Origin of the sequence: Marinimicrobium sp., assembly GCF_002695945.1 — a bacterium.
GTDB classification, from domain to species: Bacteria; Pseudomonadota; Gammaproteobacteria; order Pseudomonadales; family Cellvibrionaceae; genus Marinimicrobium; species Marinimicrobium koreense.
The window spans coordinates 118,570-176,240 of the sequence record NZ_NZQP01000012.1 but is presented as its reverse complement, the minus strand read 5'-3'; the positions used below and the strand labels follow the sequence as shown (position 1 = coordinate 176,240).

The window sequence follows — 57,671 nt, the reverse complement described above, 5'->3', positions numbered from 1 at the left end:
CTTCGCCGATACCGTCTTTGAAACCGGCTTCGACTTTNGCCTTGAGNTCGGCATTCTGCTNGACCGGAGTCCAGTCCCAACGGGGCTTGCCACCGTCACGGGCCAGCTCTTCACAGGCCTGAATNACCACCTGCATTTCCTGGTGNGCGTACAGAACCGCNCCCANCATGATGTCTTCCGGCAGCTCTTTGGCTTCGGATTCGACCATCAGAACCGCNTCTTTGGTNCCGGCAACCACCATGTCCAGCTCNGAGCCTTTCAGNGCAGCGTAGTTGGGGTTGAGCAGGTAGCCATTGTCCTGGGTGTAGCCCACACGAGCGGCGCCNATCGGGCCGTCGAACGGAATGCCNGACACGGCCAGACAGGCGGAGGTGCCGATCATNGCCGGGATATCCGGATCCACTTCCTTACAGGTAGACATGACGGTGCACACGACCTGCACTTCGTTCATGAAACCTTTNGGGAACAGCGGACGGATCGGGCGATCGATCAGGCGGGAGGTCAGGGTTTCTTTCTCGGAGGGACGACCCTCGCGCTTGAAGAAACCGCCGGGNATTTTACCGGCCGCGTAGGCGCGTTCCTGATAGTGNACGGACAGGGGGAAAAACGGTTGGTCNGGCTTGGCCTCTTTGGCNCCTACCACGGTACACAGAACCGAGGTGTCACCCATGGTGACCATGACGGCGCCGGTTGCCTGGCGGGCAACACGCCCGGTCTCCAGGGTGACGGTTTCGCCGCCGTACTGAAATTTCTTGATGATCGGATTCACTCTTCTATCCTTCTCTTCTTCACTTTCGTTCAATTGTGTGCGGTCACGACTCGGAATAATTCAAAGCAAATACTTCAACATAGCCTGGAAACAATTCGAGTTGTCGTGCAAGCGACTGGTGGCTCGCGGGGGATACAGTATTCGCCGGAGCCGGTTTTACAGCCCTCCGGCCCACCGGGGCCGAAGAGCGGAAAAAAATGTGCCCGCAAAGCGGGCACAGAACTCTTACCGACGCAGACCCAGTTTCTGAATCAGGTCAGCATAACGCTTGGTGCTCTTACCCTTCAGGTAGTCCAGCAGCTTACGACGCTGGTTAACCATGCGGATAAGACCGCGGCGCGAGTGGTGATCCTGTTTGTGATCNGCGAAGTGCTCCTGCAGCTTGTTGATNTTGATGGTCAACAACGCTACCTGAACTTCCGGAGAACCGGTATCACCTTCAGCCTGCTGGTACTCTTTAACCACTTCAGCTTTTTCTGCAGCACTCAGTGCCATAATCATTTCCTCTTGTAATATGCCGTAAAAAGAAACAGCCGCACCCGCGCATATTTACAGGTGGGTTGTGTACCCGAAGCCGAGGCTCCGGGGTTGCCGGCTTGCGCCAGCGAACGCTGTCATTCGCCGAGAGTCACTGGGGCACGCTGGCGGCCACCAGCCGCTTGGGCGCCACCCGACCCTCGTCGTCCAGCTCGCCAAGGCCCAGAAATCGGGGNTCTTCCGAGCTTGCGGTGCTTTCACCGAAGACCCGCACCATATCACCTTCATCGCCCAGACGGTAGACCTGGGGGTCCATCACCGGGTTGCCCTGGCGGAAGTAGTAGGCACTGTCGGCGGGCAGTACCAGCGCCGGCAGGGCCGCGACCGGGGTGTCCGCGGGCAGCAGGTGGTGGTCCAGCAACTCCGCCATCCCCTCGCCCCGCTCCGCCTCCAGCGCTTCCAGGCTGACGGCGTTGGCCACATCGAAGGGCCCGCTAAGGGTGCGGTGCAGCCGCTCAACCCGGGCGCCGCAATCCAGAGCCTGGCCCACATCTTCCGCGAGGGTACGAATATAAGTGCCCTTGGTGCAGAGGACTTCGACGTCAATCTCCGCCTGGGGGCCCGGCCGAAAGTCCAGCAGATCGATCCGGTGGATGGTCACCGGCCGGGGCTTGCGCTCGACCTCTTTACCTTCCCGGGCCAGTTTGTACAGCGGCTGGCCGTTGAGTTTGAGCGCCGAGAACATGGGCGGAACCTGCTCAATATCCCCCACAAACTGCTCCAGCGCCCGCTCTACCTGTTCGCGGGTCACGCCCGAGGCGTCGGCCTCGTGCAGCACCTCACCCTCGGCATCACCGGTGCTGGTGACCACACCCAGGCGAAACGTGCTCTGGTAACCCTTCTCCGCATCCAGCAGAAACTGGGAAAATTTGGTGGCCTCACCAAAGCACAGCGGTAACAGCCCGGTGGCCAGGGGATCAAGACTGCCGGTATGCCCCGCCTTGGCGGCGAAAAACAGCCGTTTGGCCCGCTGCAATGCATGGTTGGAGGACATCCCGGCAGTTTTGTTCAGCAGCAGTACGCCGTCAATCGGACGACCTTTGCGACGACGCGCCATCAGGCCTCCCCGTCGGACTCATCGTGGTGACGGGCCTTGTCATCCGCCACGGCCCGATCGATCAGGTTGGACAGCTCCTGACCACGAATGGCCGTCTTGTCGTACAGAAACTGCAGGCGCGGAACCGTGCGCATGTTCATTTCTTTGGCCAGCAGGGTGCGCAGGAAGCCCGCGGCACCGTTCAGACGCTTGGCGCCTTCCACGCCCTGCTCGTCGCTGTCATTGCCCACGAAGGTGACGTACACCTTGGCGAAGGCCATATCACGGGTCACGGTGACATCGTTGATGTTTACCATCCCGATGCGTGGGTCGCGGATTTCCTGGGGAATCAACTGTGCCAGGAGCCGCTGGATCGCATCGGACACCCGGTCCGAGCGGGTAAATTCTCTGGGCATTGCCAGCTCACCTCATATCTGATCGTGTTGCGCTATAAGACAGGAATGCCCCGGCGACTCTCATCACCGGGGCATGCGCTATCGAGCGGTGGGTGAATTACAGTTGACGGGCAACTTCCTTCACTTCGAACACTTCGATCTGATCACCGACCTTCACGTCGTAGTTCTTCACGCCAATACCGCACTCCATGCCGTTACGCACTTCGTTGACATCGTCTTTGTAACGACGCAGGGATTCAAGCTCCCCTTCGAAGATCACCACGTTATCGCGCAGAACGCGAATCGGCTTGTTCCGGTACACGGTGCCTTCGGTCACCATACAGCCGGCGACTTGGCCGAACTTGGGCGAGCTGAACACTTCGCGCACATCGGCAATACCGACGATGGTTTCGACACGCTCCGGCTCGAGCATACCGCTCAGGGCGCTCTTCACGTCATCCAGCAGCTGATAGATGATGCTGTAGTAGCGAATCTCGACGCCTTCGTTCTCAGCCAGACGACGGGTACCGGCCGGCGCCCGGACGTTGAAACCAAAGACAATGGCACCGGAGGTCAACGCCAGGTTGACATCGTTTTCGGTAATGCCGCCGACACCGGAGGATACGATGTTGACCTGCACTTCCTCGTTGCCGATTTCCATGAGCGAGGACTGGATGGCTTCCAGCGAGCCGCGCACGTCCGCCTTGACCACGACCGGCAGAATTTTCTTCTGGTCGCTTTCCATATTGGCAAACATGTTTTCCAGCTTGGCCGCCTGCTGACGCTGCAGCTTTTCCTTACGTTCTTTGTCAGCGCGGAACTCGGCAACTTCACGAGCCTTACGCTCGTCTTCCAGCACGGCGAAGTCATCACCGGCACTAGGGGCATTATCGAGGCCCAGAATCTCAACCGGCGAGGACGGCCCGACGGACTTGACCTGCTGGCCCAGCTCGTTGGTCATGGCGCGCACGCGGCCATAGCTCTGTCCAGCCAGCACCAGATCGCCGTGGTTCAGGGTGCCCTGCTGTACCAGCAGAGTCGCCACGACACCGCGGCCCTTCTCAACGCGCGATTCAACCACCACGCCCTGAGCCGGCGCATCTTCTACCGCTTTGAGCTCCAGAATTTCGGCTTGCAGAGACACGGCTTCCAGCAGCTCATCGATACCGGCGCCGGTGTGGGCCGAGACTTCNATGAACTGGGTATCACCGCCCCACTCTTCCGGAATCACTTCCTTNGCGGCCAGCTCGTTCTTCACCCGCTCNGGGTCGGCGTTTTCCTTNTCGCACTTGTTGATGGCAACCACGATGGGTACACCGGCGGCCTTGGAGTGCTGAATCGCCTCTTCGGTCTGGGGCATCACGCCATCGTCGGCGGCCACCACCAGAATCACCACGTCAGTACACTGNGCACCGCGGGCACGCATGGCGGTAAACGCGGCGTGGCCGGGGGTATCCAGGAAGGCGACTTCGCCCTGGCTGGTTTTCACCCGGTAGGCACCAATGTGCTGGGTGATACCACCGGCTTCGCCGGAGGCCACCTTGGTTTTACGAATGTAGTCCAGGAGCGAGGTCTTGCCGTGGTCGACGTGACCCATCACGGTCACCACCGGGGCGCGCGGCTTACCTTCGCCCTGCACCTTCACTTCCAGCTCTTCCTCGAGCTTGTGCTCGATTTCGTCTTCGCTCTTGAGCACNGCGTTGTGGCCGTACTCTTCGACCAGCAACTGGGCGGTNTCCTGCTCCAGCGGCTGGTTGATGGTGGCCATAACGCCCATTTTCATCAATTGCTTGATCACTTCGCCCGACTTGACGCTCATCCGCTGGGCCAGNTCGCCCACNGTGATGGTCTCGGGAATTTCTACGTCGCGAATAATCTTACCTGTCGGTTTTTTGAATGCGTGTTTGTTAGAGGCTTTGTGGGCCGCGCGCACACTGCGGCGACGAGCCAGAACCTCTTCGGATTCCGTTTCATCTTCCACCATCGCATAAATATCGGCCTTGGAGTTCTTCTTCGGGCCCATGGAACGCTTGCCCTTGCCGCCGGCGCGCTTGCGATGCTTGTTACCTTCTTCCTCATCAAACGGCTTACTGTGACGCTTTTCTTTCTTGCCGTGTTTGGTGTCTTCCTTTTCGGCCGGCGGCGCCACCGGTGCTGCCGCAGCCCGCTCNGCACGAGCTTCTTCCTGGGCACGACGCACTTCTTCAAGCGCTTTCAGCTCGGCTTCGCGCTTGGCTTCTTCCGCTTTGCGACGCTCCTGAGCGCGAATACGGATTTCTTCCGCGTCGTCNACAAAGGACGGACGCGTCGGCTCCGCCGGGGTCTCTTCNGACTTAGCCTCTTCGGTCTTGGCCTCTTCGGTCTTGGCCTCGTCTGCAGGCGCTTNCGCGCTGCTCTCGGCCTGTTCGGCACGNGCTTTGGCTTCCGCCTCTTCCGCGGCTTTCGCTTCGGCCGCNGCTTTCTCTTCNGCCAACTTGCGTGCGCGAGCTTCTTCGGCCGCCGCATTTTCCGCCGCTATCTTCTCGGCCTCCAACGCCTCTTCCTCGGCCTGCACTTCTTGAGGATCGCGCTTGACGTAGGTGCGTTTCTTGCGCACTTCCACGTTTACCGTCTTGCGCGCCGCGCCACTACCGGTTTTCAGGGTAGTGGTGGTTTTGCGCTTGAGCGTAATCTTCTTGGGCCCGTCCGAAGACTCCCCATGGCTGGTCTTGAGGTAGGTCAGCAACGTTTGCTTTTCCTCGTCAGACACCAGTGCGTCTTCGGTTTTCTGGCTCAAGCCGGCCTCTTGCATCTGCTTCAGCAGACGCTCGACCGGTGCGCCCACAGATTTGGCGAGTTCGCTAACTGTTACTTCTGCCATTGTGTATCCTCAGTGTTGTTCGTTGCCCGCGGTGCTCGACCTGAATCAATTTAACCGTTCAGGAATCAGGCAAACCAGGGCTCGCGCGCCTTCATGATCAGCGCCGCTGCGCGCTCTTCATCCATGCCGTCGATGTCCAGCAGGTCATCAATAGCCTGTTCAGCCAGGTCTTCCATTGTGACGATACCGCGGCCCGCCAGCGTTTTCGCCAGGGCCTCATCCATACCTTCCATATTGAGCAGGTCATCCGCCGGCTCTGAGCTTTCTTCCGAGGCCAGGGCCTGAGTCAGCAGCGCGTCTTTGGCGCGCGCACGCAGCTCTTCGGCAATGTCTTCATCAAAACCTTCAATGGCGAGCATTTCATCCAGCGGTACATAGGCCACTTCTTCCAGGGAGGTGAAGCCCTCTTCCACCAGAACGCCAGCCACATCTTCGTCGACATCCAACGCATTCATGAACAGCTCAATATAACTGCCGGATTCCTCTTCCTGCTTGGACTGCCACTCTTCCACGCTCATCACGTTGATGTCCCAGCCAGTCAGCTCACTGGCCAGGCGGACGTTCTGACCACCGCGACCAATGGCCATGGCAAGATTGTCTTCCCCGACCGCCAGGTCCATGGAGCCAGTGTCTTCATCCACCACGATGGATTCAATTTCGGCCGGCGACATGGCGTTGATCACGAACTGCGCGGGGTTGTCGTCCCACAGCACGATGTCCACCCGCTCGTTGCCCAGCTCGTTGGACACGGCCTGAACGCGGGAACCGCGCATGCCCACACAGGCACCGACCGGGTCGATGCGACCATCGTTGGTGTTGACGGCGATCTTGGCGCGCAGGCCGGGGTCCCGTGCGGCGCCCTTGATCTCGATGACTTCTTCGGCAATTTCCGGCACTTCGATCTTGAACAGTTCGATCAGCATTTCCGGGCAGGAACGGCTCAAGAACAGCTGCGGCCCCCGCGTTTCATTGCGGACGTCCTGCAACAGAGCGCGCACGCGATCACCGACCCGGAAGATCTCCCGACCGACCAGTTGGTCCCGTGGCAACAGGCCTTCGGCATTATTGCCGAGGTCCACAATGATACTATCGCGCGTCACTTTTTTCACGGTGCCGCTGACCAGCTCACCGACCTGGTCGCGATACTCTTCCACCATCTGGGCGCGCTCGGCTTCACGAACTTTCTGTACGATCACCTGCTTGGCAGTCTGGGCGGCAATCCGGCCAAACTCGACGTTTTCGATTTTCTCGCGGCAGATATCACCCACCTTGAGGTCGGGATCTTTTTCAGCCGCCTCTTCAGTGGTCAACTGGGTGCCCAGCTCGGCCACCACATCATCACTGACCACCTCCCAGGTACGGAAGGTTTCATAGTCGCCGGTGGCACGATCGATCAGAACTTCAATATTCGAGTCCTCATCAAAACGCTTTTTGGTTGCCGTGGCCAGCGCAGTTTCGATGGCCTGGAAAATAATTTCTTTTTCCACACCTTTTTCATTTGACACCGCATCGGCGACCAACAAAATTTCTTTGTTCATGAGCTTGCCTCGTTAAACTCCTTCACCGCACTTAATTAAAAGCGTGGGACCAAATTCGCTTTTTCAATCGACCCGATCGACAGCGTGTGCTCCGCACCATCCACTATCAAGACTACCGAGTCCCCTTCAACCGCCTGTAATTGACCTTTGAACTTGCGCCGACCCGCGACCGGGGCCCGGGTCTTCAATGAAATCACTTCACCGATATAGTGCGCATATTGTTCGGGCGTAAACAGTGGCCGATCCATTCCCGGCGATGACACCTCGAGGGTGTAGCGGTTGGTAATGGGATCTTCCACATCCATAAGGCTGCTCACCTGACGACTGACCCGTTCGCAGTCTTCCAGATTAACGCCTTCCTCACCCGGGCGATCAATATAGATGCGCAGCGTGGAGTAACGCCCCTGGGTCAGATACTCCAACCCCCAGAGTTCACACTCCAGCGCTTCAACAACGGGCGCGATCAGCGCGTGCAGCTGTTCCTGTTTGGACGCCATGAAATCGGTTCACCTGTGTGGCGGGGTGCCGCCCTGAAAAATAAACGCCGGGAGCGATGTAAACGCGTCCGACGCGGGCCCGCAGAGCAACTGCCACGAAGGGCAGTTACAAAAAATGGGCCAGAGGCCCATTTTCGAAACTGCGGCCACAGGCCTCTGTGGCGGGGGTGCACCCCTTTTTACAAATACAAAAAAGCCCCATGACAGGGGCTTATTCGAGCGCCGGCTTCTTTTCGGACCGACTGGGAAAGCTGAACACCGTATAAAGGTCACTCATCAACTTTCCAAAATAAGTGGTAGCGGGGGCTGGATTTGAACCAACGACCTTCGGGTTATGAGCCCGACGAGCTACCAGACTGCTCCACCCCGCACCTTCAACTCGGCGGCACTGCCTAACCGAGGTGGCGAATTATAGGCATACACCCAGGGTGGGTCAACCCCAATTTCAACTTATTTCAAATACTTGCGCCATTAAGCTTCTTTACACTTGAGCATCCGGCCACGGTATCGAGCCGTATCCTTAACACCTATAATGACGCCATCAGGTTTCATTCCCATGACCCAATGCACGGAGGTTTTCGATGACACATCTACTACGCACTTTACTGGGCACCGCCACCCTTGCCCTGGCGGCGCTTTCCGCCCAGGCCGACAGTCCCAGCGCCTATATCATTTCCCCGAGCGATGGCGATACGGTCACCAGCCCGGTCACCGTGAAATTCGGCCTCAAGGGCATGGGCGTGGCCCCGGCGGGCGTTGAGCGGGACAATACCGGGCACCATCACCTGTTGATTGACCTGGAGACACTGCCCGACCTGGACATGCCGATTCCGGCGGACGATCAACACGTCCACTTCGGCGGCGGCCAGACCGAGACGACGGTGGAGCTGGAGCCCGGCGAGCACACGCTGCAGCTCCTGCTGGGGGACCACCTGCACCGTCCTCACGACGAGCCGGTGGTATCCGAGAAGATCACCATTACGGTCAGCGAGTAACGTGCACGCAACCGGCGCCCCACCAGGGCGCGCCGGTTGCGTCACTCAGACCACGCCCTGAATACGGGCAATCATAAAACTCACCCCGCTGAGCATCGTCAGCACCAGCAAAATCACTCCCAGTAACGTCCAGAGCCGGAACGGCTTGCGCTCGACACTATTCACACCCCGACGGGTAACCGCATCAACGCGCGCCTGATCTTCCGGGGTCAATTGAGGTTTATGCACTGCCTGCCTCCACGAGGACATCATTCAACCGGAGCACCGACTCGGCGGCGCCAAAGGCAGACAGTATAGAACGGGAAACGGGCCGGCAAAAGCGGCGGCGTGGCGGGACTTAAATACGCTGATCCAGGCGGTTACCGGAGCGCCCCTCACTGGTCAGGCCGCTGAGACCGACCAACTGGATGTAGGTGTCGATATTGCGCTGACGGGCATCCTCAACCAGCTCGCTGCGGCGGTTTTCCCGCTCCGCCTCCTCGCGCTCACGTTCCGAACTGAGCTCGTCTCGCCGCGCACTGGATTCGCCCTCCTCATCCGGCGATGTACGCCTTTCTTCGGCCTCCTGCGCCTCCATCTGGCGCAATTCGGCGCGTGCCTGAGCTTCCATTTGCGCCGCTTCAGCGGCCACCCGCCGATCGGTATCGGAGGGTTCGGCCGGCGCGTAGGCCGCGCGCCGAATCTGTTGCGCTTTTTCAATGGTCGCCTGAGGGTCGTTCGGTATCCGGCTGGTATCTATGGGGACCTCTCCCGACACCGCATAGGAAACGCCATCGGGGCCGTGCACGAAGTCGTACTGGGGGGCACCGGCATAACGACCGCCGAGGGCCGCATGGGCCTGCTCGTGCTGACGGACCTCACGATCCCGGGCCGCCAGCTCGCGGATTTCGGCCTGGGTTTCCAGCGCCTGCTGCTTCTCCCGACTGTCGCGGAAAGCGCTGCGAGGATCATCGGATGCGGGGCTGGCCGGCGACGCGCCGGATTCAGCCGTCAAACCAGCGCCCTGAGCCCCGGAAGACTGACCGATACTCGCCTCTGACGCCAGGGCCGCCTGGCCGGAAGCGGACAGCGTGACCCGGTCGTTGCGATTGGTTTCAAAGGGAGGCGGCTGATCGGTCTCTGGAGCGCTGGAGCGAATACGCGGGTCGCGGCTTTCCTGCTGCTGCCACTGCTGATCGGTTTCTCCGGGGCGCTGATCGGGGGAGCGGAAGTTCTCGCTTCGGGCCGTCTCGGCCGATTCCTCCAGGGGCTGGAGGCTGGAACCTCTGAGGTCCTCGGTTTCCTGCCCCACAGGGGCACGCCCGGCGGGCACAAAGGGCGCCACGGCGTTGGCAAAATTGGAGGGAATGACCGAGGCCATGATCGAAGGCGGCTATCAGGCCATGGTGTCAATCAGCCGACCGACATTTTCATCGGCGGCTTCAAGCACCCGGGCGTTACTGTCAAACACCTGCTGCTGGGCCTCGATATTGATCAGAGGCTCCACAATCTGCAGGCTGGAGGCCGATTCGGTCGCGGGCACGGTGCCCGACTGGACGATCTGCTGCGCCGAGCTGGTCATTTCAGACTGGCTGCGCTGCATGCCGATCAAGGCCTGATTGACGGCAGAACCAATTTCCATCGTATACCCCCTTTCATTGCGGCCTGAGCGGCCGATCTGAGAACGCTGTCCTCGTTAGTTTAGCGCGCCAACTGACCAAAAAACAATCAAGACCGGCAATTTATCAGAGTTTTTTGCAGTAAAACGGCCATTTATAGAACCGAACGAACTAACCGATCAGGGGGTCCAGGTTCAGGTGCTCGGCAACGGCAGAGGGGGTCGGCGAAGACAGTGTCGGTACCCAGCCAAGAAACGGCGCTCGCAGGCGTTGCCCAAGCGCGTCCACATTCTCCCGCAGACGCGGCATATCCGGGTCCAGCACGTTGGCTACCCAGCCGGCCAACGGCAAGCCATCGCGGGCAATCGCCTCGGCGGTCAACAGCGCGTGATTCAGGCAACCCAGGCGCACCCCCACCACCAGAATGACCGGCAAGTTGAGCTGTCGGGCCAGATCCGCCAGGGTTTCAGCCGGATTGAGCGGCACTCGCCAGCCCCCGGCGCCCTCGACGACGGTAAAGTCCGCCTGCCCCAGAACACCGCGGCAATAGCCTGCCAGACGATCGGTCGACAGGGGCCGCCGGGCTTCCAGCGCGGCAATGTGGGGCGCGATGGCCGGCTCGAGGGCCACGGGGTTGACCTGCTCGTAATCGAGGGGCGGATTGACCACCGACTGCAACAACAGGGCATCCTCGTTGCGCAATCCGTCCGGGGTCCGCTCACAGCCCGCGGCCACCGGCTTGAGCGCCGCCGTGGTCAGACCCCGACTGTTGGCGGCCTGAAGCAGGCCGGCTGCGATACAGGTTTTACCCACACCGGTGTCCGTGCCGGTGACAAAAAACGCGTGTTTTGCCATGGTGTGCAGTTCTCTTTCAACATCGGATTAAGAAGGTTTGCGCGCAGCGGCGTAATACACCTCGTAGCTGGCGGGGAGGAGTCCGTCCTCCCGGAACGGCTCGTAGGCAGCCTTGAGCGCCTGAATTTTCTGTCGCCCAGTGAGCCCTTCCGGCTGCCCCCGGTTGACATTGTGGGCCCCGAGCGCCTTGAGCTCCCGGGTCAAGTCGGCCAGCGCCTCGTAGCGCAGCACCCGCTCCTCGCGCAGCCACTCGGTGCCCTGGAACCCCGCCTGGCACAGTGCGTCGTCAACCGCCCGCTGGGGAGGAAAGCGGTTGACGTGAACGTAGCCGTCCACCCGCTGCCAGGCGCTTTTCAACTCCCAGAGCGTGCGCGGCCCCAGGGTGGAAAACAGCAGCCGCCCGCCCGGCTTCAACACCCGCTGCAGCTCGCCGAACAGGCTCGGCAGGTGTTCACACCACTGGACCGACAGGCTGGAAAAGACCAGATCCACACTGGCATCGGCCAGGGGTAATTCCTCGGCATCACCACACAGCCACAGAGCCGGAATATCGCGCTCCTGACGGGCAAAGCGGAGCATGCCCTCGGCAATATCCAGTCCGATCAGCTGCGCCTCGGGAAGCCGGTGGGCCAGCCGCTCGCCAAAATAGCCGGTACCGCAGCCCAGATCCACCAGGGTGTCCACCACCCCAAGGTCCTGCCCGCCCAACTGATTCAGTAGCGTCTCTCCCACCGCGCGCTGCAGCCGCGCGACACTGTCGTAACTGGTGGCTGCCCGGCTGAACGAGTGAGCGACCCGGCGCTTATCCAGTTGCCCGGTGGTCAGATTCAGAAAGTGCAGCACGGCCTCGCCCACCCGCTCTGGCTCACTCCAATGCATGGCGTGCCCCGCCCCGGCCACCACGGACACCCGCTGGCGCTGGTTGAGCGCCGGCAGCTGACCGGCAGCGGCCAGGGGAACCAGAGCGTCGTGCTCGGCATACAGGTGCAGACCGGGCTGCCGCAGTTGCTCGAAGGCACGGGCATTATCCAGGTCGGACAACAGCGTCAGCGCCTGGCCCCATTGAGGCCGAACCTGTTCAGGCTCCGGCTGAAGGTTTGCCAGCGCTGCGCGTACGTCCCGCTCGCGCTGATCGCCATGGGCGACCAGGCCCAGAAACCGTTTCAGCCCTTTGGCAGGGGCGCGCTCGAAATCGCGCTTGAATCGCTCGTTGGTGGCCGGCGCCATGGCCTCTGGCCAGCGCGCATCCGCCACAAAGCGCAGATTGCTGGCGAGGGTGACCACGCGGGTTATACGCTCCGGCCGCCGGGCGGCCAGTGCCACTGCAAGCATGCCGCCCAGAGACCACCCCACCAGAGTGGCCTGCGCCGGCAGGCTCTGATCAATGGCATTGAGTACGCTATCGAGCGAGAAATCCGCACCGGCCGGACTGTCGCCAAAGCCCGGCAAGTCCAGGGCAATGACATCGCTGTATTGGCGCAACCAGGGCAGTAGGGGTTCCCAGCTGCGGCTGTCAAAACCCCAGCCGTGAAGTAGCACCAGGGGCTCGGCCGAGGTCGATACCAGCGCGGGAAAGTGATGGGCGGCCAGTGGAGCGTCGAGCTCCCGGGGCGCACTCAGGGGAATCATCGGGTCTGTCACGGCGCCTCCACAGACGCAAGTTCATGGAGACTGTCCGCCAGCGCGGACAGCAGCCCGGCCACCTGTGCCCGGGAGTGGCCGGCACTCAGGGTCACTCTCAGTCGGGCACTGCCTTTAGGTACGGTGGGTGGGCGAATAGCGACCACCCAGTAGCCTTTCTGCTCCAGGGCGGAGGCCAGGGCGAGTGCCCGGCGGTCATCCCCAATCAGCACCGGCTGGACCGCCGTGTGGGAGTCCATCAGGGTAAGCCCGAGGGCGCGTGCGCCGTCCCGGAACTGTACAATGCGCTCATTGAGCTCCGTCCGACGCCAGGCCTCCTCCTGCACCAGCCGCAGGCTCGCCCGGGTCGCCGCCGCGACCGCCGGTGGCAACGCGGTGGTGTAGATGTAGCTACGGGCAAACTGAATCAGCGTTTCGATCAGGGCCTCGCTGCCCGCCACAAANGCTCCGGCGGTNCCCAGGGCCTTGCCNAGNGTCGCCATATAAATCGGNACCTGCGCCTCGGCCACNCCCTGAGCNTCNAGGGTNCCCGCNCCGCGCTCGCCCAGGCAGCCGAANCCGTGGGCATCNTCCACCATCAGCCAGCCGNCGTGCGNATTGGCGACCCGGGCGAGATCGACAAGTGGGGCGCAGTCACCGTCCATGCTGAACACGCCGTCCACGGCCACCAGGCGACGCCTGGCATCAGAGCCCGCGAGGCGGCGCTCCAGGTGTTCCGGGTCATTGTGGGAAAAGCGCTGGAAACGGGCCCCGCTCAGCAGCCCGGCATCGAGCAGTGAGGCGTGGTTCAGNCGGTCTTCAAAAATGCCGTCGCCCTTGCCCACCAGGGCNGTCACCGTGCCCAGGTTGGCCATGTANCCGGTGGAAAACAGCAATGCCCGCTCGCGGCCACAGAACGCCGCCAGNTCCTCTTCCAGGGCATGGTGCTCGCGGGAGTGGCCGCANACCAGNTGAGAGGCTCCACTGCCCACCCCCAGATCATCGGCGCCGGCTCTGAATGCCTTGATGACATCCGGGTGGTTGGCCAGGCCCAGATAGTCGTTGCTGCAGAAACCNACCAGGTGGCGGCCATCGACCACCACCTCGGGGCCCTGCGGGGAGGCCAGCGTNCGACGCTGGCGATAGAGAGACTGGGCCCGACGAGCCGTCAGTGCGGGCCNGAGCGCCGCATCCAGAGAGGCGTGGGGCACGGCTTACTTGGCGGCGTTGTAGAAGAATTGGTCGTTGCGCGCCTCTTCCAGCGCCCCGGCCAGCTCGACCTCATCCTGCTCGGCTTCGTCGATATGCACTTCGCGCTGCTCGGGCTGAATCCCCAGGCGCTTGAACAACTGCATGTCCTTATTGGCTTCCGGGTTAGCGGTCGTGAGCAGTTTNTCGCCGTAGAAAATCGAGTTGGCGCCGGCCAGGAAGGCCATGGCCTGCATCTGGTCGTTCATCTCCTCGCGCCCGGCNGACAGACGGACATGCGACTGAGGCATCAGAATCCGGGCCACCGCAATGGTGCGGATAAACTCNAANGGGTCCAGGTCTTCCTCTTCCGCNAAGGGNGTGCCGGCCACTTTCACCANCATGTTGATGGGTACCGACTCCGGGTGGTCCGGCATGGTGGCCANTTGCTGCAACAGACCNGCGCGGTCGGTCTTNTCTTCNCCCATNCCGACAATACCGCCACAACAGACTTTCATNCCGGCCTTGCGAACGTTGTCCAGGGTTTCCAGACGNTCCTGATAGGTACGGGTGGTGATCACCTCGCCGTAATACTCGGGAGAAGTATCCAGGTTGTGGTTGTAGTAATCCAGGCCCGCCTCGGCNAGGGTTTTTGCCTGCCCTTCGTCGAGCATNCCCAGCGTCATNCAGGTTTCCAGGCCCAGGGACTTGACNCCTTTGACCATGTCCGTGACGTAGTTAAGGTCCCGGTTCTTGGGGCTGCGCCAGGCGGCNCCCATGCAAAAGCGGGTGGCGCCGCTGGCCTTGGCGGCCCGGGCTTCTTCCAGNACTTTCTCTACCGCCATCAGACGCTCGCGCTCCAGACCGGTGTCGTAGCGGGCACTCTGGGGGCAGTATTTGCAATCTTCCGGGCAGGCGCCGGTTTTGATCGAGCACAGNGTGCTGACCTGCACNTGATTGGGATCGAAGTGGGCGCGGTGCACNGTCTGTGCCTGAAACATNAGGTCGCTGAACGGCAGGTCNAACAGGGCGAGAATCTCGTCCCGGGTCCAGTCGTGGCGAATCGGCGGTTGTGCGGTGGCGTTCATGGTTCGATCCCGGTGTGTTTGAGGTCCAAAAGCCCTCTATAGTAGCGGCCCACNGGCCGCTGTCAACCAAAATGCCCNGATCGGGTTTACAGCGCCCTCGCCCACAGGGTCGCACATCCGGCGGCCTGGGCCTTCGGGGCTGGACGTCAGCGGCCCGAGAAGTCATGATCTACCTGCAAGCCACNAACCAAAGGACTACCCCCCCATGTTGAATGGATTGAAGAGGAATGGATTGAAGTGGAATGGACTCAAGGGCCTCATGGCCACCCTGNCCCGNNTGCCCCGATCCTGTCTGCTGTGCTCGCAACCCGGTGCCGACCTGCTGTGCCCGGGGTGCGAATTCGNTCTNCCCTACCTCGCCCGCCACGANCATCAATGCCTGACCTGCGCCCTGCCGCTGTCCGTGGATAGTCGCTACTGCGGGTACTGTCTGCAGGCACCGCCAGACTTTGAACGCTGCCGGGTCCTGGGGACCTACGACTACCCTCTGGACNACCTGGTCCACGCCTTNAAGTACCGCCGCAAACTGGCATCGGGCCNGGCCTTGAGCGGNTTGNTGGCCGGGCTGCTCAGGGCNGAGCGGGAGGAAGAGNGTGAAGAGACCTGGCCGGAGNTGCTGNTCCCGGTCCCCATGCACTGGACCCGTCGGCTAAANCGCGGTTTCAACCAGACGGAACTGTTGGNCCACGACCTGGGCCGGGCNCTGAGCCTNCCGGTGCTCAGCCGGGTGGNGCGAAGACCCCNGCCGACCCGCGCCCAACAGGGGCTGACCCGAACCGCCCGCATCCACAACCTGCGCCATGCNTTTTCCTTGAANCCCCGCNNCGAAAAGCGCCTTGCGGGACGGCGGGTTGCCNTGNTTGACGATGTNGTGACCACTACCAGCACCGTGCGGGCACTGAGCCGGCTTATACGGGAGGCGGGAGCCNGNTCNNTGGAAGTCTGGGCACTGGCCCGGACGCCGGANTCGCCCNANGCCCATCAAAGNACCCGATGTACCCGATAGCCTCGATCTATTTGTATTACCATATTACATCATGGTAGTTTGTTGAGCGTAAGNTCAATAAATACAACCTGGCGGGCGAACATCGCTTGTGGCGCTCCGCCNGATANCGCGAGGCAAAAATACCATGACATCACGCAATACCAAGANCCTNGGGNTCCCCTTTCCGACCGCGGTCAGCGCGCTGGCCCTGAGTCTGTTCCTGACCGCCTGNGGCGGCGGTTCCGGTGGTGGCGAAGCCCCGACGAATTCCGACGGNCCCAGTCAGGAGGCGCCTGAGAACAACGATAGNCCGGATCAGGAAACGCCNGAGGATGACGACCANGACAGCCCTCAGGGATCGGTCAGTCCAACCTTTACCAACATTGCGGTCCACGACCCCTCGGTGACCAAGGTNGGNAGCGACTACTATGTGATTGGTTCGCACCTCTCCATGGCCAANACCGATGACATGATGAATTGGGAGCGGGTCGCCGATNGCGTTACNNCNGCCAACCCCNTGTTTGACGANGTCACCGAAGAGNTGGCCGANGCNCTNGGCTGGGCCGATGCCNACACCCTTTGGGCNGCCGATATCATTCAGCTCAAGAGTGACGGGCGGTATTACATGTACTACAACGCCTGCCGGGGCGATGCNCCNCANTCGGCCATGGGGATCGCTGTCGCCGACAATATCGANGGGCCCTACGAGAACATAGAGATTTTCCTGCGCTCGGGCTCCGAAGCGGATAGTGCGCTTGAGCCAGGCGCGGTGACCGAGGGCTATATCGCCGATCCCTACAATTCCTTCATCCACCCGAACGTTATTGATCCGCACACGTTCTACGANCATGAAGGTAANCTCTGGATGACTTACGGCTCCTACTCCGGCGGGTTGTTNATNNTGCAGATGGATCCGGACACCGGTTTACCGCTGCCGGANCAGGGTTACGGCACCCACCTGATGGGCGGCAACCACACCCGAATTGAAGCCCCTTATGTGCTTTACAGCCCCGAGTCCGAGTACTACTACCTGTTCAGCTCCTTCGGCGGTCTGGACGCCAACGGTGCCTACAATATTCGCGTGGCCCGAGCCGAAAACCCAGGGGGCCCCTACTACGACTACGAGGGCAATGACGTTGCCGACGTGAAGTCTGACGGCAGCACCTTCTTTGATGACGAGGCCATTGAAGACGGTGCGGTGAAGCTGATGGGCAACTTCCAGTTTGCCGATGGCGGCAATGGCTACGTCTCCCCGGGACATAACTCGGCCTATTACGACGAAGGCCTGGGCAAACACCTGATGTTCTTCCACACTCGTTTCCCCGGACGCGGTGAACAGCACGAAGTCCGTGTGCACGAACTGTTCATCAATGCCGATGGCTGGCCGGTGGTGGCACCGCATCGCTATGTGCCCACGTCTGAGACGGACGAGACCATCGAGTCAAGCATNAGCGAAGCCGACGTACCGGGCACCTACGAGCTGNTCAACCACGGCCTGGACATCACCGCCCAGATCAAAAGCTCCGTGACCATCGAGCTGGAAGACGGCGGTCAGATCTCCGGCGAGGCCAGCGGTGACTGGACCCTCGGGGCGGACAACGCCATCACTGTGACCCTGGATGACGAAGGCACCTTCGAGGGCGTGGCCGCGCGCCTGTGGAGCCCGTCGGAACAGGAGTTTGTGGTGACCTTCAGTGCACTGTCGGTGGACGGTGTGGCCATCTGGGGCAGCCGCTCGCTCGACTGATCTCCCATCCGCCCTCCCATAACCGGTACAATGCCGGTTTGGGAGGGCACTATGAGCACATCCGCACATCCTTATGAAGCGCTCTCGCCGGATCTGGTCCTGGATGCGGTGGAAAGTAGCGGCTACCTGAGTGACATGCGCATTCTGGCGCTCAACAGCTATGAGAACCGGGTGTATCAGGTGGGCATGGAAGAAGGTCCACCGTTGATCGCCAAGTTCTACCGCCCGGAGCGTTGGAGCGACGCGCAAATTCAGGAAGAACACGACTTTACCCGGGACCTGCTGGACCTGGAAGTCTCCGTCGTGCCCCCCTTACCCGATGTCGAGGGTCACACCCTGCGCGAATACCAGGGCTTTCGTTTCGCTCTTTACCCCCGCCAGGGCGGCCATGCTCCCAATCTCGATGACTTCGATCAACTGCTGACTCTGGGCCGGGTACTCGGGCGCATTCACGCCCTGGGCGAGGCCCGTCCGTTTGCCCATCGCCCGACCCTGGACGTACAGAGTTTTGCGGTGGACAGTTACGAATTTCTGCTATCCGAGTCATTCATTCCCGAAAGTCTGCGCCCCTCCTATGAAACGCTGGGGGCGGATCTGATCCATCGCCTTGAGCGCATTTTTGCCGACGCCGAATACACCCCCATTCGCCTGCACGGGGACTGCCATCCGGGCAACATTCTGTGGCGGGATGATGCACCACACTTTGTCGACTTTGACGATGCCCGCAACGGGCCAGCGGTACAGGATCTGTGGATGCTGCTGTCGGGGGAAAGGGAGCAACAGACCGCACAACTGTCGGAAATCGTGGAGGGTTATCAGGAGTTCTGTGATTTCAATTTTGCGGAACTGAACCTGATTGAGGCGCTGCGCAGTTTGCGCATCATGAATTACAGCGCCTGGCTGGCGCGTCGTTGGCAGGACCCAGCATTTCCCAAAAGCTTCCCCTGGTTCAATACCGAACGCTATTGGGGCGAACACATTCTGGAGTTGCGGGAACAGTTGGCGGCTCTGGACGAGCCGCCACTGGCACTTTTCTAGAACTTTTCCAGAAAAGCAGGGGCTCGCTTAACGCTCCTTGCTTTCCAGATAGCGGAAGAAGTCTGAGTCCGCCCGAATCATCAGTGTGGTGTTATCGCCCAGCGCCGAGTAGGTTTCCAGAGTGCGCAGGAACGCGTAAAACTCCGGGTCCGCCCCAAAGGCTTCACCGTAAATTTTGATCGCTTCGGCATCGGCGTTACCGCGAATTTCCTCCGCGGTACGCGCCGCCTCGGAGTTGATCCGGCGCAGCTCACGCTCCATTTCACCGGTAATTTCCAGGCTGCGCCCCTGCCCCTCGGCACGAAAACGCTCGGCGATGGCCTGGCGCTCGGAAATCATGCGATTCTCCACTTGGCGGCGCACCGAATCGATGTAGTTCAGGCGCTTGATGCGCACATCGATCAGCTCGATCCCCAGGCTCGGGGTCATCTTGGCGGCGCTTTTGAGAATTTCCGCCTCGAGTTTTTCCCGCCCCAGTTTCGGCCGCTTGGTCAGGGCCACATCGTCCCGATCCTGTTCGACTTCGTCGAGGTCATCCACATCGACATTCCAGTCACCGGAGCGGACAATCTCTTCGAGCTCGGTACCCGAGACAATATCCCGCACCACCGAATCGACAATATCATCCAGGCGGTTTCGACCGCCACGCTCGTCGCGCACGCTACGCAGGAACTGTAACGGATCAGTGATGCGCCAGCGGGCCGTGGTATCGACCTGAATGAATTCCCGTCCAAGGGTCGGAATCTGGGTGACGTCGCCGTCCCAGATCAACAGCCGCCGATCGAACCGGCGCACCTCCTGGATGAAGGGCAGCTTCCAGTGCAGGCCGGGCTCGCTGACCACATCGCCCTGGGGCTCACCAAACTGAACGATGATGGCCTGCTCGGCCTCATCCACCACGTAGGCCGACGAAAATACGGTAACGGCAACCGCCGCCAGAATGATTGCAAAAATTCCACCTTTCATTATTTGGCCTCCTGGCGCGCATCGCGAATGTTCATCAGGGGCAAGGGGCCGACCTGATCGTCCTGAACCATCAATACCTGGCCGACCTTGGGCAACAAGCCGCCCATGGCTTCCAGATACAGACGCGAGCGGGTGACTTCGGGCACGTTCTGGTATTCCTCCAGCATGGCGCGGTAGCGGGCGGTTTCCCCGTAGGCTCGGTTGACCCGCTCGGTGGCATAGCCTTCGGCCTCAGCGATCAGACGCTGCGCTTCACCTTCGGCGCGGGGAATCTGCTGGTTGGCGCGCTTGGTGGCTTCGTTGATCATCCGCTCGCGCTCCTGTCGGGCTTCGTTCACNTCGTTNAATGCGGGGCGCACTGCCTGGGGCGGCACAACGTCTTGAAGCTCGACGGTAATGATGTGTAAGCCGGAGTTATAGCGATCCATGACCTGCTGAATTTCNTCACGCGCCAGTTGGGCGATTTCCACCCGCCCAACGGTCAGCACTTCCGAGCCGAGGCGGTTACCCACCACCCGACGCATGACNGATTCGGAAATGTCCCGCAGCGTGGTGTCGGGCTCGCGCTGCTGGTAAAGATACTTGATNGGATCCTGAATGCGATACTGCACCACCCACTCGACGTTGATCACATTGAGATCACCGGTCAGCATCGCCGACTCGCCGGTAAAATCCTGNCTGGAATAACGACTGGCCTCATTGCCCCGCTGGCCGACAGTACGAAAGCCGAACTCCTGCTTGAGCACCCGGGCCGAGGCGACACGTTGTACTCTGTCGATTCCAAAGGGAAGTTTGAANTGCAGGCCCGGATCGGTGATCGCCACCACTGCACCAAAGCGCTTGACCACTGCCTGCTGCTCAGGCTGAACAGTGTAAAAACTGGTAAAGCCGCCCCAGAGGATGAGGAGGGCGAGGGGAATCAGCAGGCCCAATCCGATTCCCGGAAGGCGAGGGAGATGCCGGGTGAGTTCGGCAAAATCATCCTTCAGATTCCTGTGTGAATTATTCATTGTCTGCTCCTTTCATGACCCGNCGCNGTNAGCGCGCCGAGGCGGAACCTTAACAGAAGCNGNNGCCNGTGTCCCGCTNTGGGCGGAGTCANNCACTCATCCNGGGCGATAGTTGGTCANCACCTCNTCGACCCCGGACTCCAGTGCCCAATCGACCTCCCGCTNACTCTCCGGNAGAAANGCCAGCACCCGCCCNTGNCGGCGNCGATAGCGCTCCACCANGGCCGGGCGNAANAGGCGNACACCNGCCAGCCTGGGNGGNAGCGANTAAGTGGNGCCGGNCTGAATACCCGCCAGAGGCGGNANCCCCGCCNCNCAGGCCAGTCCGGCGCGTCGACACTCGGGCATGGGCNCCATGCACTCGATCTCGGGCTGCTCATCCAGCAGCAGTCGNTNCTGACGGGGGTCCCAGAACAGAAACCGGGCGCGNCCGCTCAACAGCGCNTGNCCNTCGCCCNGCCACTGCGCCAACAANAGGGCCAGGGTCCGCTCNCCGTATTCGGGTTTAATNTCGAGAATCCAGTGGTGCTGTCCGAANTCCTCCAGCCACTGNTCAAAAAACAACAGTGGCTCCCCTCCCTTCAGGCGAACCTGCTCAAGCTCNNGGCGGGTCGCTTCGGTGACTTTCAGTGGANGCCCGGCAACCCGGCTCAGGTCNTCATCGTGGGCAAGCACCAGGTGCCCGTCCGCGGTGCTGCGCAGGTCNGTTTCCAGATGCGAAAACCCGGCATCCAACGCNGCCCGAAAGGCATTGGCCGTGTTTTCCGTGGCCCGGTCNCACAGGCCACGGTGACTGATCCAGAGGGGGGCGGACATCAATNATTTCCTCCTGTTGTTCCGGGCAGGCCAGTGGCNCCCAAGCGTGTCATTTTATTCTNCGGCCAATGCGGTAGCATAGGCACAGGACAGTATACCCCCCGGACGCCCAACGGACCGCCTATGCTCTATTGGATAATTGCGCTTTTCCATCTGGTCGTGATGCCCNTCGCCGCCGTGCACGCCCTGATTTACAANCGGGATCACCGCGCGGCNCTGGGCTGGATCGGGGTCANTCTGCTTTTCCCCGTCGCCGGGCCGCTNCTCTACTTCCTCTTCGGGATCAACCGGTTGCGCACCAAAGCCCAGGTATTCACCGGCCACCACCTGCCGGTCATGTTCTTTGGTTACGACCGCACCAGCCCGCCCCTGCTGCTCAACCCCGATCCGCTGATCGACACTTTACCCAACCCGGATCTGGCCCGGGTGGGGAGCCGGGCAACCGGACAGCCNCTGCTGCCGGGCAACCAGGCCAACATTCTGATCAANGGTGAAGCCTTCTTCCCCGAGCTACTNCGGTCAATTGANGANGCCCGTCACTGGATTCTGCTGTCCACCTANCTNTTCGGNCACCGGGGTGAGGCCNGNGNGGTGATTGANNCCCTGATCCGGGCCAAGGNCCGGGGNGTTGCCGTCTATGTGCTCGCGGACGGGATCGGCACCAGCTATTCGTGGCGNANNGCCATNCGCGCNCTGCGCCGGGCCGNTGTGAGCGTGGCCCTGTTCACGCCGCCCTCGCTGCTGCCACCGTCGCTGGATATCAACCTNCGCAATCACCGCAAAATTGCGGTTGTGGATCAGCAGGTCGGCTTTTTCGGTGGNATCAACATCGATGATCGGCATATGGTGGCCAACCCCCACAACCGCCACCCCACCGAGGATGTCCACTTCCGGGTGAACGGGCCTCTGGTGGCCGAGTTGACCCACCTGTTCTGCCACGACTGGGATCTGGTGACCGGCCGAAAGCCCGCGCTCACCGANCTGCCCTGTCCCACGGCGGGCCGCAGCGTCTGCCGCCTGATTGANGACGGCCCCCACGACAACCTCAATCACCTGTCGATGACCCTGATCGGGGTATTTACGGCGGCCCGGGAGCGCATCCGGNTCATGGTGCCCTACTTTCTTCCCAACCACGAAATGGTGGCCGCATTGCAGGCCGCCGTGTTGCGGGGGGTCAAAGTGGAGGTCATTCTGCCCGAGCGCAGCAANCTGCGCTTTGTCGACTGGGCGACCCGGAACATGCTCTGGGAGCTGTTGCTCTGGGATATGGACGTCTTTTACAAAGCGGCGCCGTTCGCCCACAGCAAACTGATTCTGGTCGACGATGCTTACGCCATGACCGGTTCCGCCAACCTCGACGCCCGCAGCCTNCGCCTGAATTTNGAGCTGGGCGTNGAGTGGTTTNATGCGGACCTNACCCGACAACTGCACGCCCACCTCGANGAGGCCACCGCGCGAAGCCGGCGGATCACCCTGGCCGAGCTGGATCAACGCCCCCTCTGGCAGCGANTGCGCGATGCGTTTTTCTGGCTGTTTTCGAGCTATCTTTGACGTATGATTGAGNCACTNTNACGAGGTCCCTTNTGACAATGACTGCACATAACTGGCTGAACCTGTTGGCCGTCACCTGGTTTTTTGCCGTGTGGATTGGCTACGCCAGTTTCGCCCGACACCGNGCCCGGGTGTCCTACAGCCTGTCNTCCGTACTGCAGATCTACCGCAAACGCTGGATGCATTCGATGCTGCGGCGNGANAACCGCATTGGCGATACCGCGCTGATCGCNGGANTGGAACGACAGACCACGTTTCTGGCNTCNACCTCGATCTTTGTGATCGCNGGTCTGATTACGGTTCTGGCGTCCATCGAACAGGTTCACGANACNCTNACCGCNCTGCCGTTTTTTAACCGGGANATGACNTCCCGACAACTGCAGTTCAAGNTNCTGTTNTTGCTGGCCATCTATGTGTACGCGTTTTTCACCCTGACCTGGGCCGTGCGCCAATACGGCTTCAGCTCCATTCTGCTGGGGGCCGCGCCACTGGCGAACGACACNGNCATCACCGAGGAGGAGCGNGCCCGCTATGCCACCACCAGTGCGAAAGTCATTGATCAGGCGGGGCACAGCTACAACTACGGCCTGCGCGCCTATTATTTTTCGCTCTCNGTGCTGCCCTGGCTGTTCAATACCTGGCTGTTCATTCTGGCNGCNACGCTGACCGTGGCGGTTCTNTATCGGCGAGAGTTTCACTCCCGGCCGCTGCAGACNCTGGCCAANGAGGTGCGGGCATCCGCCGATAGCGCCGACCAATAACCCACCTCAATGCCGCCGGGCATCGGTACCGTGGCTGCCCACCGGCTCAATGTGAACCGTCGCCACCACCCCCAACTCCGCCAGTCGGTGCTCCGCCGCATCGGCCAGGTCGTGGGCCCGACGCACGGTCCAGTCGCCGGGCACCTGCAGGTCCACCTCGGCAAACTGCTGGGCGCCGGAGGCCCGGGTGCGCAGCCGATGAAAGCCACAACTCTCCGGGGTCATGGCCTGCAGTGCTTGCTCTAGCTTTGTCAGGGTTCTGGGGCTCAGGGCCCGATCCATCAACCCGTTGGCGGACTTGGCCAGCAGCTGCCAGCCCTCATGAAGAATATGCAGCGCCACAGCTATCGCCACGACGGGGTCGAGCCACAGCAAGCCAGTCCACTTGGCCAGCCCGACGCCCAGCACCACCCCGACAGTCGTCCAGACGTCGGTCATCAAATGCCGTCCGTCACCTTCAAGCGCTGGCGAGCGCAATGCACGACCGTAGCGCAGCAGCAAGCGGGCCACAACAAGGTTGATCAGCGCGGCTCCCACCGACAGTCCCGTACCCAGATTAAGAGCCTGTAGAGTCTCTGGGTTCAGAAGTCGCTCGCCCGCCGCCACCAGAATGGCCAGCGCGGCCAGGAAAATCATGCCCCCTTCGAAGGCCGCTGCGAAATACTCGGCCTTGCCATGCCCAAAAGGGTGACCGTCATCCGGCGGGCGACGCGCGTATTGAAACATCGTCAGTGCAAACCCGGCCCCCAGAAGGTTGACCACAGACTCCAGCGCGTCTGACAGGTAACCCACCGAGCCGGTCAGTTGCCACGCCAGGGCCTTCAGCCCCATGGTTGCCAGCGCCGCCGCCAGCGAGAGCCACAGAATGTGATGAGCCTGCCATTTGACCATTGCGTTGTTCCTGCCTGAATTTATGCCAGTGTAGCGTACCGGGGGTGGAAATCTCGGCGCCCAAGCCCAATAATGGCTCAACCATACTCTGCAATGCACCCGACACTCTACAGGATGGCCCATGACCGCCCAACTCGCTCCCGTCAGCAGTGACCCCGTATGGGAAGACATTCGCCGTCAGACCCGCGCCCAGGCGGAGTCCGAACCGGTACTGGCGAGCTTTCTGCACACCACCATCCTCAACCACGACACCCTGGAAGCGGCCCTGAGCTTCCACCTGGCCAACAAGCTGGACAGCCCGGCCATGCCGGCCATGCTGATGCGCGAGGTCATTGAGCGGGCACTGGCGGACGACCCGGGTATTGGCGAGGCGGTGCGGGCCGACCTGCTGGCCATCAACGAGCGGGACTCCGCCTGCGACTCCTCGAGCACACCGTTCCTGTACTTCAAAGGGTTTCATGCGCTCCAGGCTTACCGGGTCGCGCACTGGCTCTGGCAGCACGGCCGGGAAGCCCTGGCGCTGTTTCTGCAGAACCGTATTTCCGTGGTGTTCGCGGTGGACATTCACCCGGCGGCCCGTATCGGTCGGGGCATCATGTTTGACCACGCCACGGGCATCGTCATCGGCGAAACGGCGGTGGTGGAGGACAATGTCTCCATCATGCAGTCGGTCACCCTCGGCGGCACCGGGAAAGAGAGCGGCGACCGCCATCCCAAGGTCCGAAAAGGCGTGTTGATCGGCGCCGGGGCCAAGATTCTTGGCAATATCGAGATCGGCGAGTGCGCCACGGTCGGTGCGGGCAGCGTGGTGCTCAAGTCCGTCCCCTGCCGCAAAATCGCCGCCGGCGTACCCGCCCAAATCATCGGTGACAGCCGCTGCCAGCAGCCGTCACGCACCATGGACCACCGACTGGATGACTGACATGCTCAAACGCTTAGCCTGTGCCTTGGCCCTGCTGCTCATTATGACCGGTTGCGGAGAGGCGCCGGAGACCGAAACGAGCGCCAGCTCCGACAGCACGTCGGCCGCGCCCGATTCTGCCGAGGCCACTGCACTGACGGTTTACAAAAGCCCGACCTGCGGCTGCTGTGAGGACTGGATTACGCACATGGAGGGCGAGGGCTTCGAGGCGGCCATTGAGCACCCGAGCCGGATGGCGACCATCAAGGCGCAGTTGGGGATCGCTCCCGAGTACGCCTCCTGCCATACCGGTGTCTCTGAGGAGGGCTATATTTTCGAGGGTCACGTTCCGGCCAAGCTGGTCCGCCAGTTTCTGAACAGCCCACCGGAAAACGCTCTGGGCCTGGCCGTACCGCGCATGCCGGTAGGCAGTCCGGGCATGGAGATGGGCGAGCGTTTTGACCCGTACGATGTGTTGTTGCTGAAGACCGACGGCAGCAGCGAGATTTATGCCCGGATTGAAACGCCCGAGCAGCAGTATTGAACATCCGCACTATTTTGGCGCAGCCGTCACCAAAAGTGGTGCGCGTTGGTTCATCGAGTCCGGCCCGTGAAGGAGAGCCCCCTTTCAAGACACGCCGTAAACCCATCCCTGGGGGCTCGGATCGCGGGTCCCCCGCTCTACGGTCTTGAAAGGGGGCTCTCCTCCACGGGCCTACGTGCCACACGAAACCCACTGTGCCGTCACCGCAGGCGCGACTGTGGCACGGAACTCCGGTGCGGGGGAAACCACTCCAGGACACGCAGCAACCTTGAACCGAGGGTAACGGCGGATGCGGCCTTTGGCCTTATCCGCCCTACGCAACTGCGTGCTACACAAAAACCCATGTGCCACTGCTACAGACGCGACGGTGGCATGGAGGTCCGGTGTGGGGGAAACCATTCCAAGACCGTAGAGCGGGGGACCCGCGATCCGAGCCCCCAGGGATGGGTTCACGGCGTGTCTTGGAATGGTTTACCCCACACCGGACCGGACTTTCCGAAAAGCACCCAAACCAAAGCCATAAAAACCCCACCATGGCCAGCTTTTTGCAGCATTCCCGATCGCCCCACACGTCACTATGACCGGAGACCGGAATGCAATACACCAAACCCATGATTGAACTGGTGTTTGAGATTCGCCGGCGCGTGCCCGCCGATCTGAAACCTTCCGTCAAACTCGCCAATCCGGAGCTGTTGGACGAGCTGGTCACCCATCATCGGCACAGTAAGGACGTCATCTGCCAAACACTCATCAAAGAACTGCTACAACTGGCCGGAGATCCCTGGAACCACGCCCTGAGCGATGCTCAACAGGACGCCGAAGAGGCCGAAGCCGCCGCGCGACCGCGCCAGGTCACCAAGGTGTATCGAGGACAGGTAACGCTGGAGGAGGCGCCACCAAAGGACAATGCCAGCACCCCCAGGGAGCGCACCAAGCGAATGTACCGGGGGCAGGAAGTTATCGACTGACTTGCGTGCTCTGAACGTCCCGCTCTCAGGAGTCCAGGCCAGCCCAGTCCCGGCGACGGGAAAACTGGGGCCGCAGAAACTCCATCTGGTCACCGCGAATCCGGTCGCTGTTGATCAGCGCCAGGTACTCGGCGGTGTTGGGACAGAATGGCAGGGCGAGCAGCTCCATACCGATTTCGGACAGCAGGTGGTTGCCTTTGTGCTGGTTGCAGCGCTTGCAGGCGGTGACCACGTTATTCCAGCGGTCCCGGCCACCGCGGCTGATTGGGTGGACATGATCCCGGGAGAGGTGTTCTGCGGTAAACCAGCGGCCACAGTAGAGGCACTGGTGATGGTCTCGAGCAAAGAGGGCAGCATTGGTGAGCGGTGGGACGAGGCGCATGCGGGCGAGGCGGTTGCCGCCACAGGCGATAATGGCCGGCAGGTCAATCTGGGTGCGCAACCCGGTCAGGCGGGAATGGCCACCATAGACACGCCGGACGTGCCCGCCCAGGGTCCACTGCACCAGATCACGCGCATACAGGCAGACCGCGTCTTTCCAGTGCAGCCACTCGATAGGCTGGCCGGCGATATTCAGTCGCAAAATACGCGCTTCCATCGACACCTCCAGGGGTCGCTCGGTGCGCTCTGGGCGGCCGACTGACTGCGGCCAAAAAGCCGCCAGCGTCCGGGGCGTACCGGCGATTGACGTCGTACCGATACCGTATAGCCTTACTATGACGCCATTATGTCAAAACTTCCACACTTTTTATTGACGCCGGATCAGTCTGCCCGGTTTGTGTCGCCCATAAAAAGAAACCCCCGCGATAAGGGGGTTATCGCGGGGGTTGCCATCTACTTACAGGATGGGGCCCGTCCCGGGCCTAGTGGCGTGCGTCCTTTCAGTTCCGTTGCCCTGCGTCCAGTGCCTGTATCCGTTAAAAGAGATTATGCGCCACCTGCCGGCCGGGCAATAGTGGCGAATGTCGGAAAGGTTTGTGCGAGATATCTCACAAACCGTGGAATCAGAAAATCTCCTCGGGCTCCAGATCAAACAGATAGTCAGGCGAAATATCCATATCCCGGGTGATGTTTTCCCCCTGATCCTGCAGCAGTTCCCGCTCCTCGTCGTCCAGCTCCTGCTCCAGCCCCTGGCGGATCACCACCTCGACCCGGCGATTTCTGGCCCGGTTGTCCGGATTGTCATTCGGCGCCAACGGCCGGGTGTCGGCAAAGCCGGTCACCTCAAAGCGGTCCTGATCGATATAGTCGCCGCGCATCAGTTGGTGCGCCACGGATACCGCCCGGGCCGACGACAACTCCCAGTTGGAACGGAAGCGGGCCGAATTGATGGGAATGTTGTCGGTGTGCCCCTGGACCTTGATACGCCCCGGCTGGAGCATCAGTACCGCCTGAATTTCGTCCAGAACATCAAAGTAATCTTCCGCCAACTCCGCCGACCCGGAGCGAAACGACCCCTGCTCCCGAATCCGGATGATGATCTGACGCCCACGGGTTTCGATTTCAATCTGCCCGGAGGTGATCTGCGGCTGCAGACGCGCCGCCAGGGCCATGGCATCCTGCTCGGTTTCCCGGATCAGTTCCTCCAGCCGCTGCTTCAACTGCTCGCGCGCCGAGTCTTCGTATTCCGGCTCGCCCTGCTGGATATCAAACTCCTCGGCGCAGTAGACTTCCAGACTCATCTGGGTGGTGTCATCGGTGCTCTGGAAAATTTCGTTGATTGGAGTCGGCTCAGGCTTCCCCGGGCTGAACTCCTGGGCGATGATGCTGGTGCCTTTGGGCACCTCGTTGACCTGGAGCTCGGTCTGAACCCCGAACGCCTGCGCCAACGAGCCGGCCAGGCGCTTGAACTTCATGGCGTCCATTTCGGAAAACGAGAGCAGCAGTACAAAGAAGCACAACAAGAGCGCCATCAAATCGGCAAAGGTCGCCATCCAGGCAGGGAGGCCTGCGGCCTGACGTTTTTTACGGGGCGTATCGTCATCCATATCCTACTCCCCCTCAGGCGGCATCCGTGTCCGCGACGTCCCGCTTCCGCTCGGGCAAGTAAGTGCGCAACATGGAGTCGATCACCCGGGGATTCTGGCCACTCTGGATAGCCAGCAGGGCATCGATGATCAGGCTCTGCACCAGTACCTCCTCATCCGCGCGCAACTTGAGCTTATCGGAAATGGGCAGGAACACGGCGTTGGCGAGCAGAGAACCGTACAGAGTGGTCAGCAGAGCGATGGCCATGGCCGGACCGATGGCTTTGGGGTCTTCCATATTCGACAGCATCGCCACCAGACCAATCAGGGTACCGATCATGCCCATGGCCGGCGCCACATCCCCGAGTGCGCTGAAAATGGACGCGCCCTTCAAATGGCGATCCTCCGCCAGGTAGCGATCCTTGGACATCATCGCCTTGACCACCTCCGGGTCGTGGCCGTCCACCAGCAACTGAATGCCTTTCTGCAGAAAGTCGCTGCTGACCTCCTTACCTTCCAAGGATAACAGACCGCCTTTGCGCGCTGCGTCGGCCAGTTCGACAATCTCCTCGATCAGTTCCGCCGGGTCCGTGCTTCGATAGACAAAGCTCTTGGCGGCCACCTTGGTGGCACCGAAGAACTGCCCCAGACTGAACTTGGCCATTACGGCGAATACGGTGCCCCCGACCACAATCAACAGGGACGGCGCATTGACGAATATCATCAGGTCGCCGGACAGCACCATGGAGGCGACGATCAGACCAATTGCGCCGATGATCCCTACGAGGGTTGCTAAATCCACTGGTGGCTCCTCACACTAGGCTGAAACGGCCGATACGCCGTGTTGAATCTGCGGTAAAACCTGCATCTTAGCAGCAGTCGGTTTATAATTGCGCCCTTTATCACCACAGACATCCCGCCAGGAGTCTATCGGCCAATGCCGGAAAATCTTCACCTCGACCCTGGCCCAAACGACAGGTGCCCCATGCCCACGAAAAAGAAGTCCGTGGACTTTGAACAGTCACTGAGCGACCTGGAAGCGCTGGTGAACCAAATGGAGCAAGGCGAGCTCTCTCTGGAAGAATCCCTGAAAGCCTTTGAGCGCGGGATTCAGCTGACCCGGGATTGCCAGGAGCGCCTGAGCGCGGCGGAACAGCAGGTTCAGGTACTGATGGAACAGCAGGGTCAGATCAGCGTTCAGCCGATGACGCCCGGCGGCGAGGATGACGGTGAATGAGCACCGACTTCGACGCCTTCGCCGGCCCCTGGCGTGAACGCTTCAACCGGGGTTTGACCCGGTTTCTCCCGCAACCCGATGCTCAGCGCCCGCAACTGGCCGAAGCCATGGCCTACAGCCTGGCCAATGGCGGCAAGCGGGTCCGCCCCATGCTGGTCTACAGCACGGGCGCGGCGCTGCGCTACGAACCCGACCAGGCCCTGGATACGGTCGCGGTTGCCCTGGAATGCTTACACGCTTATAGCCTCATCCATGACGACTTACCCGCCATGGACGATGATGACCTGCGCCGCGGGCAGCCCAGTTGCCACATCGCCTTCGACGAGGCGACGGCCATTCTGGCCGGAGATGCCCTGCAGACGCTCGCCTTTGAGGTGCTCGCCCGGTGCGACCGCCTGTCGGCGGAGCAGCGCGTGGCGCTGATTACCGACCTGGCTCAGGCCGCCGGTGCACAGGGGATGGTACTGGGTCAGGCCATCGACCTCGGCGCCGTTCACCAGAGTCCGGACATCGCCCAGTTGGAGCGCATGCACCAACACAAAACCGGCGCCCTGATTCGCGCCAGTGTCGCCATGGCGGCCCGCGCCTGTGCCGCCTCGGCCGGTGAACGCGAGGCCCTGAGCGACTACGCCGGCGCCATCGGCCTGGCCTTTCAGGTACAGGACGATATTCTGGATGTCATCGCCGATACCAGCACGCTGGGCAAGCCCCAGGGAGCCGACACCGCGCGGGACAAGCCCACCTATGTGTCCCTGCTTGGACTCGACGGCGCGCAATCCAAAGCCCGGGAACTGCTCACTCAGGCCCTCGACAGCCTGAGCGGGTTCGACGACAGCGCTACAGCGCTGCGCAGCCTCGCGCATTACATTATTGAGCGCGGGCACTGACGCCCCGCTAGGCAGACGGGCTTCTGGCCCCTACAATGGCCCCTTTCCAATAACGACGTGACTCATGTTTGACGAAATTCCCACAGACCGCCCGGAAACGCCCCTGCTCGACCAGATTGACTCGCCAGAGCAACTGCGGGCGCTGAATGAGCGGGACCTGGAGCCGCTGGCCGAGGAGCTGCGTGCCTACCTGCTGTACAGCGTGGGACAGAGCGGTGGACACTTTGGCGCCGGACTGGGGGTCGTGGAGCTGACAGTGGCCCTGCACTACGTCTATCACACCCCGGATGACCGTCTGGTATGGGACGTGGGCCACCAGACCTATCCCCACAAAATCCTCACCGGCCGNCGCGAACGCATGAGCAGTATTCGTCAGGGGGGCGGNCTGTCCGGCTTTCCCAAGCGGGGCGAAAGCGAATACGATACTTTNGGNGTGGGCCATTCAAGCACGTCCCTCAGCGCCGCCCAGGGCATGGCNCTGGCCAGTGCCATGACCGGCAGCGAGCGCAAGTGCGCCGCCATTATCGGCGACGGCGCCATGACCGCCGGAATGGCGTTCGAGGCGCTCAACCANATTGCCCACACGGACACCGACCTGCTGGTCATCCTGAACGACAACAACATGTCNATCTCCCCCAANGTGGGTGGGCTGGCCACCTACCTGTCCAAGGTATGGGGCAGCAAGTTCTACAACTCCCTGCGCGAGGGCAGCAAACAGGTACTCACCAAAATTCCCTCCGCCTGGGAGTTCGCCCGGCGCACCGAAGAACACTTCAAGGGCTTCATGTCCCCGGGCACCCTGTTTGAGGAAATGGGCTTCAACTACGTCGGNCCCATCGATGGCCATGACCTGGGCAGCCTGGTGCGCTANCTGCGCAATNTACGCGAAGTCAAAGGCCCCAAGCTGCTGCACATCATCACCCGCAAGGGNAAAGGGTTTGGNCCGGCGGAGGACGACCCCGTGGGCTACCATGCGCTGAACAAGCTGGAGCCCAAACCGGCCCCCCGCAAACCCAGCGGCCCCAAGTACCAGAAGGTGTTTGGCGACTGGCTGTGCGATATGGCAGCGCGGGATGAGCGGTTGATNGGTATTACCCCCGCCATGTGTGAGGGCTCCGGCATGGTGGATTTCGCCCAGCGTTTCCCGGAGCGCTTCTACGATGTGGCCATTGCCGAGCAACACGCCGTCACATTGGCCGCTGGACTCGCCTGTGAGGGCCAGAAGCCGGTGGTCGCCATTTACTCCACCTTCCTCCAGCGCGCCTACGATCAACTGATCCACGATGTGGCACTACAGNACCTGGACGTCACNTTCGCCATCGACCGGGCCGGACTGGTCGGCGAAGACGGGCCCACCCACGGCGGCTCCTTTGATCTGACCTACCTGCGCTGCATTCCCAATATGGTGATCGCCGCCCCCAGCGACGAAAACGAGTGTCGCCAACTGCTGTACACCGCCTGGAAACATGAGGGACCGGCGGCGGTACGCTACCCACGAGGCACCGGNCCGGGAACGGATATTGAGCAGGCGATGAACGAACTGCCCATCGGTCAGGGACGGGAGCTGCGCCAGGGGCGCGAGGTGGTCATTCTGAACTTTGGCGCTTCACTCGCCACNNCCCTCACCGTGGCGGAGCGGATCGACGCCAGCGTCTGTGACATGCGCTTTGTCAAACCCCTGGATACCGCTCTGATCGAGCGCATGGCCGAGAGTCACACCCTGATCGTCACGGTTGAGGAAAACGCCATCGCCGGCGGCGCCGGCAGTGCGGTGGGAGAGCACCTGGCCANCCAGGGCTATNGCNACCCCCTGGCTGCCNCTCGGGTTTCGCGACGAGTTCGCCGAACACGACAGTCAGAAAAAACAGCTGGCCAGCCAGGGCCTGGACGCGGACGGGATTGAGAGGGCTATCCGTAACCACCTCGGACATTAACCCGCCNCTGGTGAGCATTCAAAATCTGAATACTCGAAAGCCCTACCATTCACTTTTCGACTAATAATGGACTTGTTTAGTCCAGAAAATCTTTCTATCCTGACTGTAATCGGTTACAAGAATTTTGAAGTGACATTCAGTAAGCGCGGCCACTCGCGCCTGAAAGCCGAATAAGAAACTTGAACTCCGTCTGCGAACGAGCCAAGACAACTTCTATTTATTGGCCTCAAAACAAACGACGCAAGACCTTCGACCTCAATTAAACAAACCATCCATAGCTCAAACCAGGAGGACCATATAGCCCAAAATGTAACCGGTTACTTTTAATCAAANCTGATAATAATGAGGACTCAAGAATGACTGNATTCACTCGAACCATCGCANCCNCCCTGCTGACACNGGCGNCGCNGTCAGTCCAAGCCGACCTGTCTGTCTCAGGCACACAGTTACTCGACGGAAACGGCAACNCCTTTGTAATGCGTGGCGTCAATGTGCCTCACGCCTGGTTCAGCGGACAAACCGATCAGTCTTTGCAGGATATTGCCACCCTCGGGGCCAATACCGTGAGGATCGTACTGAGCAATGGCGCCCAGTGGAACCGNACCCCGGCCTCTGAAGTGGCCANTATCATAAGCCGGGCCAAATCAGAAGAGCTTATTACGGTGCTGGAGGTCCACGACACAACCGGCTACGGTGAAGCGGGCAGCGCGGCGACAGTGTCCCAAGCGGTCGATTACTGGCTGGACATTCAGAACGTTCTGCAGGGTGAAGAGGACTATGTGATCATCAATATCGCCAACGAACCCTTCGGCAACGGACCATCGGCGAGTGACTGGGTCAGCGCTCACACCCAGGCGATCAGCCGACTGCGCAATGCCGGCCTGAATCATACCCTGATGGTCGACGCCGCCAACTGGGGGCAGGACTGGCAGGGCATTATGCGCGACAACGCGCAGCAGGTTCTGGCCAGCGACCCTCAAAGTAACGTCATATTCAGCGTTCACATGTATGAAGTGTATGACAGTGACAACGCCGTCAACAGCTACCTGTCCAGCTTCAACAATCAGGGCCTCGCTCTGGTCATAGGCGAGTTTGCTGCCGATCACTACGGAAGCTACGTCGCCGCCGATGCCATCATGGCACGGGCCGAGCAGTACGGTTATGGCTACCTGGGTTGGTCCTGGTCCGGAAACAGCTCCGACCTGTCCTCTCTGGATATTGTCAACAATTTCAACGGCAGCAGCCTGACCAGCTGGGGCAATCAGCTGTTTTATGCCACCAATGGCATCGCCAATACGAGCAACTCCGCCAGCATCTTTGGTGGCAGCAGTGGTGACGGCAACAGCTGTGGCACTGCCTCCAATGGCTACCCCTATTGCTGTGACTCCAGCTCTGATACCGGCGGCGGCTGGGGATGGGAAAACGGAGAGAGCTGTGTCATGCCCGATGGCGGCTCCTCAGGCTCGGGCCCCAGCACCTGCAACTGGTACGGAAGCATTTACCCGGTTTGCCAGAACCAGAGCACTGGCTGGGGATGGGAAAATGACCAGAGCTGCATAGGCCAGAGCACCTGCGATAACCAATAACCCACCGGCGGTCCGCATCATGCGGGCCGCGCCCCCTGGCAATAAAGTCACAAAGACCGTAAGGTACAGGGCTGGTTATCTGAACAACGGTCCTGTCATGATGCACGCCCCTAAACTCGAACCTTCTCCGGTGACTGAATGGCACAATGTCACCCCAAAGCAGTTTATCACCGAGATCGCACCCCGATTCGAACCGGCGATTCTGCGCGGTTATACCCAGGACTGGCCCGCTGTCACTCACGCCCTCAAGTCGCAACAGGCGTTGCGCGAGTATCTTGTCGGCTTCAGCCGGGGCGAGCCGATCGAGCTGTTTTTGGGCGCACCCGAGATTGGAGGGCGCTTTTCCTACGACGAGCACCTGCAGGGCTTCAATTTTGTTCGTCGTAAAGATCACTTTGAAACCGCCCTGCAGCGCCTCCAGCGCATGGAAGACGATGCCAATCCGCCGGCGTTTTATATCGGTGCCACCGCCATCCCACACACCCTGCCGGGACTGGAGCGTGACAACACCATGAACCTGGTGGACGAGCGGGTTCCCCCCAATATCTGGATTGGCAATCGCACCACCATCCCCACCCATTATGATGTTTCGGACAACCTCGCCTGCGTCGTGGCCGGGCGACGGCGCTTTACCCTGTTTCCGCCCGAACAGGTCCGCAACCTGTACGTCGGCCCCATCGACTTTACCCCCGCTGGTCAGCCCATCAGTCTGGTAGACCCCTACCAGCCGGACCTTGAGCGCTTCCCGAAGTTTGCCGAGGCCATGCCCACGGCGCGCGTCGCCGAACTTGAGCCCGGTGATGTGCTCTACATTCCGTCCCTGTGGTGGCACCAGGTGGAATCTCTGGCGAGGTTCAATGTGCTGATCAATTATTGGTGGGAGACCGGCGTACCAAACACCGGCTCACCCTTTGAGGCTCTGGTGCACGGTCTGTTGACGGTTCGTCAATTGCCGTTGGAAAAACGCCGGGCCTGGCAGACGTTTTTCGATCACTACCTGTTCAGCGAAACCGACCCGGCGGAGCACTTATCACCGGAACAACGACGGGCGTTGGGGGAAATGACGCCGGAGCTGGCTGACTACCTGAAGGGCTTTTTGCGCAACGCCCTGGACCGGCGCTGATCACGCTCCCAAAAAAGAAAGGGGCCCTCGAAGGGCCCCTTTCTATTCAGCGTCAAACGCTCTGATCTGCGATCCGATCAGGCACCACCGGTACCCGGCTCACCCCGATCCAGTTTGACGGCACGGTAGCCACCGCGCTTGCGGTCGTAGATGAACATGCCGGCGAAGAAGGCAGCCACGATCAACGCAATCGGCGCAACCCAACGGAACGCCATACGGCCACCGTAGTTGTCGGCCGGACGCAACACCGCACCCGCTTCAGCCTGCAGATCGGCAGCCGCCGGAATGCCCGAGTCCAGCAAGGCACGCAGGGCATTACCGGTCAGAGGGCCGTTGAGCTCACCGTCGGCGCGATAGTCGGACAGCGCGATCTCGTTCCGCTCGATCACGGTCTCGACGTCAGCGGGCAGATAGCCGAGCTCGGAGAGTGCGTCCAGATCGCCCGAGGCCTGCTCGGCGCGCTCCAGATACAGCGGGAAGGTTTCTTCCACCTCTTCAAGAATGGCGACTGTGCGCTGCTCATCCAGTGCCTCGGGCATATAGCGGTCGGCGACCACGCCCATCTGACCCTGCAGCGTACCGGAGACCCCCATACCCGCACCGATCATCAGCACGATACCGACCGAGCCGGCCTTGGGGAAACGCTCGCTCATCAAGCCCACCATGGTGGGGAAGAAGAAGGCCACACCAAAGGCAAACACGGTAGCGGCGAACAGCAGCTTGACCATACCGGTTTCAAAGATCGAGAACAGGATCAGACCGGTGCCGGTCAGAATCGCGGCGCAGAACAGCATGCCGGTCGGCGCCAGGCGCTCAACCACCGGGCCGGCGAACAGGCGCAGAACCGCCATCAAACCGGTCAACCAGGCAAATACCAACATGCCGTGCATGCCCGCATTTTCCAGTACATCCGGAATCCAACGCATGGGGCCCAGCTCCAGCGAGAGGGTGATCATCTTGATGACGATCAGCAGCAGCACGATGGGGTGGGTGATGGTATAGAACAGCACTTCCTTGACCGGCACACCGGCTTCGGCGGTTTCGGTCTTAGGGAACTTGAGCGGCAGCAGCATGGCGCCGTAGATGAAAATCGGGATGTACATGACGCCGATGTGAACGGTCCAGTGGCCCAGGTCGATGGCACCAAGATCACCGATCTGCGACATGAAGAAACCCAACAGAGCACCAACCACCATACCGCCGGGGAAAAAGGCGTGGAAGTGGTTGAGCTTGACCGTTTTGCGCTCCGGGTACAGCGCCGCCGTCATTGGGTTACCGGTGGCCTCAATCAGGCCATTGCCAATCCCCATGACGATCGCGCCCAGGAACAGGACCCAATAACCGCTCGGCGAGCCGGATACGAAGTAGGCCGACAGCACCAGACTGACACCGATCAGGTGACTGAAAAACGCCCCTGTCGCCGCGACCCGCAGGCCGATTTTTTCCAGAAAGGGTGCAACAAAAATCAGGGAGAGTGCCATCCCCCACAGCACGGCGCCGCCGATCATACCGATATCGGCGTTGGTCAGAATAAACTCGGTTTTCAACTGACCGAGAATACCGCCCACCAGGGCGAAGGAAAACGCGGTGGGGAACAGGGCAATACACGCCCCGACAAATAACCGCTTACGATTGATGCCATTGGCATCGACAGTGGCTGTACTCATAACTCACATCCTCATTATTTTTATCAACGCACCCGCCAGCGGTTGCCGGCGGGTGCGTGACCGTTTCGGGCACTATCGCCCGTCTTTGGTTACTGCTTTACAGAACGTCAGGAAACCAGCGGCGTCCAGCGGCCATCGGCCTCGGACGAGTTCAGCACCGCTTCAATAAACCGCATGCCCAGCACACCGGTTTCAATACCGGGTATCCAGGATTCGATCGGGTGCTGTTCGCCCTTGCGCTTGGCCACCAGAACATCGGCCACGTCGGTGTAGAGCGTAGCAAACGCCTCCAGGTAGCCCTCCGGGTGCCCAAACGGAATGCGAATACCGCGGGTCGCAATATCACTGTCGATATTGTCGTCCCGACGGGTAATCCGCTGGTGATGTCCGGCCAGCGGCGTCAGCCAGAGCTCATTGGGTTTTTCCTGAGCCCACTCCAGCCCCGCTTTGTCACCAAAGATGCGGATCTTCAGACCATTCTCACAACCGGGCGCGATCTGACTGGTCCAGAGCATGCCTTTGGCACCGCCTTTGAAGCGCATCATAGCGTGGACGTTATCGTCCACCGCCCGACCCGGAACAAAGGCGGTGAGGTCCGCACTGACCGAATCCAGCTCAAGCTGAGAAATAAAGGTGGCCAACTGGAAGGCGTGGGTGCCGATGTCGCCCAGGCAGCCCGCTTTACCAGAACGCTTGGGATCCGTGCGCCAGGCCGCCTGCTTGTTGTCTTCCTCCGGAGCCTGGGTCAACCACTCCTGGGGGTATTCCACCTGCACCAGGCGAACCTGACCCAAATCGCCCCGCTCGACCATTTCGCGGGCGTAGCGCACCAGCGGGTAGGCACTGTAGTTGTGGGTCAACGCAAAGAACGCATCGCTCTTGGCGCAGATCTGCTCCAGCTCCAGAGCTTCTTCCAGCGTGCGGGTGACCGGCTTGTCGCAGATCACGTTGATGCCGGCTTCCAGAGCGGCCTTGGCCACCGGGAAGTGCATGTGGTTGGGTGTGACAATGGCCACCGCCTCAATCCCGTCCTCACGCTTGGCCTCAGCGGCGAACATCTCCTCGTAGGAGGCGTAGGAACGATCTGGCGCAATGTGCAGCTCATCGGCGGAGGCTTTGGCCACGTCCGGCTTGGAGGACAGGGCCCCGGCGACCAGTTCATAGCGATCATCAATGCGCGCGGCAATACGGTGAACACCGCCAATAAAGGCGCCCTGTCCACCGCCGACCATGCCTAAGCGAACTCGTGCATCAGCCATTACTTACCTCCCAAACCCAGAATGCGGCGGTTACTTTCTTCATCGGCGTCTCCTCCTGCAAAATCGTCAAAAGCCTTCTCCGTTACACGGATGATATGGTCATTGACGAATTTCACGCCTTCTTCCGCCCCTGCTTCGGGATGTTTCAGCGCGCACTCCCACTCAATCACGGCCCAACCGTCGAAACCGTTGGCGGTCAGAATCGAGAAGATGCGCTTGAAGTCGGTCTGCCCATCGCCCAGCGAACGGAAGCGACCGGCACGCTCGACCCAGCCCTCGTAACCGCCGTAAACGCCCTGTCGGGCGCTGGGATTGAACTCGGCGTCCTTGACGTGGAACATCTTGATGCGATCGATGTAACGCTCGAGGAAGCCGATATAGTCGAGATTCTGCAGAACCAGGTGGCTGGGATCGTACAGAATATTGGCGCGCGGGTGGTTGTCCACTTCCTTCAGGAAGCGTTCGAAGGTAGCGCCATCGTGCAGGTCTTCACCCGGGTGAATTTCGTAGCACAAGTCCACACCCGCCTCGTCAAAGGCGTCCAGAATCGGCAGCCAGCGCTTGGCCAGCTCTTTGAAACCGGTGTCCACCAGGCCCGCCGGGCGCTGGGGCCAGGGGTACATGAAGGGCCACAACAGGGCGCCGGAGAAGGTGCCATGGGTTTTCAGACCCAGGTTCTTGCTGGCCTTGGCCGCCAGCATCAGCTGGTTGACCGCCCACTTCTGGCGCTCATCGGGCTTGCCGTGCAGCTCCGGCGGAGCAAAGCCGTCGAACATTTCGTCGTACACCGGGTGTACGGCTACCAACTGACCCTGCAGGTGGGTCGACAGGTCGGTAAGCTCCAGGCCGTAGCGCGCCAGGGTATCTTTCACTTCCTGGCAGTAATCGAGACTCTCCGCGGCCTTTTCGAGATCGAACAGGCGCTTGTCCCAGGACGGAATCTGGATGCCTTTGAAGCCCAGGCCACCGGCCCACTTGGATACGTTTTCCAGGCTGTTGAACGGCGCTTCATCGCCGGCGAACTGGGCCAGGAATAGCGCGGGCCCTTTCATCGTCTTCATTATTGTCTCCCCCATCGGTTTGGTGGATTATCAACCGGGTACCGGCAAACCACTTCTCGCGAAGCGGGACCGAGCCAGTACCCACAATAGATTGCCGTGTCGTCATCGCTTCACGACAGCGCTGTCAGCAAATGCGGTCGGGCGATTATGGCATCACCGGCGCCATATCTCTACCGCAGAACCCGAGCTGCGCCGGTAAAGATACGATAATAAACGGGTTAATGTCGATTCGACCACCAAAGAGCGAGATTTTCAACAGAGAATTGCTTTTTATATAGTAAACCCCGAAATAAAGGGTTTCAGCGGGACAAGCAAGGGGGAAGTACGGAAGTGCTATCTGTGTCGGGTTACGCGCTGCGCGCTAACCCGACCTACGGGTGGGTCGCGTAGGGCGGATAAGCCGAAGGCGCATCCGCCGCTACCCCTCACAGGTTAGCGCAAAGCGCTTAACCCGACACAGGTTTCAGCATCAGATTTTCATATCGCCGAAGAAGTTCTTCATACCGTCAAACCAGCTGCTCTGCCGGGGCGAGTTTTTGCCGCCTTTCATGGTGGACTGAAACTCCCTCAGTAGCTCTTTCTGCTTGCTGGTCAGATCCACCGGTGTCTCGACCACGACACGACACATCAGGTCACCACGAGCACCGCCGCGCACCGGGGTCACGCCCTTGCTCCGCAGCCGGAACAACTTGCCGGTCTGGGTCTCGGCAGGCACTTTGAGCTTGACCCGACCATCGAGGGTGGGAACTTCCAGCTCTCCACCGAGCGCCGCATCGACAAAATCCACGGGGACTTCGCAGTACAGGTCGGCCCCGTCGCGCTGAAAAATCTCGTGCGGTTTGACATGCACTTCTACGTACAGATCGCCCGCTGGACCACCTTCGGCCCCGGCCTCACCCTCACCGGACAGGCGGATGCGGTCTCCCGTATCGACACCGGCGGGCACCTTGACCGACAGTTTCTTGGTCTGCTCGACCCGGCCCTGACCGTGACAGCTGCCGCAGGGGTCGGTGATTATACTGCCCTTGCCACGACAGGTCGGACAGGCCTGCTGCACCGAGAAAAAGCCCTGCTGCATACGCACCTGGCCGATGCCGCCACAGGTGGTACAGGTTTTGGGCGAGGTGCCCTTTTTGGCGCCGCTGCCATCACAGGTGTCACAGGCCACCAGGGTCGGCACCTTGATCTGGACATTGGTGCCTCTGACGGCATCCTCCAGACTCAGCTCAAGGTTATAGCGCAGGTCGGCGCCTCGACTCGGGCCGCCGCGGCCGCGACCACCCCCGCCAAAAATATCGCCGAACACATCGCCGAAAATATCACTGAAGCTGCCGAAACCACCGGCTCCGGCGCCACCGCCCATGCCGGCACTCTGGTCGACACCGGCATGGCCAAATTGATCGTAGGCAGAACGCTTCTGCGCGTCGGACAGGACCTCGTAGGCCTCACTCGCCTCTTTGAACTTGTTCTCCGCCTCTTCGTCCCCCGGATTGCGGTCCGGGTGATGCTTCATCGCCACTCGACGATAGGCTTTTTTCAAATCAGCGGCGGACACGTCCCGGGAGACGCCCAGCACTTCGTAATAGTCGCGTTTTGCCATGCTACAGTCGCTTTTTGGTCAGTTACTACAGACACAACAAATGCGGGCATGCCCGCATTTGTTGCTACCGTCTTTCAAGGATTGGAGAAGCGGAATTACTTCTTCTCGTCATCCTTCACTTCTTCGAACTCGGCATCCACGGCGCCGTCGTCGTCTTTCGGAGCCTCCTGCTGGTCCGCACCGGCTTCCGCGCCGCCTTGGCCCTGCTGCTCGGCATAGAGCTTCTGTGCCAGAGAGCTGGAGGCTTCGGTCAGCTTGTTGGTCGCCGCTTCCATCGCGTCCTTGTCTTCGCCCTTGACGGCTTCTTCGGCCTCGGCGATCGCCGCTTCAATGGCCGACTTCTCTTCGTCGGTGGCCTTGTCACCGGCGTCTTTCAGGGTTTTCTGGGTGGCGTGAATCAGCCCTTCCAGCGTGTTGCGCGCGGTGACGGTCTCGGCAAACTTCTTGTCCGCTTCCGCATTGGCTTCGGCGTCTTTCACCATCTTCTCGATCTCGTCATCCGACAGACCGGAAGAGGCCTTGATCACAATGGACTGCTCTTTGCCAGTGGCCTTGTCTTTGGCGCTCACGTTCAAGATACCGTTGGCATCCAGATCAAAGGTCACTTCAATTTGCGGCACACCGCGGGTTGCCGGCGGAATGTCGGCCAGGTCGAAACGACCCAGGGACTTGTTCTGCGCCGCCTGCTTGCGCTCACCCTGAACCACGTGAATGGTCACCGCCGTCTGGTTGTCTTCCGCAGTTGAGAAAATCTGCGATTTCTTGGTCGGAATCGTGGTGTTTTTCTCAATCAGCGGCGTGGCCACACCACCCATGGTTTCAATACCCAGGGTCAGCGGCGTCACGTCGAGCAGCAATACGTCTTTCACGTCACCGGCCAGTACCGCGCCCTGAATGGCCGCGCCGACCGCTACCGCTTCGTCCGGGTTCACGTCTTTGCGCGGATCCTTACCGAAGAAGTCGGCCACCGCTTTCTGCACCATCGGCATACGGGTCTGGCCACCGACCAGAATTACATCGCTGATATCGCTGACGGATACGCCGGCGTCTTTGATGGCCATCTTCACCGGCTCGAGTGAGCGGGTGACCAGCTCTTCCACCAGAGATTCAAGCTTGGCCCGGGTGAGCTTCACTACCAGGTGCTTGGGACCGGTGTTGTCGGCGGTAATGTACGGCAGATTCACTTCGGTCTGCTGGCTGGAAGACAGCTCGATCTTGGCTTTCTCGGCCGCCTCTTTCAGGCGCTGCAGAGCCAGCGGATCGTTGTGCAGGTCAATACCCTGCTCTTTCTTGAATTCATCGGCCAGGTAGTCGATCAGGCGCAGGTCAAAGTCCTCACCACCGAGGAAGGTGTCACCGTTGGTGGACAGCACTTCAAACTGGTGNTCNCCNTCNACGTCGGCNATNTCGATNATGGAGATATCAAAGGTACCNCNACCGAGGTCNTATACCGCGATGGTGCGGTCGCCCTTCTGCTGGTCCATACCATAGGCCAGCGCCGCCGCAGTCGGCTCGTTGATGATGCGCTTNACGTCCAGGCCAGCAATCTTNCCGGCGTCTTTGGTCGCCTGACGCTGGGAGTCGTTGAAGTAGGCCGGAACGGTAATCACCGCTTCGGTGACCTTCTCGCCCAGGTANTCCTCGGCGGTTTTCTTCATCTTCTTNAGCACTTCAGCGGAAATCTGCGGCGGTGCTTTCTTTTCGTCCTTCACTTCAACCCAGGCGTCACCATTATCGGCGGCGACGATNTTGTAAGGCACCATNTTGATGTCTTTCTGNACCACATCATCCTTGAACTTGCGGCCGATCAGGCGCTTGACCGCATACAGGGTGTTGTGGGGGTTGGTCACGGCNTGNCGCTTGGCGCTCTGGCCAACGAGGATTTCGCCATCATTGGTAAAGGCCACGATGGACGGGGTTGTGCGATCACCCTCGGCGTTTTCGATTACCTTGGGCTTGCCGCCTTCCATTACGGATACACAGGAGTTGGTGGTACCCAGGTCAATACCGATGATCTTACTCATGAAAATCTCCTAAAGATGTTCTGTCGAAACGCGAAAGNTCAGCTCGCGCGCCTCGGTGTGTGTCTGCGGCTCCGACCCCGGAGTCCGCTTTCGCAATCAGTTACTTCCTATATTGGCCCTGTTCGATACTTTTCAAGGCCTTTATGCCGGCAATTTAAGGCTGCCGGCGATCCATCACGCATCCGCCGCCTTGGACACCACCACCATCGCCGGACGGACCAGGCGACCGTGCAGGGTATAACCCTTCTGGAACACGTCGATCACGGTGTTGGGCTCGACATCGGGGTTGGCNACCATGGTCATGGCCTGATGCANTTCCGGGTCAAAGGGTTCGCCCTGCGGATTGACGGGCANCACNTNNTGCTTGGCNAACACATCGATAAACGACTTGTGCGTCAGTTGAATACCCTCAACCACCGCCTTCAGCTCGGGATTGTCGGTATCCATGGTCGAGAGCGCCCGCTCCAGGTTGTCCACCACCGGCAAGAGGTCCTGCAGCAGCTTCTCCTGGCCGAACTTGTGTGCCTTCTCGACATCCTGCTCGGCCCGACGACGGGCATTCTGGGCTTCGGCCTGGGAGCGCAGCACCTGTTCTTTGGCCGCGTCCATAGCGGCGCTCAGGGATTCCACCTTGGCCTGCAGGGCCTCGACAGACGCCTCCTCAGCCCCCTCATCCTGAGCGGCATGGGTGTCGGCATCGGCCGACCCGGTTTCTGCCGCCACCTCTTCATACTCTTGAGCGTCGCGATTTTCTTCGTTAGCCACACTGATCTCCGTTGTCATTTACCTTGGCAGCCGGGANCTGCAGAATAAGAACGTGGAGCCTATATGGGGCTTTGGCGGAAGGATTCAAGGGGCCCAAACAGGGCCCGATCAGATTTTCCTGCTGGCCCTCTGGCCGAACCCNGTGTTTTACTGTATAAAAACACAGATTATTTTCTCTCGCTCCGTGAGGGTCACCATGCTTACGCATCTCAGCATTCGCCATTTCACCCTGGTAGACCAGCTGGATCTGGATCTCAGGTCCGGCATGACCGCCATCACCGGGGAAACCGGTGCCGGTAAATCCATCGTTCTGGACGCGCTCGGACAGACGCTGGGCGACCGGGCGGACGGACAGCGGGTCCGGGCCGGGGCCCGCAAGGCGGATATCCACGCCACCTTCGATACCCAGCGGATACCGGCTGCCCGCCAGTGGCTGGAAGCCCAGGAGCTTCTCCAGGAAGACGCCCCCAGTGAGTGCCTGCTGCGACGGGTGATTACCGCCGAGGGCCGCTCCAAGGCCTTTATCAACGGCCACCCAGTCACTCTGCAGCAACTGAGAACCCTCGGGGAGATGCTGATCGATATCCACAGTCAGCACGAGCATCAGTCCCTACTGCGCAAAGAAACCCACCGGCACCTGCTGGATGAATACGCCGGCCAGAGCGAGCTGGCGGGAAAGGTGCGCCAGGCGTACCGACACTGGCAGACTTGCAAGCGCGACTTTGAAGCCCTGCGCGATAACGCCGAAGAGGTCAGCGCCCGCTATCAGCTATTGAGCTATCAGGTGCAGGAGTTGGAGCAACTGGACCTGAAAGAGGGCGAGCTGGACGAGCTGGAAGCGGAGCAGCGCAGTCTCGCCCACGCTNAGGATATATTGCGTGCCAGCCACGAACTGTCGGCCCTGTGCGGCGATGATGACCAGGGGTTGAGTGTCCTGATGCACCGGGCCTTGCACCTGCTGCGGGACATGCCCGAGAAGTCCGCCGCCCTGCAGGAGGCGGAACAGCTGCTCACCAGCGCCCAGATTCAGGTCGACGAGGCCCAGCGTGAGGTGGAGCATCATATCGATGGTTTCAATCTCGACCCGGAGCGGCTACGCGAGGTCGAGGAGCGCTTGAGCGCGATTTATGACGTNGCNCGCAAGCACCGTATCGGGCCCGAACAGCTGCCCCAGCTGTTCGCTGACCTGGGCGATGAGTTGGCCCAGCTTCAGGGCGGAGACGAGCGACTCGATGAGCTGGAGCAGCAGATGCAGGCCGCCGAAGCCGACTATCGCAAGGCCGCCAGCTCCCTGTCCAAAGCCCGGCAGAGCGCCAGCAGCAAACTGGCCAAAGCGGTCAATCAGCAGCTGAGTGATCTGGCCATGCCAAATGCCCGCCTGGAAGTCAGTCTGGCGTCGCTGNACGACAAGCCCGGCCCTCAGGGTCTGGAAGAGGTGGAGTTCATCATCAGNACCAACCCGGGTCAGCCGGCCCGCTCGCTGAACAANGTCGCCTCCGGNGGCGAGCTGTCTCGGGTCAGCCTGGCCATTCAGGTGGTGACCGCCCGCACCTCGGCCATTCCGACACTGGTGTTCGACGAAGTGGATGTCGGTATCGGGGGNGCGACCGGGGATGTGGTGGGTCGCCTGCTACGGCAACTCGGCGAGGGCGGTCAGGTGCTCTGCGTCACCCACCTGGCGCAGGTGGCCAGCAAGAGCCACCAACACCTCCAGGTCACCAAGACCGCGAAAAAGCAGTCGGCGGAGTCCACACTGGTGACCCTGGAGGGAGAGCAGAAAATCGAAGAAATTGCCCGCATGTTGGGTGGCATGAAGGTGACTGAACAGTCGTTGGCTCACGCCAGGGAGATGGTGACAGAGGGAGCGGCCTGAGAGGACCCGGACGCGCGGCACCANATGGGTGCCGCCACCGGCAATACGGCCACTTTATGGCCGAGGACTACTTCTTGGGCTTTACGTACAACACCAGGTTGTGATCAACCAGCTCGTAGCCGTGCTGCTCGGCGATCTGCCGCTGCAGGCGCTCGATTTCTTCGTTATGGAACTCAATGACCTCGCCTGAGTCCATACAGACCATGTGATCGTGATGCTCACCGCGAGCAATTTCAAACACTGAGTGGCCACCATCAAAGTTGTGGCGCTCCACCAGACCGGCACTCTCAAATTGCGTCAGTACCCGATACACGGTGGCCAGGCCCACATCGTCACCCGCCTCCATCAGTGCCTTGTAGACATCTTCGGCGCTCATATGATGGTTTTCGGACGACTCCAGCATTTGCAGAATCTTCACCCGGGGCAGGGTGACTTTCAGCCCCGCTTTGCGCAGTTCCTGATTTTCTTCGGCCATTTAACCCCCAAACCCTTCTCAGTATTCGCGTCAATCGGGTATTATCCCCGTTCATTTTGCCAAGTGGAAGCCCTTATATGAAAATAGCCAGCAAACTCTCACTGGTCGCCGTCTTGTTCGCCAGCTTGACAGGTTGCTCCTATTTCCAATTTCCCGGCGTGCACAAAATCTATGTGCAGCAAGGACACATCATCACCCAGGAGATGATCGACCAACTCGAAACCGGCATGACCAAGCGTCAGGTGCGCTTTGTGCTGGGCACGCCGCTGCTTGAAGATGGTTTCAACCAGGATCGCTGGGATTATCACTACAGCCTGAGTCGCGGCGACGAGAACCTGCGCGAGCGCCATCTGACGGTNTACTTCGAAAATGATCAGATGACCCGCTATGAAGGCAGCGCGGTCCGCCCCGAAGAAAGCAGCGACGAGGACGAGACACCGCTGGTACCGACCAATATCGAGGGCGACCCCCTGCCGACACCGGGTGAAGACGTCAATGATGACACCGAGGCGACGCCACTACCCACCAACACCATGTGATCCTCGGCCACCCCCGCCCGTCAATACCACCGGGGCCTCACCAACGAGGCTCCGTGCGATCAGGATTCCGCCTGTTTCTTCTGCGCCCTTTTGCGACGCACCTCTTTCGGATCTGAAATCAGCGGTCGATAGATCTCGACCCGATCCCCGGGCTGCAACTCGTGCTCCCGTGGCGGCTTGAGCCCCTTGGTTCCGAGCGCCTGACCAAAGATGCCCATCTTGGCGCTGTCCAGATCAATCTCCGGAAACACTTTCACAATACCCGAGCGCTCAGCCGCCTGATACGCCGTGGTACCCGGCTCCACCAACAGCTCTATGATCTTCTGTTGGTCCGGCCGGGCATAGGCCACNTCTACGGTAATCAAATCACCATCCGCCATGTTTGCAGCCCCTTANACACCATAGATCTGTCGGGCACGGCTGCACAGCGCATCCACCTGCTGACTTGCCGCCGACTCGAAAAACTTACCCACCGCCAGGCTCAGCAGGCGGTTCTGCATATCAAACTCCAGCTCCAGGCGCACTCGGCAGCCCTCGCCCACCGGCTCAAAGGTCCACTTNCCCTCCAGGCGGGAAAAGGGNCCATCCACCAGACTCATGGTCATGCTCTCCGGCGNCNTCAGCACGTTATGCGTNACAAANCTCTGNCTGATNCCCGCTTTCTGCAGNTCCAGGCGCGCCTCCAGCCANTCNTCNCCCCGGCNCAACACCTCGGCNCCGACGCAGTCACTCATGTACTCCGGATAGGCCTCGATATCGTTTACCAGNTCAAACATCTGCGCGGGTGAATAGTTCACCAGCGCACTGCGTTCTACTCGATGGGTCAAGAAAACATCTCCCGTTGATTCGCGGCCATCAGGCCCAGAAGCCGCCGATCAGAATCAGCAATAACGCCGGCGGACAAAGGTATTTGAGGAGCGTCAACCAGAGCTCAAACTGGCGCTCGCTCTCCTGGCGCAGCTCATGGCGCAACAGCTCCCGACGGGCCACCCAGCCNACAAACAGCGCCATGGCCAGACCGCCCAGCGGCAACATCACCCGCTGGGTGACAAAATCCAGAAAACCAAACACGTTCATACCGAACAGTCCGGTGAAGTCGGCCCAGTGNTTGAACGACAGAACCGAGCCNATGCCCAGCAGCCAGGCACTGCCGGCAATCAATCCGTTCGCCGTGTACCGCTTGAGCCCAAANCGNTCNGTGATATAGGCCACACAGGGCTCGAGCAGNGANATGGTNGAGCTCCAGGCGGCCAGGGTCACCAGCACAAAGAAGGCCGCCCCNAANANNACCCCNCCGGGCATNNTGCCNAAGGCNACCGGCAGACTGACAAACATCAGGCCGGGACCGTCGCCGGGNGAAATGCCCGGGGTGGCAAACACGATCGGNAACATCGCCAGCCCCGCCACCAGNGCNACCAACGTATCCAGNACCGCCACCGTCAGAACCATCTTGCCGATNGAGGCCTTGCCGGGCATATAGGAGCCGTANGCCATGATCGCNCCCATGGCNAGACTCANGGTAAANAANGCNTGNCCGAGGGCNATNGANGCGCCCTGCCAGGACAGGTCCGACACGTTGAANTCAAACATGAANTGCAGNCCCTGNGCGAANTCNCCCGCCACGNCGGCGTAGCCCANCAACANCAACANNANCANAAACANCAGCGGCATCANNACCCGNACNGCNGNTTCCANNCCNCGNGTCACCCCGAAGGCNACCACCAGCACNGTCAAGCCGATAAANACCGTCTGCCAGAGCATCAGGCGCGNCGGATCCGCNNGCANNGCNNCAAAAGCGGCGCTGGCCGNNTCNCCNTTCCANCCACTGAANCCACCCTGCACCGCNGTACTCATATAATCCAGCGCCCAGCCGGCCACCACACTGTAGAACGACAGNATCAGAAACGCGGTCAANACNCCNAGNGCCCCNATNAGNNTCCANTGNGGCGANACCCGNCTCTGNTGCGCCATTTTNCTGACCGAATCCACCGGGTTGGCGCGACCNTGNCGCCCGAGCACCACCTCGGCAATCATCACCGGCACGCCGATCANNGCNATAAACACCAGGTACATNAGCACAAACGCCCCNCCGCCNTTTTCGCCGGTGATGTAGGGAAACTTCCAGATGTTGCCCAGCCCCACCGCNGAACCGGTGGCGGCCAGGACAAAGGTGCCTTTATGTCCCCAAATCGCGTGTTGTTTGATGCGTTCCACGGCTGGCTCCGGGCTATAGTCGGTTTGCGCCGCTCTGGCGCACGCGGCCGACCCGCTGTTGCGGGCACAAAGGCGGCATTGTAACGGCAATTGTCGGGAATGTGCAGGGTTCGCCCCCGAATCCGGGCAGACAGAGAGGCCTTCAAGCCTTTATAATGCCCGCCGCACATTCACGCCCCGAGCAAGGTTGATCATTTCGATGAGTAAGAAGAAGGGTAAGAAACCCAGCGGCAATACCATTGCCCTGAACAAGAAGGCCAAGTTTGATTTCGCGCTGCAGGATCGCGTGGAGGCGGGCCTGTCGCTGCAGGGTTGGGAGGTGAAGAGCCTGCGCCAGGGTAAGGTGCAGCTGACGGATACCTATGTGCTGTTCAAAAACGGCGAGGCGTGGTTGCTCGGCGCCCACATATCACCGTTGCCCACGGCGTCGACTCACTTTGTGACCGATCCGACCCGCACTCGCAAACTGCTGCTCAAGCGCAAGGAGATTGCGAAGCTGCAGGCGGCGGCGGAGCAGAAGGGCTATACGGTGGTGGCAACGGCGCTGTATTGGAAGAAGCACTTGGTGAAGTGCGAGGTGGCGCTGGGTAAAGGGAAGCAGGAGCACGATAAGCGCGAGACGGAGAAGGAGCGCGATTGGAATCGTCAGAAGCGGGCGATCATGAAGGATGTCAATCGGTAGCTCTTTTCACTATTTTTCTTCTCCAAAGAGCCTGGACCCACCAAGCAGCCTGTCCCCTCCAGACTGTCCGGGCTCGGCATCAGGTAGGCCTTTTCGGAAACGCGATGAATACATCCCTGTAGCTCCCTCGCTTCTTCCCTGAAGCGAGGGTTCCGAAAAGGCCTACCTGACACCGAGCCCTCTGAAGTAACTTGCAGCCACAAAGCGTGAATACACCTCGGAGGGCACGGTATCGGGTGACCTGTTTTCAAACCCTCGCTTCAGGGATGAAGCGAGGGAGCCCCAGGGATGGGTTCATGTGTTTTGAAAACAGGTCACCCGGTAGCGGGCCCGGAGCCTTTTGAGGCACCGGAATGCCATGCCCGAAACAGCCCACCTGATAGCGAGCCCGGAGGTTCTGGAGGGGCTGAACTCTCTGGAAAATTAGAGCACGAACAGTGCCCAAGTAACGGCGGATGCGGCCTTTGGCCTTATCCGCCCTACGGAGAGGTCAGTGGGGAGCTTACGCGGAGAAAGGGTGGCGCAGGACGATGGTTTCGATGCGGTCCGGGCCGGTGGAGATGATGTCTACCGGTGTCTTCAGAATCTCTTCCAGACGACGGATATAAGCGCGGGCGTTTTCCGGCAGCTCATCCAGAGACTTGGCACCAACGGTCGACTCCTGCCAACCCGGCAGCTCCTCATACACCGGCTCAATCGCCTCCCAGCCCTCGGCATCGAACGGAATCCCTACCGGATTCCCCTGGGCATCGCGGTACTCAACACAGATTTTCACCGTGTCCAGACCGTCCAGCACATCCAGCTTGGTCAGACACAGGCCGGTGACGCTGTTGATCCGGTTGACGTGATGCAGAGCCACCGCATCAAACCAGCCACAGCGACGCTTGCGGCCCGTGGTCGCGCCAAACTCGTGCCCTTTCTCACCCAGGTGCTGACCCACACCGCAGTCAAGCTCGGTGGGGAATGGGCCGGAGCCGACACGAGTGGTGTACGCCTTGGTGATGCCCAGCACATAATCGAGGTACATGGGGCCAAAACCGGAGCCAGTCGCGGTGCCGCCAGCGGTGGTGTTGGAGGAGGTCACAAACGGATAGGTACCGTGGTCAATATCCAGCAGAGAACCCTGGGCCCCCTCGAACAGAATGCCTTCGCCGCGCTCGCGGGCGCTGTGCAGCGCCTCGGTCACGTCAGTGATCATCGGGCGCAGCTCTTCAGCCCAGGCGGTGCAGGTGTCCAGCACCTGTTGGTAATCCACTGCATCCACGCCGTAATAACTGGTCAGCATGAAGTTGTGGTAATCCAGCACTTCTTTTAACTTGGTCGCAAAACGGTCCATATGCAACAGATCGCCCAGGCGCAGGCCCCGGCGGGCCACTTTGTCTTCGTAGGCCGGACCAATACCCCGGCCGGTGGTGCCAATCTTTGCGTTGCCACGGGCCGCCTCGCGCGCCTGGTCCAGGGCAATGTGGTAGGGCAGAATCAGCGGGCAGGCCGGCGACAGGCGCAGGCGCTTGCGCACGGGAACGTTCTTGGCTTCCAGCTCGGCAATTTCCTTGAACAGGGCCTCGGGAGACAGCACCACGCCGTTGCCGATCAGGCAGGTGACATCTTCACGCAAAATGCCGGAGGGGATCAGGTGAAGAACGGTCTTCTCACCGTCGATCACCAGTGTATGGCCGGCATTGTGGCCGCCCTGGAAGCGGGCCACCAGCGATACCTGATCGGTCAGCAGGTCGACGATCTTACCCTTGCCTTCGTCACCCCACTGGGTGCCCAAAATCACGACGTTCTTACCCATGTTTGTGCAACTCATTTTGTAACATTGAATGTGCTCCCCGGCCGATCAGGCCAGAGGAATAACCTGGTAGTGTCCGTCCTTCAGGACCAGTTGGCGGTCACAGCCCGCTTCCTCGGGCGGTGTTGGCTCGGCGCCGAAGACCACCCGTTCCCCTTTTGCCCGCAACGCCTGTACGGCCTGCCACTGCTCGGGCGTGGCCTGATCGGTGGCCCAGACTCCCCTGGGGACCTGGCGCTCGATCAACCCCAATTTACTGATCGCGGAAATATCCACCGCAAACCCGGTCGCGGGCCGAGCCCGGCCGAAGACTTCACCAATATGATCGTACCGGCCGCCACTGGCGATCGGGTTGCCATAACCGGGCGCAAAGGCCGCGAACACCAGGCCGGTCAGGTAGTGGTAACCGCGGACTTCGCCGAGGTCGAAGTAAAGTTCCGCCGCCGGGTAGCGCTCAGCCACCACGTTGGCGACCTGCTCCAGTTGATCCACGGCCGCCAGCACGGCGGGCGGGCACTGGGCAAAACAGTTCCGAGCCCGATCCAGCACGGACCGATCGCCGGCCAGCCCCGGCAGCGCAAGGAACACCTCGGCCAGGGGCGAACCATTCAGGTTGTCCGCTACCCAGGCGCGAATTTCGGTGACGGCCTTGCGCTGCAGCAGGTCGAAAAAGATATCTTCCTGTGCCTGGCTCAGATCGGCGGCATCGGCCAGGGCCCGATAAATACCGACATGCCCCAGGTCGATGTGCTGGCGCGGAAGCCCCGCCAGGGTGAGGGATTCGAGCAGCAGCGACACCACTTCGATATCGGCCCGAGTGCCCGGCTCACCAAAGAATTCGACCCCGGCCTGAATGGGGGTACGGGTGGCGAGGGGGTTCTTGGGTTTGGCGTGAACCACATGGCCGGCGTAGCAGAGGCGATTGGCGCCGGGCAGCGTAAAACTGTGGGCATCCATGCGGGCGGTCTGCGGCGTAATATCGGCGCGGATACCCAGGGTGCGGCCCGAGAGCTGATCGGTCACTTTGAAGGTGAGCAGATCCACATCGCGGCCCAGGCCGGTCAGCAAGGAGTCGGTGTACTCCAGCAACGGCGGAATCACCAGGTCGTAACCCCAGGTGCGGTAGAGGTCTACCAGGCGACGGCGCAGTTGCTCAATGGCCTCGGCCTCGGCAGGCAGAATTTCCTCAACACCGTCGGGCAACAGCCAGCGGTCAGCATAGGTCATAACAGACTCGAACAGTTGTTGGATTCAGCGTACGCAATGGTCCCGGCCGGGAGACAACGTCTAACGAAGCCACAGCAGCAGGCCGGCCCCGATAAGCATGCTTACCAGACCCATGGTGCGCAGTCGGCGATCATCTACCCTGGCCAGCGTTGCCACGGCCTGGCGCCAGCGCTGGGGGTACAGAAACGGAAGTATGCCCTCGATCACCAGCATCAGGCAGAAGGCGCGCGCGAGGTCTTCCCACATGGCGGCCACTCCCAAACCGGACACAAAAAACCGGGCGCTTCACGCGCCCGGCGGCAGGATTTTAGCACTTTTTGCGGGCAAATGGTGCCCATTGCCCGGCTATTTTTGGCCTTCGGCATTCTTCAGGTACTGGAAGAACTCGCTCGACGGGTCCACCACCAGAAGGTCATCACTGCCGTTGAAGGCATTCCTGTAGGCATTCAGGCTGCGCACAAAGGCATAGAAATCCGGGTTCTGGTTGAACGCCGCGGCGTAAATGGCCGCCGCCCTGGCATCGCCATCACCACGCAGAAGTTCAGCATCGCGATAGGCGTTGGCCTCGAGCACCGCGCGCTGGCGATCGGCATCCGCCCGAATCACTTCCGCCTGCTCGCGACCGGTGGCACGGTACTCGCGGGCCTCCTTCTCGCGGTCAGCGGCCATCCGGTCAAAAACCGACTCACTGACATCGTCAGGCAGATCGATCCGCTTTACGCGGATATCAATCACTTCAACCCCCAGCAGCTCCATGGCGGTTTCGTTCATCTGAGCGGTCAGATCTTCCATCAGCTTGTCCCGCTCACCCGAGACCACTTCATGCAGGGTGCGCCGACCGACCTCGTTACGCAGACCGTCCGCCACCCGGGAGGCGAGACGGGCATCAGCCACATCTTCCTGACCACCGGTGGCCTTGTAGTAGGCCTCGACGTTCTTGACCCGCCACTTGGCATAGGAGTCGACGATCAAGCGCTTGTTCTCCACCGTGTAAAAACTCTCGGGACGGGCGTCAGCGGTCAATATCCGACCATCGAATTTACGGACCCGATCCGCGAAGGGAAGCTTGATGTGTACGCCGGGCTGTACATCCGCGTTCACCAGAGCACCAAAACGAAGCACAACGGCGCGCTCGTATTCATTCACAATGAACACCGTATTGGCGCCAACCAGAACCAGGACACCCAGTAGGACCAGGGTAAAGATACCTTTATTGGACATCAGCGAATATCCCCCCGAGTGTTGGTTCGCGTGGCGCTGGATGGGCGACGATTGAGCTCGCGGGTCACCTGCTCAGTGACATCCCGCAGCGCGTCGGCCGACATGCCGGTCTGGCCGGCGTTGCCCGACGCCCCATCGCTCTGACGGTTCTGCAGACGGTCCAGCGGCAGATACATCATGTTGTTGCCATCTTCCACATCGACCATGACTTTGCTGGCCTTGGAAAACACTTCCTCAACCGCGTCGATATACAGGCGACGCCGGGTCACCTCGGGGGCCTTGTCGAATTCGGCCATCAGCAGCTCAAAGCGGCGGGACTCACCTTCCGCCTCGGCCACGACGCGAGCCCGGTAGGCCTCCGCCTCCTCGATCATGCGCTGGGCCTGACCGCGGGCCTGAGGGATCACCGAGTTGGCGTACGCCTGGGCTTCGTTCTTGAGGCGCTCTTCGTCCTCTTTGGCCTTGATCACATCATCAAAAGCGTCGCGCACCTCTTCCGGTGGGCGAGCCTCCTGGATGTTCACTTCACGCACGGCGATACCCGCGCCGTAGCTGTCCAGATAATTCTGCAGGCGTTGCTGCACTTCATCCGCAATCAGCTGACGCCCCCCGGAGAGCACCTGATTGATCTCGCTTGAGCCCACCACATGGCGCAACGCGCTGTCCGCGGCCTGGCGCAAGCTGTTTTCCGGATCGCGGACGTTCAGCACAAACGCCTTCACGTCATTGACGTTGTACTGCACGGTAATCGGCAGCTCGACGATGCTTTCGTCCTGGGTCAACATCAGCCCACGGGAGGGGTACTGCCGCTCCTCGGTCACATTTTCCACAAAGACAGTCGTGATCAGCGGCGCATTCCAGCGCAGCCCGGCATCCTTGATTTCCTGGAATGCACCGAACTGCAGCACCACCGCGCGCTCTTTGGCATCGACCACATAGAAACCGAGCACGAAGTAAATGGCGGCCGCAACCAGCAGCACAATACCCACCAGAGGTGCGGCACTGCCGGCATTGCCGCCGCCACTACCGGAGCCACCGCCCGATCCGCCGAACAGGCCATTCAGCCGATCGCGAAATTTCTTCCAGGCTTCATCCAAATCCGGCGGGCCACTGTTATTGCCGCCTCCCCAGGGGTCCTTACCCCCGCCTCCCGGTTCATTCCAGGCCATATTGACTCTCCGTCGATTAACGTCTTTCCCCAGCGACAGGCACTGCGGAATGGATATTCGGGTACCGTCAAGCAGATCGCTCCGGCAAGAGCGAGATTCTAGCAAAGTCGGGCGCCGCTCTAACAGGCAATTCGGTCGGAATCGTCTCCGTCGGCCCAGTGCAATTCGTCATAGCGCAGGTTTTCAGCGCTCAGCAAACGCATCAGATCACTTTTGGGCAGCCGTATCTCCAGTAACACCGAGCCGTCCTCGCCGTGCTGTTCGTCGGCCACCGCCTGCTGTTGATAGAGCTTGGCCCGCAGGCGCCCCTGCTCGGGCTTGAGCTGCAACCGTCCGGCGACCATCTCCCGCCCCAGGGCATCGGAGATGGCTTCCATCAGCAACTCGACCCCCTGCCCGGTCTGGGCAGACAGCCANACGGCAATCGGCTTGCCGTGGTCATCACGATCGATACGGGGCTCCATACCGAGCAGATCAATCTTGTTGTAGACACGCAATTCCGGCAGTTCCGCCGCGCCGATTTCTGCCAGCACCTCCTCGACCTGCTCGATATTGTGCAGCCGCTCCTCCGCCGCCGCATCGATCACGTGGAGCAGCAGGCTGGAATTGCTGGCCTCCTCTAGGGTCGCCCGGAAGGCCTGCACCAGCTTGTGCGGCAAATGGCTGATGAAACCCACCGTATCGGCCAGAATCAGCGCGCCGACATCGGGCACTTCGAGCCGACGCATGGTCGGATCCAGGGTGGCGAACAGCTGGTTCTCCGCGAACACCTTGGCATCGGTAATCTGGTTGAACAGCGTGGATTTGCCGGCGTTGGTGTAGCCCACCAGGGACACCGTGGGAATGTCCGCTCGCTGGCGGGAACGGCGCCCCTGATTACGCTGGGTGCGCACCTTGGCCAGCCGCTTCTCGATGGCGGTAATCCGCCCGCGCAGCAGTCGACGGTCGGTTTCGAGCTGGGTTTCACCCGGGCCCCGCAGGCCGATACCGCCCTTCTGGCGCTCCAGGTGGGTCCAGCCGCGCACCAGGCGCGTGGCCATATGACGCAGCTGCGCCAACTCCACCTGCAATTTGCCCTCAAAGGTGCGGGCGCGCTGGGCAAAAATATCCAGAATCAGGCCGGTACGATCCAAAACCCGGCACTCGAGTGCCTGCTCCAGGTTACGCTCCTGACTGGGAGAGAGTGTGTGGTTGAAGATGACCAGCTCCGCACCATTTTCCTTCACCACCGCCTGCAGCTCTTCGAGCTTGCCGGTGCCGACAAAGTATTTGGCATGGGGAGCCGCGCGCTGACCACCCACCAGAGCGATCGGGTCGCCACCGGCAGACAATACCAGCTCTTCAAATTCTCGGGGGTCTTCCGGCGCCTGGCCGTGGGAGAGATCCAGGTGAACCAGCACCGCCAGTTCACCGGANTCGGGACGATCAAAAAACAAGTAGTTACCTCAGCGGCAGATTACTCGGCCGGTGCTTCCTCGCCTTCGCCTTCCGCCGGATTCAGCAGAGGAACACGCACAGCGCGAGAGGGCACAACCGTGGAAATGGCATGCTTGTAGACCATCTGGCTGACAGTGTTCTTCAGCAGCACAACAAACTGGTCGAACGATTCAACCTGACCCTGCAACTTGATGCCGTTTACCAGGTAAATGGATACCGGTACACGCTCTTTGCGCAGTACGTTCAGGTAAGGGTCTTGTAAACTATGCCCTTTTGACATGGTTATTCTCCTTATCGAGATAGAAATTTATCCGCCTAAGTCCTCCCCACTGGAGCTGGAAAGGGGGCGGCCAGAAAAACATGAAAAACTGACTAGGATTCTCACACCGCTATTATATGGTCGTAGTACCCATAGAATTCAAGGTGTTCTTAACAATTTCTTGCAAGTTGAGATCTGAACCGGACTCGTCCTGCGTGTAAATCCACGAGAGTGAAGGCCAACCCCGCAGCCACGTCACCTGGCGCTTGGCCAGCTGGCGCGTCGCCACCACCCCCCGCTCACAGAGCTCGCTTCGGCTCATGGTCGGCCCCGGCCCTTCCTCAGCGTCCAGGTACTCCCAGACTTGACGGTAGCCTACCGCCCGTATCGCCGGCAGGCTGGGCTGGAGATCGCCGCGGGCACGCAGGGTTTTGACCTCATCGATCAGTCCCTGTTCCAACATCTGCTCAAACCGGGTCTGTATACGCTGATGCAGCACCTTGCGATCACGGGGAG

At 60.7% G+C, this 57,671-nt stretch carries 54 protein-coding genes, 1 tRNA gene and 1 pseudogene (2 of these 56 only partly in view); 16 read left to right on the top strand and 40 right to left on the bottom strand.

Translation table 11 applies throughout. The features are described 5' to 3' along the window. From pnp to CMG77_RS01665, 8 genes are all read right to left on the bottom strand, one after another. Positions 1 to 769 carry the beginning of a polyribonucleotide nucleotidyltransferase gene (gene pnp, locus CMG77_RS01700; protein ID WP_286903506.1) on the bottom strand. It extends 1,364 nt beyond the left edge of the window, so only the first 769 of its 2,133 coding nucleotides appear in the window; the start codon lies at positions 767 to 769; the stop codon falls past the left edge of the window. A 225-nt stretch (positions 770 to 994) separates the two neighbouring features. After that, on the bottom strand, positions 995 to 1,264 hold the full coding sequence (gene rpsO / locus CMG77_RS01695; RefSeq protein WP_286903505.1) for a 30S ribosomal protein S15: 270 nt from the start codon (positions 1,262 to 1,264) through the stop codon (positions 995 to 997). 133 nt (positions 1,265 to 1,397) lie between these two features. Beyond that, a complete protein-coding gene (gene truB, locus CMG77_RS01690; RefSeq protein ID WP_286903504.1) occupies positions 1,398 to 2,363 on the bottom strand; it encodes a tRNA pseudouridine(55) synthase TruB in 966 nt (321 codons plus the stop codon). Continuing rightward, on the bottom strand, positions 2,363 to 2,758 hold the full coding sequence (gene rbfA, locus CMG77_RS01685; RefSeq protein WP_123638140.1) for a 30S ribosome-binding factor RbfA: 396 nt from the start codon (positions 2,756 to 2,758) through the stop codon (positions 2,363 to 2,365). Before rbfA ends, truB begins: the two co-directional genes overlap by 1 nt. Before the next feature lie 97 nt (positions 2,759 to 2,855). Further along, positions 2,856 to 5,597 (bottom strand): translation initiation factor IF-2, encoded by a 2,742-nt coding sequence (infB, locus tag CMG77_RS01680; RefSeq protein ID WP_286903503.1) that lies wholly within the window; start codon positions 5,595 to 5,597, stop codon positions 2,856 to 2,858. 65 nt (positions 5,598 to 5,662) lie between these two features. Continuing rightward, the gene (gene nusA, locus CMG77_RS01675) at positions 5,663 to 7,135 is read right to left on the bottom strand and encodes a transcription termination factor NusA (RefSeq protein WP_123638142.1); all 1,473 of its coding nucleotides are present in this window, start codon (positions 7,133 to 7,135) and stop codon (positions 5,663 to 5,665) included. A 35-nt stretch (positions 7,136 to 7,170) separates the two neighbouring features. Then, a complete protein-coding gene (gene rimP / locus CMG77_RS01670) occupies positions 7,171 to 7,632 on the bottom strand; it encodes a ribosome maturation factor RimP (RefSeq protein WP_123638143.1) in 462 nt (153 codons plus the stop codon). 294 nt (positions 7,633 to 7,926) lie between these two features. Next, positions 7,927 to 8,003: transfer RNA gene (locus tag CMG77_RS01665), tRNA-Met, on the bottom strand. A gap of 210 nt (positions 8,004 to 8,213) precedes the next feature. Between CMG77_RS01665 and CMG77_RS01660 the strand changes: the two genes are divergently transcribed. Next, on the top strand, positions 8,214 to 8,627 hold the full coding sequence (locus CMG77_RS01660) for a DUF4399 domain-containing protein (protein ID WP_024461093.1): 414 nt from the start codon (positions 8,214 to 8,216) through the stop codon (positions 8,625 to 8,627). A 45-nt stretch (positions 8,628 to 8,672) separates the two neighbouring features. Here the strand turns inward: CMG77_RS01660 and CMG77_RS01655 are convergent, their stop codons facing one another. The 7 genes from CMG77_RS01655 to bioB form a co-directional block, all read right to left on the bottom strand. After that, positions 8,673 to 8,855 (bottom strand): DUF3094 family protein, encoded by a 183-nt coding sequence (locus tag CMG77_RS01655; protein WP_286804825.1) that lies wholly within the window; start codon positions 8,853 to 8,855, stop codon positions 8,673 to 8,675. A gap of 109 nt (positions 8,856 to 8,964) precedes the next feature. Further along, positions 8,965 to 9,987, bottom strand: a complete 1,023-nt coding sequence (locus tag CMG77_RS01650; RefSeq protein ID WP_286804824.1) for a putative metalloprotease CJM1_0395 family protein — start codon at positions 9,985 to 9,987, stop codon at positions 8,965 to 8,967. A gap of 15 nt (positions 9,988 to 10,002) precedes the next feature. Then, entirely contained in the window at positions 10,003 to 10,248 is a 246-nt protein-coding gene (locus tag CMG77_RS01645; RefSeq protein WP_024461096.1) for a hypothetical protein, read from the bottom strand. A 148-nt stretch (positions 10,249 to 10,396) separates the two neighbouring features. Then, entirely contained in the window at positions 10,397 to 11,080 is a 684-nt protein-coding gene (gene bioD / locus CMG77_RS01640) for a dethiobiotin synthase (protein WP_286804822.1), read from the bottom strand. A 27-nt stretch (positions 11,081 to 11,107) separates the two neighbouring features. Next, on the bottom strand, positions 11,108 to 12,721 hold the full coding sequence (gene bioC / locus CMG77_RS01635; RefSeq protein WP_286876422.1) for a malonyl-ACP O-methyltransferase BioC: 1,614 nt from the start codon (positions 12,719 to 12,721) through the stop codon (positions 11,108 to 11,110). Beyond that, complete coding sequence (gene bioF / locus CMG77_RS01630; RefSeq protein ID WP_286903502.1) at positions 12,718 to 13,911, bottom strand: 8-amino-7-oxononanoate synthase; 1,194 nt, start codon at positions 13,909 to 13,911, stop codon at positions 12,718 to 12,720. The genes bioC and bioF overlap by 4 nt, the downstream gene beginning before the upstream one ends. Positions 13,912 to 13,914: 3 nt before the next feature. Then, a complete protein-coding gene (gene bioB, locus CMG77_RS01625; protein ID WP_286903501.1) occupies positions 13,915 to 14,976 on the bottom strand; it encodes a biotin synthase BioB in 1,062 nt (353 codons plus the stop codon). Between the two features lie 1,130 nt (positions 14,977 to 16,106). On the opposite strand from bioB, the gene CMG77_RS01620 reads away from it, so the two are divergent. Beyond that, entirely contained in the window at positions 16,107 to 17,708 is a 1,602-nt protein-coding gene (locus CMG77_RS01620) for a glycoside hydrolase family 43 protein (RefSeq protein ID WP_286903500.1), read from the top strand. A 51-nt stretch (positions 17,709 to 17,759) separates the two neighbouring features. After that, on the top strand, positions 17,760 to 18,746 hold the full coding sequence (locus CMG77_RS01615) for a serine/threonine protein kinase (protein WP_123638152.1): 987 nt from the start codon (positions 17,760 to 17,762) through the stop codon (positions 18,744 to 18,746). 27 nt (positions 18,747 to 18,773) lie between these two features. On the opposite strand, the gene hflC (CMG77_RS01610) is transcribed toward CMG77_RS01615, so the two are convergent. The 3 genes and pseudogenes from hflC (CMG77_RS01610) to CMG77_RS15690 all read right to left on the bottom strand — a co-directional run bounded on the left by hflC (CMG77_RS01610) (position 18,774) and on the right by CMG77_RS15690 (position 21,538). Then, positions 18,774 to 19,712 (bottom strand): protease modulator HflC, encoded by a 939-nt coding sequence (gene hflC / locus CMG77_RS01610; protein ID WP_123638153.1) that lies wholly within the window; start codon positions 19,710 to 19,712, stop codon positions 18,774 to 18,776. Continuing rightward, entirely contained in the window at positions 19,712 to 20,722 is a 1,011-nt protein-coding gene (hflK, locus tag CMG77_RS01605; RefSeq protein ID WP_286903499.1) for an FtsH protease activity modulator HflK, read from the bottom strand. The genes hflC (CMG77_RS01610) and hflK (CMG77_RS01605) overlap by 1 nt, the downstream gene beginning before the upstream one ends. A gap of 96 nt (positions 20,723 to 20,818) precedes the next feature. Next, positions 20,819 to 21,538 (bottom strand): annotated as a pseudogene (locus CMG77_RS15690) (glycerophosphodiester phosphodiesterase). On the opposite strand from CMG77_RS15690, the gene CMG77_RS01600 reads away from it, so the two are divergent. Next, positions 21,437 to 23,089, top strand: a complete 1,653-nt coding sequence (locus tag CMG77_RS01600; RefSeq protein WP_502691717.1) for a phospholipase D-like domain-containing protein — start codon at positions 21,437 to 21,439, stop codon at positions 23,087 to 23,089. The pseudogene CMG77_RS15690 and the gene CMG77_RS01600 sit on opposite strands and share 102 nt — an antisense overlap. 38 nt (positions 23,090 to 23,127) lie before the next feature. Further along, positions 23,128 to 23,850, top strand: coding sequence for a DUF599 domain-containing protein (locus CMG77_RS01595; protein ID WP_286903497.1), 723 nt, complete (start codon positions 23,128 to 23,130; stop codon positions 23,848 to 23,850). Positions 23,851 to 23,856: 6 nt separating this feature from the next. Here CMG77_RS01595 and CMG77_RS01590 read toward each other — a convergent pair whose 3' ends face one another. Beyond that, entirely contained in the window at positions 23,857 to 24,741 is an 885-nt protein-coding gene (locus CMG77_RS01590) for a cation diffusion facilitator family transporter (RefSeq protein ID WP_286804808.1), read from the bottom strand. Between the two features lie 121 nt (positions 24,742 to 24,862). Between CMG77_RS01590 and cysE the strand changes: the two genes are divergently transcribed. The 3 genes from cysE (at position 24,863) to CMG77_RS01575 (ending at position 27,154) form a co-directional block, all read left to right on the top strand. Continuing rightward, complete coding sequence (gene cysE / locus CMG77_RS01585) at positions 24,863 to 25,663, top strand: serine O-acetyltransferase (RefSeq protein ID WP_286804806.1); 801 nt, start codon at positions 24,863 to 24,865, stop codon at positions 25,661 to 25,663. 1 nt (position 25,664) lies between these two features. Beyond that, on the top strand, positions 25,665 to 26,186 hold the full coding sequence (locus CMG77_RS01580; protein ID WP_286804804.1) for a DUF411 domain-containing protein: 522 nt from the start codon (positions 25,665 to 25,667) through the stop codon (positions 26,184 to 26,186). A 593-nt stretch (positions 26,187 to 26,779) separates the two neighbouring features. Next, positions 26,780 to 27,154: a hypothetical protein gene (locus tag CMG77_RS01575; protein WP_286804802.1), complete on the top strand. Its 375-nt coding sequence runs from the start codon at positions 26,780 to 26,782 to the stop codon at positions 27,152 to 27,154. A gap of 25 nt (positions 27,155 to 27,179) precedes the next feature. Here CMG77_RS01575 and CMG77_RS01570 read toward each other — a convergent pair whose 3' ends face one another. From CMG77_RS01570 to pomA, 3 genes are all read right to left on the bottom strand, one after another. Beyond that, positions 27,180 to 27,752, bottom strand: a complete 573-nt coding sequence (locus tag CMG77_RS01570; protein ID WP_123638163.1) for an HNH endonuclease — start codon at positions 27,750 to 27,752, stop codon at positions 27,180 to 27,182. Between the two features lie 406 nt (positions 27,753 to 28,158). Then, positions 28,159 to 29,142 (bottom strand): MotB family protein, encoded by a 984-nt coding sequence (locus tag CMG77_RS01565; RefSeq protein WP_286804800.1) that lies wholly within the window; start codon positions 29,140 to 29,142, stop codon positions 28,159 to 28,161. A gap of 13 nt (positions 29,143 to 29,155) precedes the next feature. Continuing rightward, complete coding sequence (gene pomA / locus CMG77_RS01560) at positions 29,156 to 29,923, bottom strand: flagellar motor protein PomA (protein WP_123638165.1); 768 nt, start codon at positions 29,921 to 29,923, stop codon at positions 29,156 to 29,158. Positions 29,924 to 30,106: 183 nt separating this feature from the next. Between pomA and CMG77_RS01555 the strand changes: the two genes are divergently transcribed. From CMG77_RS01555 to CMG77_RS01535, 5 genes are all read left to right on the top strand, one after another. Continuing rightward, entirely contained in the window at positions 30,107 to 30,358 is a 252-nt protein-coding gene (locus tag CMG77_RS01555; RefSeq protein WP_024461118.1) for an exodeoxyribonuclease VII small subunit, read from the top strand. After that, entirely contained in the window at positions 30,355 to 31,245 is an 891-nt protein-coding gene (gene ispA, locus CMG77_RS01550; RefSeq protein WP_286804796.1) for a (2E,6E)-farnesyl diphosphate synthase, read from the top strand. The genes CMG77_RS01555 and ispA overlap by 4 nt, the downstream gene beginning before the upstream one ends. 64 nt (positions 31,246 to 31,309) lie before the next feature. Further along, positions 31,310 to 33,148: a 1-deoxy-D-xylulose-5-phosphate synthase gene (dxs, locus tag CMG77_RS01545; RefSeq protein ID WP_286903496.1), complete on the top strand. Its 1,839-nt coding sequence runs from the start codon at positions 31,310 to 31,312 to the stop codon at positions 33,146 to 33,148. Positions 33,149 to 33,535: 387 nt separating this feature from the next. After that, positions 33,536 to 34,765 carry a cellulase family glycosylhydrolase gene (locus CMG77_RS01540; RefSeq protein WP_286903495.1) on the top strand — a complete coding sequence of 410 codons (1,230 nt, stop codon included), beginning with the start codon at positions 33,536 to 33,538 and terminating at the stop codon, positions 34,763 to 34,765. A 97-nt stretch (positions 34,766 to 34,862) separates the two neighbouring features. After that, on the top strand, positions 34,863 to 35,888 hold the full coding sequence (locus CMG77_RS01535; RefSeq protein WP_211331058.1) for a cupin-like domain-containing protein: 1,026 nt from the start codon (positions 34,863 to 34,865) through the stop codon (positions 35,886 to 35,888). 77 nt (positions 35,889 to 35,965) lie between these two features. On the opposite strand, the gene CMG77_RS01530 is transcribed toward CMG77_RS01535, so the two are convergent. The 6 genes from CMG77_RS01530 to grpE all read right to left on the bottom strand — a co-directional run bounded on the left by CMG77_RS01530 (position 35,966) and on the right by grpE (position 44,282). Further along, positions 35,966 to 37,555: an MFS transporter gene (locus CMG77_RS01530; RefSeq protein ID WP_286804791.1), complete on the bottom strand. Its 1,590-nt coding sequence runs from the start codon at positions 37,553 to 37,555 to the stop codon at positions 35,966 to 35,968. 107 nt (positions 37,556 to 37,662) lie between these two features. Next, positions 37,663 to 38,814: a Gfo/Idh/MocA family protein gene (locus tag CMG77_RS01525; protein ID WP_123638170.1), complete on the bottom strand. Its 1,152-nt coding sequence runs from the start codon at positions 38,812 to 38,814 to the stop codon at positions 37,663 to 37,665. After that, positions 38,814 to 39,875, bottom strand: a complete 1,062-nt coding sequence (locus CMG77_RS01520; RefSeq protein WP_123638171.1) for a sugar phosphate isomerase/epimerase family protein — start codon at positions 39,873 to 39,875, stop codon at positions 38,814 to 38,816. The genes CMG77_RS01525 and CMG77_RS01520 overlap by 1 nt, the downstream gene beginning before the upstream one ends. 469 nt (positions 39,876 to 40,344) lie before the next feature. Beyond that, a complete protein-coding gene (gene dnaJ / locus CMG77_RS01515; protein ID WP_286804789.1) occupies positions 40,345 to 41,475 on the bottom strand; it encodes a molecular chaperone DnaJ in 1,131 nt (376 codons plus the stop codon). Positions 41,476 to 41,570: 95 nt separating this feature from the next. Continuing rightward, the gene (gene dnaK, locus CMG77_RS01510) at positions 41,571 to 43,499 is read right to left on the bottom strand and encodes a molecular chaperone DnaK (RefSeq protein WP_286903494.1); all 1,929 of its coding nucleotides are present in this window, start codon (positions 43,497 to 43,499) and stop codon (positions 41,571 to 41,573) included. A 174-nt stretch (positions 43,500 to 43,673) separates the two neighbouring features. Further along, the gene (gene grpE / locus CMG77_RS01505) at positions 43,674 to 44,282 is read right to left on the bottom strand and encodes a nucleotide exchange factor GrpE (RefSeq protein WP_502691716.1); all 609 of its coding nucleotides are present in this window, start codon (positions 44,280 to 44,282) and stop codon (positions 43,674 to 43,676) included. Between the two features lie 178 nt (positions 44,283 to 44,460). Here grpE and recN point away from each other — a divergent pair, with 178 nt between their 5' ends. Further along, on the top strand, positions 44,461 to 46,137 hold the full coding sequence (gene recN, locus CMG77_RS01500) for a DNA repair protein RecN (protein ID WP_286903492.1): 1,677 nt from the start codon (positions 44,461 to 44,463) through the stop codon (positions 46,135 to 46,137). A gap of 67 nt (positions 46,138 to 46,204) precedes the next feature. Here the strand turns inward: recN and fur are convergent, their stop codons facing one another. Then, entirely contained in the window at positions 46,205 to 46,612 is a 408-nt protein-coding gene (gene fur, locus CMG77_RS01495) for a ferric iron uptake transcriptional regulator (RefSeq protein ID WP_024461128.1), read from the bottom strand. 77 nt (positions 46,613 to 46,689) lie between these two features. Here fur and CMG77_RS01490 point away from each other — a divergent pair, with 77 nt between their 5' ends. Continuing rightward, positions 46,690 to 47,151, top strand: coding sequence for an outer membrane protein assembly factor BamE (locus tag CMG77_RS01490; RefSeq protein WP_024461129.1), 462 nt, complete (start codon positions 46,690 to 46,692; stop codon positions 47,149 to 47,151). A 59-nt stretch (positions 47,152 to 47,210) separates the two neighbouring features. On the opposite strand, the gene CMG77_RS01485 is transcribed toward CMG77_RS01490, so the two are convergent. The 3 genes from CMG77_RS01485 to CMG77_RS01475 form a co-directional block, all read right to left on the bottom strand. Further along, on the bottom strand, positions 47,211 to 47,531 hold the full coding sequence (locus CMG77_RS01485) for an RnfH family protein (RefSeq protein ID WP_286903491.1): 321 nt from the start codon (positions 47,529 to 47,531) through the stop codon (positions 47,211 to 47,213). 12 nt (positions 47,532 to 47,543) lie between these two features. Further along, positions 47,544 to 47,978 (bottom strand): type II toxin-antitoxin system RatA family toxin, encoded by a 435-nt coding sequence (locus CMG77_RS01480; RefSeq protein ID WP_286903490.1) that lies wholly within the window; start codon positions 47,976 to 47,978, stop codon positions 47,544 to 47,546. 28 nt (positions 47,979 to 48,006) lie between these two features. Then, complete coding sequence (locus CMG77_RS01475) at positions 48,007 to 49,365, bottom strand: sodium-dependent transporter (protein WP_286903489.1); 1,359 nt, start codon at positions 49,363 to 49,365, stop codon at positions 48,007 to 48,009. A 199-nt stretch (positions 49,366 to 49,564) separates the two neighbouring features. Here CMG77_RS01475 and smpB point away from each other — a divergent pair, with 199 nt between their 5' ends. Beyond that, the gene (gene smpB / locus CMG77_RS01470; protein ID WP_024461133.1) at positions 49,565 to 50,047 is read left to right on the top strand and encodes an SsrA-binding protein SmpB; all 483 of its coding nucleotides are present in this window, start codon (positions 49,565 to 49,567) and stop codon (positions 50,045 to 50,047) included. A gap of 502 nt (positions 50,048 to 50,549) precedes the next feature. On the opposite strand, the gene CMG77_RS01465 is transcribed toward smpB, so the two are convergent. From CMG77_RS01465 to miaA, 8 genes are all read right to left on the bottom strand, one after another. Beyond that, positions 50,550 to 51,845: an adenylosuccinate synthase gene (locus CMG77_RS01465; protein ID WP_286804774.1), complete on the bottom strand. Its 1,296-nt coding sequence runs from the start codon at positions 51,843 to 51,845 to the stop codon at positions 50,550 to 50,552. 45 nt (positions 51,846 to 51,890) lie between these two features. After that, positions 51,891 to 53,069 carry an ATP phosphoribosyltransferase regulatory subunit gene (locus CMG77_RS01460; protein ID WP_286804772.1) on the bottom strand — a complete coding sequence of 393 codons (1,179 nt, stop codon included), beginning with the start codon at positions 53,067 to 53,069 and terminating at the stop codon, positions 51,891 to 51,893. Positions 53,070 to 53,129: 60 nt separating this feature from the next. After that, a complete protein-coding gene (locus CMG77_RS01455; RefSeq protein WP_123638181.1) occupies positions 53,130 to 53,315 on the bottom strand; it encodes a DUF2065 domain-containing protein in 186 nt (61 codons plus the stop codon). A 99-nt stretch (positions 53,316 to 53,414) separates the two neighbouring features. Beyond that, on the bottom strand, positions 53,415 to 54,290 hold the full coding sequence (gene hflC / locus CMG77_RS01450; protein ID WP_123638182.1) for a protease modulator HflC: 876 nt from the start codon (positions 54,288 to 54,290) through the stop codon (positions 53,415 to 53,417). After that, positions 54,290 to 55,459, bottom strand: a complete 1,170-nt coding sequence (gene hflK / locus CMG77_RS01445) for an FtsH protease activity modulator HflK (protein ID WP_286903488.1) — start codon at positions 55,457 to 55,459, stop codon at positions 54,290 to 54,292. Before hflK (CMG77_RS01445) ends, hflC (CMG77_RS01450) begins: the two co-directional genes overlap by 1 nt. 119 nt (positions 55,460 to 55,578) lie before the next feature. Continuing rightward, entirely contained in the window at positions 55,579 to 56,895 is a 1,317-nt protein-coding gene (hflX, locus tag CMG77_RS01440) for a ribosome rescue GTPase HflX (protein ID WP_286903487.1), read from the bottom strand. Positions 56,896 to 56,915: 20 nt separating this feature from the next. Beyond that, the gene (gene hfq / locus CMG77_RS01435; RefSeq protein ID WP_024461140.1) at positions 56,916 to 57,176 is read right to left on the bottom strand and encodes an RNA chaperone Hfq; all 261 of its coding nucleotides are present in this window, start codon (positions 57,174 to 57,176) and stop codon (positions 56,916 to 56,918) included. Between the two features lie 112 nt (positions 57,177 to 57,288). Beyond that, positions 57,289 to 57,671 carry the 3' end of a tRNA (adenosine(37)-N6)-dimethylallyltransferase MiaA gene (gene miaA / locus CMG77_RS01430; protein ID WP_123638185.1) on the bottom strand. 610 nt of this gene lie beyond the right edge of the window, so only the last 383 of its 993 coding nucleotides appear in the window; its start codon lies off the right edge, out of view — the gene reads right to left on this strand; the stop codon is at positions 57,289 to 57,291.

Excerpts from the sequence above, each read along its gene's own strand:
- rbfA (WP_123638140.1), bottom strand. The coding sequence starts at position 2,758 with ATGCCCAGAGAATTTACCCGCTCGGACCGGGTGTCCGATGCGATCCAG.
- nusA (WP_123638142.1), bottom strand. The coding sequence starts at position 7,135 with ATGAACAAAGAAATTTTGTTGGTCGCCGATGCGGTGTCAAATGAAAAA.
- rimP (WP_123638143.1), bottom strand. The coding sequence starts at position 7,632 with ATGGCGTCCAAACAGGAACAGCTGCACGCGCTGATCGCGCCCGTTGTT.
- CMG77_RS01660 (WP_024461093.1), top strand. The coding sequence starts at position 8,214 with ATGACACATCTACTACGCACTTTACTGGGCACCGCCACCCTTGCCCTG.
- CMG77_RS01650 (WP_286804824.1), bottom strand. The coding sequence starts at position 9,987 with ATGGCCTCGGTCATTCCCTCCAATTTTGCCAACGCCGTGGCGCCCTTT.
- CMG77_RS01645 (WP_024461096.1), bottom strand. The coding sequence starts at position 10,248 with ATGGAAATTGGTTCTGCCGTCAATCAGGCCTTGATCGGCATGCAGCGC.
- bioD (WP_286804822.1), bottom strand. The coding sequence starts at position 11,080 with ATGGCAAAACACGCGTTTTTTGTCACCGGCACGGACACCGGTGTGGGT.
- CMG77_RS01615 (WP_123638152.1), top strand. The coding sequence starts at position 17,760 with ATGAGCACATCCGCACATCCTTATGAAGCGCTCTCGCCGGATCTGGTC.
- hflC (WP_123638153.1), bottom strand. The coding sequence starts at position 19,712 with ATGAAAGGTGGAATTTTTGCAATCATTCTGGCGGCGGTTGCCGTTACC.
- CMG77_RS01590 (WP_286804808.1), bottom strand. The coding sequence starts at position 24,741 with ATGGTCAAATGGCAGGCTCATCACATTCTGTGGCTCTCGCTGGCGGCG.
- cysE (WP_286804806.1), top strand. The coding sequence starts at position 24,863 with ATGACCGCCCAACTCGCTCCCGTCAGCAGTGACCCCGTATGGGAAGAC.
- CMG77_RS01580 (WP_286804804.1), top strand. The coding sequence starts at position 25,665 with ATGCTCAAACGCTTAGCCTGTGCCTTGGCCCTGCTGCTCATTATGACC.
- CMG77_RS01575 (WP_286804802.1), top strand. The coding sequence starts at position 26,780 with ATGCAATACACCAAACCCATGATTGAACTGGTGTTTGAGATTCGCCGG.
- CMG77_RS01570 (WP_123638163.1), bottom strand. The coding sequence starts at position 27,752 with ATGGAAGCGCGTATTTTGCGACTGAATATCGCCGGCCAGCCTATCGAG.
- CMG77_RS01565 (WP_286804800.1), bottom strand. The coding sequence starts at position 29,142 with ATGGATGACGATACGCCCCGTAAAAAACGTCAGGCCGCAGGCCTCCCT.
- CMG77_RS01555 (WP_024461118.1), top strand. The coding sequence starts at position 30,107 with ATGCCCACGAAAAAGAAGTCCGTGGACTTTGAACAGTCACTGAGCGAC.
- ispA (WP_286804796.1), top strand. The coding sequence starts at position 30,355 with ATGAGCACCGACTTCGACGCCTTCGCCGGCCCCTGGCGTGAACGCTTC.
- CMG77_RS01535 (WP_211331058.1), top strand. The coding sequence starts at position 34,863 with ATGATGCACGCCCCTAAACTCGAACCTTCTCCGGTGACTGAATGGCAC.
- CMG77_RS01530 (WP_286804791.1), bottom strand. The coding sequence starts at position 37,555 with ATGAGTACAGCCACTGTCGATGCCAATGGCATCAATCGTAAGCGGTTA.
- CMG77_RS01525 (WP_123638170.1), bottom strand. The coding sequence starts at position 38,814 with ATGGCTGATGCACGAGTTCGCTTAGGCATGGTCGGCGGTGGACAGGGC.
- CMG77_RS01520 (WP_123638171.1), bottom strand. The coding sequence starts at position 39,875 with ATGAAGACGATGAAAGGGCCCGCGCTATTCCTGGCCCAGTTCGCCGGC.
- dnaJ (WP_286804789.1), bottom strand. The coding sequence starts at position 41,475 with ATGGCAAAACGCGACTATTACGAAGTGCTGGGCGTCTCCCGGGACGTG.
- fur (WP_024461128.1), bottom strand. The coding sequence starts at position 46,612 with ATGGCCGAAGAAAATCAGGAACTGCGCAAAGCGGGGCTGAAAGTCACC.
- smpB (WP_024461133.1), top strand. The coding sequence starts at position 49,565 with ATGAGTAAGAAGAAGGGTAAGAAACCCAGCGGCAATACCATTGCCCTG.
- CMG77_RS01465 (WP_286804774.1), bottom strand. The coding sequence starts at position 51,845 with ATGGGTAAGAACGTCGTGATTTTGGGCACCCAGTGGGGTGACGAAGGC.
- CMG77_RS01460 (WP_286804772.1), bottom strand. The coding sequence starts at position 53,069 with ATGACCTATGCTGACCGCTGGCTGTTGCCCGACGGTGTTGAGGAAATT.
- CMG77_RS01455 (WP_123638181.1), bottom strand. The coding sequence starts at position 53,315 with ATGTGGGAAGACCTCGCGCGCGCCTTCTGCCTGATGCTGGTGATCGAG.
- hflC (WP_123638182.1), bottom strand. The coding sequence starts at position 54,290 with ATGTCCAATAAAGGTATCTTTACCCTGGTCCTACTGGGTGTCCTGGTT.
- hflK (WP_286903488.1), bottom strand. The coding sequence starts at position 55,459 with ATGGCCTGGAATGAACCGGGAGGCGGGGGTAAGGACCCCTGGGGAGGC.
- hfq (WP_024461140.1), bottom strand. The coding sequence starts at position 57,176 with ATGTCAAAAGGGCATAGTTTACAAGACCCTTACCTGAACGTACTGCGC.